This window comes from Mesoplasma chauliocola, from assembly GCF_002290085.1.
Lineage (GTDB): Bacteria > Bacillota_I > Bacilli_A > Mycoplasmatales > Mycoplasmataceae > Mesoplasma > Mesoplasma chauliocola.
Genome location: NZ_CP023173.1, coordinates 57,672 through 115,342, shown reverse-complemented (window position 1 = coordinate 115,342; position 57,671 = coordinate 57,672). Strand labels below are relative to the sequence as shown.

Sequence of the window (57,671 nt, the reverse complement as noted above, 5' to 3'; positions counted from 1 at the left end):
TTGATGTGTAAATGCACCAATTGCTGAATTTCCTAAAACCACTAATAGTGCCCCTGTTAATGTTGAAGCTTCAATAATTCTTTCAACACCTTTTTCTCTAATTGCATAAGTCATTCCATCAGCTAATACTAATCTTCCTTCTGCATCTGTATTGTTGATTTCAACAGTTAAACCATTCATTGATGTTAAAACTGATTCTGGTAAAGTAGCTGTTGTTCCAATCTTATTGTCTGTAAACATTCCAACTGCAACAATATTTGCTTTTGCTTTTGCTTTTGCTAATGCCATTGTTGCTGATAACATAATTGCAGCACCAGACATGTCAAATTTCATTCCTTGCATTGAAGCTGATGGTTTTAAGTTATACCCTCCAGAGTCAAAGCAAATCCCTTTTCCAACTAATCCTGTTTTTGGTTGTGTTGCATCTCCACAATATTCCATTACAACAATTTTTGGCTCATGAGCTGAACCTGCATTAACTCCTAAGAATAATCCCATTCCAAATTGTTCCGCTTCTTTTTTACCTAAAACAGTAACTTTTAATCCATCAATAGTTGCTGCATCTTTTGATATTTTTTCTGCATAATATTCACTTGTCCCAATATTTGGTGGAGTATCTTGTAAATCTCTTGCATAATTAATCATTTCAGTTTTAATCAATGCTGACTTTTCTAATTCATTGAAATCTTTTTTTGTAACAATGTTAAATTCTACTTTTGATGATTTTGAATCTTTTTTATAAGTTACTACATCATGAGATAAAAACGCAATTGTTTCATAAACAGTGTTAAATACTAATTCGCTGTGTTCTTCTCCCATTAAGTTAATAATTGAATCCAATTCAATGTTTAAGTTATATTTGTAATTTGCTAAAGCTGCTTTTAAGCCTGCCTTAATTTGTTTTACTCTGCATCCTTTTTGTTTAATAACTAAATAGATTGTTTTGTCTTCTGAAATTAAAGTCACAGCTCCTGCACTATCTTTAATAAATTCATTACCTTTGTTATCTGCAACAGCAATAAATTTAATTTCGTGATTTGTTTTATTTAATGTAATCATAAATATATACCATCTTTCTATTTACAAAAAATTATATCACTTAATAAGTAAAACAATAATAGGTTAAAACAAGAAAAAGTGGAATTACCCACTTTTATTTAAACATTTCAAATAAAGTTTTAACTAAAACACCCTGACCTTTATTTTCTTTATCAGCAGTTCCTGCAATATCTAAATGCAAGAAAGGTTTATTTTCAGCAAATTCATTTAAGAAAGCAGCTGCGTAAGAACAATCTTCATATCTTACACGACAAGCATTTGTTAAATCTGCTAATGGTGCTGCATCTTTTTTAACTTGTTTTAAATGTTCTTTAAAGATTGGTAATCTTCAAAATCTTTCGCCTGAACTTTCAGAAGCAATATTTAATTTATTAATTAATTCTTCTGAATGTGAAAATGCCCCAGTAGCATTGTGCCCTAATGCAAATAACACAGTTCCTGTTAAAGTAGAGGCATCAATAACTTGATCTACATTTTTCTCTTTAACAACATAACTAATACCATCTGCTAACACTAGTCTTCCTTCTGCATCCGTATCAAAAATTAAAACTTTTTTTCCACTCATTGAAGTTACTACGGAATCAGGGAGTGTTGCATTCTTACCTATTTTATTATCTGTGAACATTCCCACAGCTACAATGTTTGCTTTTGATTTGGCTTTTGCCAAAGCCATTGTTGCTGATAAAACTACAGCTGCTCCAGACATATCAAATTTCATTCCTTCCATATAATTTGAAGGTTTTAAGTTATATCCTCCAGAGTCAAAACAAATCCCTTTCCCAACTAGTCCTGTTTTGGGTTGTGTTGAATCTCCACAATATTCCATTACAACAACTTTCGCTTCATGAGCTGAACCAGCGTTAACTGCTAAAAATAATCCCATTCCTAATTTTTCGGCTTCTTTTTTACCTAAAACAGTAACTTTTAATCCATCAATGTTTGATGCATCTTTTGATATTTTTTCTGCATAATACTCACTTGTTCCAATATTTGGTGGAGTATCTTGCAAATCTCTTGCATAATTTGTGTATTCAGTTGTTAGTTCAAGTTCTTTAAATAATTTATCGTAATCTTCATTAACCAAAAGATTATATGAAAAATTTTCTTCTTTTGATGTTGATAAACCAACATGCTTTTCAAAAGATATTGTTTCATATACTATTCTAATTATTTTTTCCTTACTTAATTTATTAGCTAGTTTAAAAAAAGATGACATTTCAATATCTAAATTAAAGTCAAATGAAGAAATGATACTTTTAATAGCTGATGAAATTTGCTCTTCAAATGTATCTTCTCCTTCTTTTAAAACAACATATATTATTTTGTCTTCTGAAATCAATGTTGCTGTTCCAGCTTTATTTTTAATAATTTTATTTTGTGAATTATCAGCTACTGCTTTAACACTTATTTCTTGTTTTTCTTTATTTATGTAAATCATTTTTTTCTCCTATGTTATTATTTCTTTTGCTTTTTGTCTGCGTGTGTAAATTTTTATTGAACCTCATACTAAAAATACAAATCCAATAAATAGAATAATTGCGTATAAAATATATGAATAGCTTAGAACATATACTAATGAAATTCCTGCGCTTTCATTTATTAGTGGGGACAATTTTTCAATTAGAAACTTATTAATGACTATAGCTCCCATAATAGCCATAAAAGCCGATATAAAATATCCTGTAACTAAATATTTATTAATTTCTCTGGGTCTATAACCAAGAGATTTAAATAAAATAATCGTATTTTTATTTTCCATTAAAATAAGTGATATCAACACCAATGATATTGCTATTACCATTCCTACCAATGCTTGATCTATTGCTCTCATTACCTTTTGGAATGGCTCAGCTTTTTTAAGAATAGCATCTCTTATTAATCTATAGTTTCATATATCATTTGATATTGAATTTAGGTATATACCATTTTTTGAAGATCAAAAACTATCAATATCACCATCAATATAGCTTAGAAGATCCGTTCTCTCTAAATCAACATTTTCTGACGACTCGCTTTTAGCAGTGGTGTTTGTTAATCTAGGTATAGTTAAAAACCTTAAATTTACAGGTAAATCATCTGTTGAAAATTGAGCATTATTTAAAACTAAAGTATCCTCATGATTAATTGATCCTGATTTTTTAATAGTATCATCTATAAACTCTAGGTAACTATTTCATTCTGCAGATATAATTTGATTATCATCTAATATAGTTGAATATGCTGATTGATTATCAAAGGCAACAGCTCTATTTAATAATGTATATTTAAGAACTTCAAAATAATCTGTTTTTTCAAAATAGACATTTGGGGTTAAAAGATCATTTTTTTGAATACCAGATATTCTTATTGGTATTCTTATATCTTCAAAATAATCTGTTTTAAGAGAATCTACACTCATTAGCATTGTGTCTCCTACACTAAAACCCATTCTATCAAATAGCGGTCTAGATATTTCAACATTCAATGCTTTTGCATTTGTTTTATTGTTCATTGTAATTTCAGTTATTGTGCTCTGTTTATAAAGCTCACTTGTTTTTCCAAAAGATTTTTGATTTTGATTTCTACTTGCTGAAACAGCTGTTGCTTGCCCTCTAAAAGAACCATCAGCAATACTTGAAAAAGACACACCTGAACTTCAATAACTTTTCTTATCAGGCTGAATAAAAGTTTTACCAAATAATAAATTAATTGGTAACTGTGAAGTTTCATTTAAACCAAGATTTGTCATGTTAACCTTCATAGTGAATATATAATCTTGAAAAATTTTGTAGTACTTTCAAATTTTTTCTCTATTTGAATTAATTCAATTTACAGCTTCATTCTTATTTTTTTCTGAAATTATTTTGTCATCATGTAATTTATTTACTTTTAAAATTACAACATCCAAAATCAAATTAAATGACTCTTCTGAATTTGCAGAATTTGCCAAATCTCATATATAGTCACCAGTTAAAATATAGTTACCTAAGTCATTGGTTGAAGTACCTGTTAGAGAATGCGGAACATCAATATTTAGAGTTGTAAACACTAACATGTTAATAAAATCATCACTTGTTCTAATCTTAATAAAATCTTCCATTTTGTCATAACCCAATATTTGATCATTAGATGAACTATACGTTATGGTTTGAGTTTTTTCGTCTTTATTTTCTTGTAAATCTCATCATTTGCTTTGATATTTTATTGATACATCAGGATATGCAAACTCAACCATTGAATTTGCAGAATTTTTAACGGATACATTAAATTGAAAAGTAAATAGAATTACTGAAAAGGCTAGCATAAGTATAATAAAACAATAAATATTCTTAGCTATATTAAGTAATGCAAATGACAATCCAATTCTAGTTCTGCTTGGTAAAGGCAACATAAATTTCTTAATGTATATTATAGGAGCAGAAGGTTTTTTACTTTCTTTAAATTTATTTATTTTTGATTTTCTACCACTTAGTACAATAAAATTATTAAATAAGAATATGCTGAATATCATAAATAGAATTAAAAATGAAAACATTACAAACTTTCACGTAATCATTATTGTTGGTCAATAAAATGAAAATGCTGTTTTAACAGCGGTTGAAAGCATGTTTGACATTGGAATAACAATAAAAAATGAAAGAATGAACGAAATAATTATTGGTAATATTGCTGATATTGAGGAAATTAGAGTTAACGAAAAATTATTACATCCCATCGCTTTTAAATTATAAAAAGTTTGTCTCTGAAGTCTTAAAAAGTTTTCAGACATAAAATAAAATACAATGAAAACAACCAGTATTAATCCAATTATTACAATAGTGAGAATTTTATTTAATAAAAACAAAGTTATTGTAAAAACGTTATCTTGAAATGAATTATCTCAAATTAAATAGATTTGCTCGTATTTTGTTTGAGGTTCAATGCCATATCCCTTCATAACAAAGTTTTCATTTAAGCTTTTTGATAATTTTTCATATGTATATGAAACGCTATTATTTTGCTCAAGTACTAATAGTTTTTGATTATTAAGTCTTTTACTATCAAATGCTTTCTGATACCCTCTATAATCAAAAAGAACATTTCCTTGATTATCATTCATGGTTGTACTATGTGGAGTTATCATAGTTCCTTTTATTATCATTTCAAAATATGAATCATTATAAATATAATTAACTTTATCTCCAATAGATAAATTATTTACTTCTAGGTACTTTGGTGTAACATAAACAAATTCACCTTTGTAAATTTTTTCTTGATCTTTACTTGAAAAGCTTTTAGTGTCCCTATCTTCGTAAACAACAAAGTCATTTGCAGAGGATCTATGAAATTCAGGATGTTCTTCATATTCTTCTAAAGTTTTAAAGTTATTTTCATAGCTTGGACTTAAAGTTACAATTATTGAATTTTTAAATTCATCAGTCAACCCTCATCTATTTGGATATGCTCAAAAGTCAAAATCAGTTAAAGTATCATAATAGTAAAGCAACATTAACTCACCAGATATATACGATAAATTTTTATCTAAATCATCATTTATCTTTTTAAATATTCTTATATCTTCAATTTTATATCCATGATATTCATTTATTTTTTCTTCATCAATTCAATTGCTAAAATTTTCAATATTTCCTTTTGCATACTTTCCTAAAAAATCAATATAAGAATTGATTGTATATTCTAGCTTGTCAAAAGTTATTTCATTTTTTGTTTCTTCATAAATATTTGAAAGTATATATTCTCTTAATTTTCCATTTTTATCAATTATTGAACCAAATTCCAACTCAGGATCTAACTCAGAAGGATCACTTTTGTATTTTTCTTGACTTGCTAAATTATTTGAGACATATATCTGGCCTGCATAGCGAGTTTGGTAAGCTTGATTTAAATTAAATTCAGCATATGTTAAAAAAGAAATTATTCCCAAAATAACACCTAAAACAATTGTCAAAAATAAAATAAAAACTAGGTACAAAATACCTTTGTTTTTATAATCTTTTCAAGATTGTTTTATTATTAATCGAAGTCTCATTTCTACTCCTTTTTATTTTTTAATTATAAAAAGATATTTGTCAATATACATGCTGTTAAAGCAACAGTGAAGAAAATTATACCTAATGTCATCATTCAATTTGAAAGAGTTTTATCTAAACCACGTTCCTTTGAATTTGAAAATAATTCATCATTTCCACCATTTAATGCACTCAAACCACTTTGTGAATTTTTATTTTGAAAAATACCAATTAAAATCATAATGATAGAAACAATCATTGCAACTATTTCAATAACTAAAATTATAATTTGTGCTGTTGATGAACTCATATTATATTCTCCTTTTTGTTTTTTATTTATTTAATATTACTACATTTTCTATTTTAATACTATAAAACCCACTATTTAGAGTGGGTTTTTAGAAGTTCTTCTGGTTGAACATTTAATCCTTCAACAATTTTTTGAAAAACCTTTAATGTTATATTTCTTCTTCCTCTTTCAAAGTCTGAAATATAATTTTTAGAAATTCCGCATCTAAAACCAAGCTCTTCTTGGCTTATTTTTTTGGCTTGTCTAATTTTTTTTAAGTTTTTTGCCACTATCAAAAGCAACGCGTTTTCGTTTTCGTATTTATTCATTTTTCTTTCCGCCTTTTTTCCTAATATAATTAAACAACAAAAAAGTAATTTTGTCTAATTTTTAAATTCAGCGCTAAGTTTTTCAATAATTTTGAATAAATTACTAATTCCAGATTTTGTTATTTCAAACCCGTTCTCGTTCATTAATTCAGTCAGTTCAGAATAAGATGCATTTGGGTTTTGAATTCTTAAATCACAAAGATGAACTGCTTTTTCTGATAATTTTTTCATTCCAAAATTTGATTGTATTTTGCTAATTTGCTCAATCTGCTTTAAACCCGTAGTTAATGCTTTTTTTTCATTTGAAATATCAATGTTATTAACTCTATTTACATTGTTTGAAACGTCTCTCATAATTCTTTCATTTTCAAAACTCATAACTGCTTGATAAGCATCAACAAATTTCAAAAAATCTGAAACCATAATTGCTTTTTTAATATAACAAATAAATAACTTTTCATTTCTTTTTAAAACTTTGAAATCAAAACCATAATTATTCATAAGTTCTACAATATATTTTGCTGATAATTCTTCTTTGAATTGTAATTCAAGATGATAATTTGTTGTTTCAGGTGAATTAACTGAACCAACAGCAACAAAAACTCCAGCCATATAAGCTCTTTTTAAATTAGTAAGTTCTTCTTTTTTTACCTTAATTTTTAAAGGTTTAAAATCTATTATTTTCGAGTTACTTTCATCTCAAATATTTAAAGATTTAAGAAAATCAGAAATTTTACCAATCAATGTTATTTGAAATGTCTTATTTTGTTTTAAAGTTTGAGTTTGAGAAACTGATATTTCAATGTGCCCATTAAACATCTTTTTACAAAGACTAAATATATTTCTAGCTATTTTATTACTAATCGAAGATAACTTTAATTTTTCGTTTCCAGAACTTCAAATTAATTCAGCATTATATTTTATAAAACCTGACAAAAAAGCTTTTGCAAGATCATCTTCAAAAGTGTGTGAAATTACTTCTTCTTTAACTTTTAATGCAAATGACATAATTTCTCACTCCTTTTTATTAATTTAATGCAAAATATTCCTTTTCATATAAATATCCATTTTTTCTAATTAAGTTTGGCAGCACGTATTGAGCTACAAACATTCCAATTAAACCAATTAATGCAGAAACCATTATTAATGCTAATGATAACGGTTTATTATACATAACAAACAAGTGATCATCAGGTCTATCTAATTCTAAAAAAAATCTTACAAAATTTCATGCAAAGAAATATGCAAAACATTCGACCCCTGCTTTTGTTGATATATAACTATTTAAATTATTTGCTCTATTAATTTCTTTAGGCTTTGAATATTTTTTATAATCTTGTTCTAAACTTCTTATGTATTGTTGCTTAGAATCTTCATCAATATTTTTAAAATAAGCTAAATCTCAAATATCTCTACTTGATTGAATTTTGTCATCTGATTTAATTCAAGGCATAAATCATTGTTTAACTGAAAATTTAAAGCTGTAATTATATTTACCAGTTTCTACTTTTCAAGGTTTTTTGCTTACTAATTTAGTTATGTTTGGAATTGCAAAAGTTATAATAAATCAAACAACTAATAGACTTAAAGATTCGTATAAAAAAATAGGAGATAATTGAACAAGGTCACCAGATTGAATTCCAAATTTAGGCATATCAACTTTAGCTTCAACCATTAAATTTCTAGTAATTCATTTTGGTAAATTCAAAACGTCTTCAACCTTTTCTCAGTTTACATTGCTTATTGTTCCTCATCCTGCTTCTTTGTGGGCAACTACACCAACTGGAGAACCCATTACTTCATGATTAAAGAAGTTTCCTCATCTACCAATTGCTTGACCAAGTAAAATATTTGGAACTATCGCATCAGCATAAACTAACATTGAAGTTTTTGTCTTTCTACCTACAAAGTAGAAAAGAATCATTCCTGCAATAAGACCACCATAAACTCCTCCATGAATTGCCATGCCTGCCTTTCAAAAAGCAAATAATCCTCAAAACCCCACTTGCCCGGCATTTATACCTGGTGCTTCTGCATTTAATTTTCCAAAGAAACTTGCACCAAATAAAGATGCAGGAATACAAATTATAATAGCAAGTGATAAATCAGTAATGCTTAAGCCTTTTTTTCAAAACTTATATAAAGTAAAAATAATTGCGACAAACATGCCAAGAGTCATTGCCATAGGATAAATTGAAATTCCACCATATGAAGCTTCTATGCCACCATAATGAACTGGTTCTGAGAATGAAGTCCCTTGCTTTCATTCAACATTACTTGTTTTTCAAAAAACAGACATTAACACAATAACGATCACAAAAAATGAAACTCATAAGGTCATCGAAATTATTTTTGTTTTATCTGAACTAAGTTTGAAATTATTAAAACTCAAATTTTTAATTTTCATATTATCTCCTTAATTTTACTTAATTATAACTCTTGAACATAATTTACTGCCATTTGACCAGCTAAAGCGCCATCTCCTGCAGCAATTGCAATTTGTCTTAAAGGTACGTCTCTTACATCTCCTGCAATAAATAAGCCCTTTATATTTGATTTTAGTTTTGAATCCCCTGTTAAATATCCTTCACTTTTATTTAAGTTCAAATTATCTAAAAATTGAGTTACAGGTGTTGCGCCAATATATGGAAATAATCCAGTAACACTTAATGTTTTTATTTCATTTGTTAAAATATTTTGAATTTCAACTGACTCAACCTTGTCTTTACCATTAACTTGTTTAACAATTGAGTTCATTAAAAATTCAACATTATCCAATTGCTCTAACTTTGATAAAGTAACTGGATCAACTCTAAAGTGATCTTTTCTAACAATGACATATAATTTACTTACAAACTTGCTTAAGTATATACCCTCTTCTACTGCAGAATATCCACCACCAACAATTGCAACTGGATTTCCCTTATGAAATGCTCCGTCACAAACAGCACAGTAACTAACGCCTTTCCCATATAATTCTTCTTCTCCAGGAATACCCAATTTATTTTCCAAAGTACCTGTTGCAATAATCACGCTCAAAGCTTCAATAGTTTGACCACTTCTTGTTGACACAACAAAAAAGTCATCTTGTTTTTCAATTTTAACTACTTCATCATAAACAAATTCTGCTCCCAAATTTATCACTTGCATATACATTTTTAGTGCTAAATCAGGTCCCTTTATAGAATCAAATCCTGGATAGTTTTCAATAGTATCTGTTTTTACCATTTTACCCCCAGGAGCTTCTTTTTCTAGAATAATTGTTTTCATTCCAGATCTAGCTGCGTAAACTCCAGCAGTAAGGCCTGCTGGTCCACCACCAATAATCAAAATATCTTTTAAATTGTCATTAGTATGTTTTTTCATATAATCATCCTGCTTCCCTTCATTTATATGGCACTATGAATTGTGTAATAACTACAATTGCAAGTCCTATTAAAATTATTAAACCTAGTACCAAAAAGTTTGTTATAACATGATTTGGAATCATGTATTCAGTTGGTTTTCTCTGTGTTTCTAAGATTGTTCTAAGTATACCATAACCAAGAATATAGAATCCTGATGCAACACCTGCTCTTGTTGCAATAAAACTATTTGGGTTATTAATAACTGCCAACTGTTTTGCAAATCGATTAACCCCTAAATACCTTTCACCAAAATTAAACCTTAAATTGATCTCTTGTTTTTGTTTTTTTAATTTATTTTTTTCAATTGCTACTAATTGCTTATACTCATTTTTCAGAATTTCATGTTTATCTTGACTACTAAATTTAATTTTTTTATTGGTATCCATTTTTAATTTTTCTAATTTAATTTTTAATTGCTTTTTATCATTTTCAAGTTTAAAATTTGTATTCAATAAATCTTGCTTTCAATCTTCAATTTCTTTTACTATTTTTGCATTAGATTCATAATCAGGTTCAACTCAATAATAAGCCTTATTCCATACGCTTCTTAAGCTCATTGTTAATTCGATAGTTTCTTTACCGTTTTTAATAATTTTTTTACGTTTATATTTAATTGGCGCTAAAGTATATCAGTCCTTTAATTCTTTTTCTGAAATAGTCTTATATTTAGGATTCCAGAAACATGGATAAGCTTCTGGTGTAATGTTTCAAGGATTATTTTTTTTGTTAGCGAATCTATTAATATTTTTGACACCAAAAGTAATTAATAACCAAAGAATGATATTACCTACACCTTCTATTAAAAATAACGGTTGTCTAAACTGAATAGGATTCTCCAATACATCAGCTAGTGTAGCACCACCAGAAGCTATAACTCATTGACCATTAACAACTTCACAAAGAACATAAGCGTTAGGGTCAAGTGAGCCATTCGTAATTTGAATTCATCATGTTGGGTCATCATAAACTCCTTTAGATAAATCAGTAGCAAGTCTATAGTTTAATAAATCTGGAAAATAAAACAATCTATGTTTAATAAAATTTGGCATTCACGAAATGCTATCATAACTAATACCATTACCTAAAATTTCTTGATTATATAAATTCCCTCATCTTCCCAAAGCATGACCTAATAAAACATTAACAATTATTAAATCCAAATAAACTCACATTGAAATTTGAGTAACCTTACTTCTTTTATAAAATCATCCAAAACCTGCAACACTTCCTAAACCAATTGCTCCAAAAAATGACATACCTGGTTGCCAAAAGAAAAATACTTTATAGAAATTAGAAAAACTTTGATAATTTGGTAAAAATACTTTTCCAAAAAAAGTTCCCCCAATAATTCCAATTGGAACAATAATAACTATTCCTATTTCTAACTCTCTTAAAGGTATTTTTCTCTTATTCATTTGAATAACAGTTATTAGTATAACTAAACATATTCCCAAAAACATGAAAACCGGATAAGCAGGCACTAAACCAAAAAGAAGACGCATGTCTTCAGGTGATTTACTATTTTGATTTAGTCATAGATAAAAATCATAATAAGTCATGCCTTCTTTTCACATAAGTCCTCTATTCTGTTAATTCACTGTTTCTTTTTGCTAATAATTCAATGATATCTTGCGCATCTACACTTTCGTTTACTTTAAGTTGACCAACGGCCGCTTCAATAATATTTGCTAAGTTTCTACCAGCACTAACTGGCACTCTTAAATATGGGATTTTTAAACCTAAAAAATCTTTTTGAGTTCATTCATTTCCTAGTCTATCTGTATTGTCTATTCCACCTTCTTGGAATTTGAATAATTCAATACCCATGTGAATTCTAGTTTCTGGCATTATAAGTTGGTGACCTTGAACTTTTGAGATATCAATAATACCAATTCCTCTTACTTCAATTAAGTTCTGCAATAAAGGATGTGATTTTCCAAACAATTCACTGTTTCTATTTGAAATGATTATTCTGTCATCCCCTACAAATAAGTGGTTTTTCTTCATTAATTCAAGAGATACCTCTGATTTACCTATTCCAGATTGCCCAAAGATTAAAACACCTTTGCCAAAAATATTCATCAAGGTTGAATGAACTTCAATTGTTGGAGCAAAATACAAGTCATAAATATCTAAAATTTTTTGAGTTAATTCACTAGTTGATGGATAGTTTATTCTTAATAAAGGAAAATCTAATTTAGTAGCTACTTTATTTAATCTTTCATCTGTAAACTTTTGTGTAATTATAATTACAGGTGAACCCATTTTCAATAAATTAGTATACTTTTCAAAAGCTTCTTTATCAGAAAATTGCCTCATATAATTATTTTCTTTTGAAGACATTAAAATAGCACGTTTATGCTTTTTGTCTTCTTGTTCATTAAAATATCCTGTTAATTCTAAACCAGCACGGTTTAGACCATAAACTGTAATTTCATTATTTATATGTTCTGCACCTGAAATAAATTCAAAATCAAATTTATTTGCTAGTTCCTTAATAGTTAATTTGCTCATTAGATACAGCTCCTTTTTTATTATTATAATTTTACTATATTTGTTCTATAAATGATTATTAGTAATTGCAATTAAAATAAACTTTACTTTAAGTATCTACTTATAAAGTAAATAAAAGCCATTTCATAATTGAAATGGCTAATTTTAACAAAAAAACATATAAGACCATTTATAGAATTTTACATTTTAAAATAATTTGACTAGCATCTTTTCTTATTGACCTACTAAGTATTAAGAATGCAATTTTCATTGACAAGTAAAACACTAAGAATGGTATTATAAATATAACACTTAACATCAAATCAATCGATAATTGAAAACCTGCTCCAAGATCTGCTCCAATAGAAGCAATAGGAAAAACATATGTAAAAAATTCAATAAACTTTCCTTGTTCATTTTTTATCTCTTTCTTTTTTCAGCTATAAATAGAGATATTATTTTCTAATTTTTTGATTACAATAATTTTAATATTATTTATTCTATAAATAACTGCTAGTAACTATAATAATATGAAAAATGCTTTTAAATTTTTGTTTTTTTTAATACAAAATTAAGTTCTCCGCTTTTTAAAAACCAAGGCCTTGAAGGTTGACTAATTTCGCTTTTTAGCAAAATGCTAGTTATTTTCATACATGCGTAAATGCTTGGAATAAATATCATTAATTCAATAGGGAGAATAATTATTTTTTTTACAAAATTTATCGCTGCTAAACTAGTATAACCACTTGCAACTAAACAAATTGGTGTAATTAGAAAACTTGTTATTGCTAAGCTTAAGATTAAAAAGAATATCATTTTCACAAATCATCAATTATTCCTTTTAAATAAAAATACTAATGACCCACAAAATCCAATAAAAATTTTAGCGAACATAAACCCAAAGTGAAATGCTCCACTTATATTTATCATTGATCCAACCAAGTCTGAACAAAATCCAGCAACAATTCCTCCAAGTGGCCCAAATATCATTCCGGCAAAAAATATCATAAAGTTACCTATCATAATTCTAAAACCAAATACCATAGAATAACCTACAACATTTGTAAGAATAATACTTAATGCAACAATTAAACCTAATAATGCAATATTTTTTACTGTGAATTTTTTAGCATGAATTTTATCTATTCCAATTCCAATGAAAAATATTAAGAGGATAAGTAAGCCTGCTATTAAATTTGTTATTCAAAATAGCATGAAACCACCTCTTTTCTTATTTATTAGTTAAGTAATCATAAACCTGTGGAATAAAATACAAGCTTCCACAAATTAATAAATTATTTTCTGATTCTTCAATAAACTTTTTTCAATCTTTAATTTTATTTATATGATCAATATTGTTTATTTCTCATGATTTGTGGAAATCAAAATTTGTGATATTAACGCTATCAAAGTTAGCATCTAAAGAATAAAGTATTTTTCTATGTTCTTTTCCTTCAATTGCTCCATATAAAACAGTTCACTCATTTTTATTTTCAATACTATTGATCAAAGAATTAATACCATCTAAATTATGAGCTCCATCAATTATAATTTTTCTATTACGATAGTTTATTTGAGTAAATCTTCCAACCATTGGTTTTAAATCTAAACATTTAAAATTATTGATGCCTAAAAATTCTAAAGCTTTTTTTGCTAAACCTTTATTAGCCTTTTGATATTTTATTGTTTCCTCTTCCAATTTGTTTGAGTATAAAACACTAATTTCTTTATTCAACTTACTTTCTATAATTTCTTTATACTTATAATTGTCATCACTAATTATTAATGTTGTTTTAGGTTTTGCAATATTAATTTTTTGATAAATTATTTCTTCAATTGTTTCTCCTAATATTTCTGTGTGATCATAAGAAACTGAAGTTAATAGAGTTACTAACTGATTTGAAAATAAATTAGTTGAATCTTTTATTCCACCTATTCCAGCTTCAATTACAGCTATATCAACTTTGTTATCATAAAAATAGAGTATTGCTATTAATGTTCATATTTCAAAAAAAGTTAAATTAAATGATGAGATATATTCATCAATTTTTTTAATGTATAGATTTAAATCTTCATCACTTATAGGTTTATTGTTAATTTGAATTCTTTCATTGTGATATAAAAATGCTGGTGATATAAATAATCCTACTTTTTTATATTTTTCTTTTAATCCATTTGAAACATAAAAAGAAGTACTGCCTTTTCCATTTGTTCCAACTACATTAATTGTTGGTATTTGTTTTTCAGGATTGTTTAATAAGTCTAAAACCTTTGAAAGATTATATTCATTTTGAAATCTTTTTTGAACAGGTATTAAAAAACTATTTACTGAAATCATTATATAAATATCCTTTTAGATATTGACCCGTATATGAACCTTTAGCATCAGCAACTTGTTCTGGTGTTCCTGTGGCAACTATTAATCCACCACCAACTCCACCTTCTGGACCTAAGTCAATAACATAATCTGAAACTTTAATAAAATCTAAGTTATGCTCAATTGCAACTACTGTATTTCCTAAATCAACAAGTCTATTTAAAACGTGCACCAATCTCTTTACATCATCAATATGTAAACCAGTAGTTGGTTCATCTAATAAAAACATAGTTTTACCAGTTTGTTTTTTTAATAAATATGTAGACAATTTGATTCTTTGAGCTTCTCCTCCAGATAAAGTTGTAGCTGACTGACCAAGTTTAATATATCCTAAACCAACTTCTAAAATTGTATCTAATTTGTCTTTAATGCTAGGTATGTTCTCAAAAAATTTAGCTGCTGTTTCCACAGTCATTTCTAATACATCAGCAATTGTTTTGTCCTTAAATTTTACTTGTAAAGTTTCATCATTATATCTTTTACCTTCGCAAATTTCACAAATAACTTCAACACTAGGCATAAATTGCATTGAAATAGTGATTACACCATCTCCGTAACAGTTTTCACATCTTCCACCAGAAACATTAAATGAAAATCTACCTTTTTTGTATCCGCGAATTTTTGCTTCTGGTAAGTTAGTAAATAAATCTCTAATATCATCAAAAACACCAGTATAAGTTGCTGGATTTGATCTTGGTGTTTTACCAATGGGTTCTTGAGAAATAAAAATTACTTTATCAATGTTTTCTAGACCATTCATTTTACTAAATTTTCCTGTAACAATAGTTTCTCTAGATAAATTTTTTCTTATTCCTTTGTAAATAATGTCTTCTAGTAAAGTTGATTTACCAGAACCACTAACCCCTGTAATGGAAATAAATTTATTCAATGGAATAGATACATTAACATTTTTTAAATTGTTTTCTCTAGCACCAACAATATCAATTTTTAATCCATTACCTGTTCTTCTTTTTGTAGGAACAGGTATAGTTTCTTTTCCTGATAAATATCTTCCTGTTATAGTATCTGATTTAAGAATTTCATCATATGTGCCACTAAAAGTTATTTCTCCACCATGTTCCCCAGCATGAGGACCCACATCAACAATTCAATCCGCTGTTTTCATTGTATCTTCATCGTGTTCTACCACTATAAGTGTATTTCCTAAATCACGCAAGTGTTGCAAAGTTTTTATTAATTTATCATTGTCTCTTTGGTGTAAACCAATTGAAGGTTCATCAAGAACATATAAAATACCTGTTAATTGACTACCTATTTGTTTTGCAAGCCTAATTCTTTGAGCTTCTCCTCCAGATAAAGTTGTTGCTGTTCTTGCTAAATCTAAATATCCTAAACCAACTTCATTTAAAAAACTTATTCTATTAGTAATTTCTGTTAAAACTAAGTTCGCAATTTTAGCTTGTGTTTCTGATAATGAAACACTTAAAATGAATTCCAATTCGTCTTGAATACTCATTCTAGTAAAATCAAAAATATTCTTATCATTAATTTTAATTGATAATGCTGTTGTGTTTAATCTAGCTCCATCACATGATTGACATACACTTGATGACATGAACTTTGTATATCATTTTCTAATTTCTTCTGATTTTGTTTCAAAATATCTTCTTTGAATTAAGTCAGCAACACCTTCAACAAAGTCATATGAATCATATCTTCTTCCACTACTACTTAATAATTTAATTTCAATTTGCTCGTCACTACCACGCAAGATTGCTTTTACTTGTTTATTAGTTAATTCTTCAATTGGTAAATTCATATCAATGTAATAGTAATCACATAATATTTTAAATTTTTGTCATTCTAAATTATCAGTATTTAAGAAGTTTTTAAAGTAAACTACTCCACCTTGATTAATTGATAAAGATTTATCAGGAATAATAAGCTCTGGATCAGCAACTAGTCTAACCCCTAAACCGTCACAATCTTCACATGCACCCAAAGGAGCATTAAATGAAAATAGTCTTGGTTCTAATTCAGGAATATTAAATCCACAAATATTACATGAATATGAATTAGAAAATAACTTATCTTCTTTATCTTCAGTTTGTGGATATTTAATTTTTACTAAACTTTCTGAATATTGTAAAGCTATTTCAATTGCAGAAAATAATCTTGAATGAACTTCATCATCATTATGATAAATTAAACGGTCAACAACAATATCAATATTATGTCTTTGATTTTTTTCTAATGTTATTTCTTCTTCTAACATTTTAATTTCACCATTAACCAAAACCCTAATAAATCCCTCAGCTAATAATTTTGCAAATAAGTCTTTATGTGTTCCTTTTTTATCTCTAACTACAGGAGATAAAACATAAACCTGTTCTTCATCAAAAGTGCTATTTTTAATATTATTAATAATTTCTTTAATTGTTGCAGCATGAATTTTACCATGACCATTTATACAATATGGTGTTCCTACTCTAGCATATAATAACCTTAAATAATCATATATTTCTGTTACAGTTCCAACTGTTGATCTTGGGTTATGTGATGTAGTTTTTTGGTCAATTGAAATTGCTGGACTCAATCCTTCAATTGAGTCTACATCTGGTTTTTCATTACCACCTAAAAATTGTCTTGCATATGCTGAAAGTGATTCAATATATCTTCTTCTTCCTTCTGCATAAATTGTTGAAAAAGCTAGTGATGATTTACCACTACCGCTTAATCCTGTGAAAACAACTAACTTATTTTTCGGTATTTCAAGATTAACATCTTTTAAATTATTTTCTCTTGCACCTTTTATTATTATTTTATTTTCCATTATTTAACCTCACTTTTTTTAGCTTCTAATTCAATAATCGTATCTCTTAAAACTGCTGCTCTTTCAAAATCTAAATCCTTAGCTGCCTGAATCATTTCAGTTCTAATATCATCAATTGTTTTTTGATATGCCTGTTTTTTACCTTTAGCTGTTTTTTGTTTTCTAATGTTATCAAGTTCTTTTCTAGTTGCTTCACTTAAAGTTGACTGATTAATTTTTTTGACAATTGTAACTGGTATAATATTATTATTTTTGTTGTATTCTTCTTGAATTGAACGTCTACGGTTTGTTTCATCCATTGCTTCTTGCATAGCTGTTGAAATTGTGTCAGCATAAAAAATAACCTTACCATTTGCATTTCTAGCTGCTCTACCTGCTGTTTGAATTAATGATTTTGTATTTCTTAAGAATCCTTGTTTATCTGCATCCAATACACAAACTAAACTTACTTCTGGCAAATCTAATCCTTCACGTAATAAGTTAACTCCAACAACTGCATCATATACACCACGTCTTAAATCGTTTAAAATTTCACTTCTTTCAAGTGTTTTCAATTCAGAGTGTAAATATGCTACTTTAATATTTCTTTCTTGTAAATAATTTGTTAAATCTTCACTCATTCTTATTGTCAAAGTAGTAATAAATACTTTTTCATTGTTCTTTCTTCTTTGATGAATTTGCTCAATAATATCTTCAATTTGACCTTCAGTTGATTTGACCTCAATTATGGGATCTAACAGACCAGTAGGTCTAATGATTTGCTCTACTACTTCATTATTCACAAGTTCTAGCTCATAATCTCCGGGAGTCGCTGATGTATAAATAACTTGATTTAATTTACTTGTAAATTCTTCAAAATTTAAAGGTCTATTATCTAAAGCTGATGGTAATCTGAACCCATATTCAACTAGTGTTTGCTTTCTACTTCTATCAGTATTAAACATCCCTCTAGTTTGCGGAATCATAATATGTGATTCATCTATTATTGTTAAGAAATCTCCTTTAAAATAATCTAAAAGTGAATAAGGTGTCTCTCCAGGAGCTCTAAAATCTAAATGTGCTGAATAATTTTCAATTCCACTACAAAATCCAAACTCTTCTAAACTTTCTAAATCATATCTAGTTCTTTGATCCAGTCTTTCAGCTTCTAACAATTTGCCCTCTTCTTTTAATTCTTCGACTCTTAAAGTTAATTCCTCTCTAATGTTTAAACAAGCCTGTTTAAGTTTATCTTCAGGAGTTACATATGCTTGAGCAGGATAAATAGTTACTGTTGATATTCTTTCAATTAATGCACCTGTAACAATATTAAGCATATCAATCATTTCAATGTGATCATCAAATAAAGAAATTCTATACATTGCTGATAGAGATCAACCTGGAACAATTTTTATAACATCGCCTTTTACACTAAATGTTCCAGGAGCATTTTCAATATCATTTCTTGTATATCCTGTTTTAACTAAATACGAAAGCAGCATTTTTTTTGAAAATTTTTGACCTAACTTAACTTCAAAAAAACTTGATGCATATTCAATTGGATTTTGAGATGGATAAATTGCTGCAACAGAAGCAACAACTATTGTGTCATTACAAATTGATAGAGCGTTCATTGCACTCATTCTTAACATATCTAATTCCATATTTATTCTTGCATCTTTATTAATGTATAAGTCAGTTGCAGGTTTATATGCTTCTGGTTGAAAGAAATCGAAATTAGAAACAAAATATTCAACTCTATTATTTGGGAAAAACTCCATTAATTCATAATATAACTGCATAGCTAAAGTTTTATTATGAGCCAATACTAAAGTTGGTTTATTAATTTCTTTTATTACATTAGCCATTGTAAAAGTCTTACCAGTACCAGTAGCCCCTAATAGCACTTGATGTTTTTTATTTTGTTTTAACCCTTCAACCAAATTTTTAATTGCATTAGGTTGATCTCCACCAGGTTTAAAATTACTTTTTAAATCAAATTTATTATTATCTATATATTTCATATACTACCTCCTAGTATTAAAAATAATGAGCAAAACACTAGAGTTTGCTCTAGTGTTTAGTTCTATCCGATTCTTACTTTAGCAACTTCCCCACCATCATTATCATCATCGATAACAGATTTCAAAGAACTTGCGTCTTTTTTAATTAGTTCTATTTGTTCTTGTAAAGCAACTACAATATTTTTTGCAATTGTAATTTTTTGTTTTTCTTCTTCATTTTCAGAAGCTTTTATCTTCTCTTCAAATTTTTGAAGAACTTCCTCTTTTGTTGCTGTACCAATATCTTCAATTCCTAATAAAGCAAGCATGTTATCAATTTCTTCTTTTCCAATATTAACTGTTTTATTTCCAGAATTTTCTCTTCTCTTTTGAATTTCAATAACTAAACCAAGCATGATATCTCTTTGCATTGATAATTTTTTAATATCGTTTTGGTTTGTTGCCTTGCTAATTAATTCATCAAATTTATCATTAATATCTTTATTATTTATATTTGCTTTTGTTAATCCTGTTGTTTCTAATATATCATCAATAATTGCATCTGTAATCTCAATTTTTTGTGGTTCATTTTTTTGCTCAGGATCTCTTAAAATTATTTTAGATAAAATATCCACAACTTCTGAAGCAATATAAACTTTTGTTTTATTAAACAATTCAGTTGCTTGTTCAACATAAACAGCTAATGGGTTATTTTGAGCATATTGTTGTAAGTAAATACCAGCCTTAAGTTTTGAAGCAATATCAATATGTCTAGTTCAATATTTATCAAAAGAAGTCAAAATATTTTTTCTTTCCATTTGTAAAACTACATCTTCAGGAATATCAATAACTCTTGCTTTATAAAAATCAAGCATAGCTTCTGCGATTTGAATTGCCAAAGTCATTTTTTCTTTATTATAAAAGTCCTTTGCTACAAATCTTTTGTGTGCTACAAGTTTTCCATCAATCGCTGCTAATAGTTTTTCAGCATTTAATGTTTTTTCATTATGAATTAATTCTGAGTTCTCTTCAATTAATTCATAAGCTACAGTAATTTCAAATTTTTTAATAACTACTTTTAAGTCTTCAGCTTCTAAAATAGAATCACGTTGAGCATACATGGCTTCACGTTGTTGAGCTAAAATGTTATCATAGTCTAAAACATTTTTACGTTGATCAAAGTTTAATCCTTCTAATTTTTTTTGAGCATTTGTGACGGCTCTTGTAAAGAACTTAGATTTAATATGTTCATCCCCTAAACTTAAAAAGCTTTTTCTAGCTCTTGGAGAAGCAAAACGAACCATTAAATCATCTTCCATTGAAATATAAAACCTTGACATACCAGGATCTCCCTGACGGCCACTTCTTCCTCTTAATTGGTTATCAATACGTCTTGCTTCGTTTCTTTCAACTCCAAAAACAATAAGACCACCAAGTTCTTTTACTTCTTTGCTTAATTTAATATCTGTTCCACGACCGGCCATATTAGTTGCAAGTGTAATTGCTTTTTTTTGTCCAGCTTGAGCAACAATATCTGCTTCTCTATCATGGTTTTTGGCATTAATCATTTCAAAGTGTAAACCCGCTTTTTCTAAGTATCTAGCAATTTGTTCTGATGATTCAACACTTGTTGTACCAATAAGAATAGGATTTCCAATTTCATTATAATGTTTAACATCTAACATTAATTTTTTAAGAGCTGCATTCTTTGTTCCAAATGTAAAATCTGGTTCATCTTTTCTAATAATTGGTCTATTAGTTGGACAAACAACAACTCTTGTATTATAAATCTTAATAAATTCTTCTTCTTCAGTTTTTGCTGTACCTGTCATACCAGATAATTTTGAGTATAAACGATAAAAGTTTTGATAAGTAATTGTTGCTAATGTTGTTGTTTCTTCTTCAATTTCAACTTTTTCTTTAGCTTGTATTGCTTGTTGAAGTCCGTCAGAATATGCACGACCTTTTAAAATTCTCCCTGTAAATTGATCAATCAATTCAACTTCACCAGTAGCAACAGTATATTCAACGCCTTCTTTAAAAGTAAAGTGAGCTTTCAATGCATTTAATATTAAGTGAAAAATTTCAGTATTTTCTAAAGCAAATAAGTTATCCAATGAAAAGAAATCTTTAGCTCTTTTCATACCTGCTTCTGTTAAATAAACTTGTTTTGTTTCTAAGTCAATATCAATGTCTTGTTTTTCATCAACTTTTTGTGCAAATTCATCTGCAGCTTTGTATAAATTAATTCTTGAAGATGATCCACCAGAAATTATTAAAGGTGTTCTAGCCTCATCAATAAGAACAGAGTCGGCCTCATCAATAATTGCATAATTCAGTTCTCTTTGAACTTTATGCTCTTTATTTATAACCATATTGTCTCTTAGATAATCAAATCCTAGTTCTGCATTTGTTGTATAAGTAATATCTGCATGATAAGCTGCTCTTTTTAGATGTTTTGGCATTCTTGTTCCATTAAGACCAACAGTAATTCCCAATAAATCAAAAACTTGACCATTTATTTCAGAGTCACGTCTTGATAAATATTCGTTTACTGTAACAATATGAACCCCTTTTCCTGTTAAAGCGTTTAAATAAGCAGGGAAAAGACCTGTTAAAGTTTTACCTTCACCAGTTCTCATTTCTGCAATATCACCAAAATGTAAAATAATTGCTCCTGTTAATTGCACTTTATAAGCATTTAATCCTAAGACACGATTTGCAGCTTCTCTTGCTAATGCATATGACTCAATGATTAAATCATCAATATTTTCACCATTTGCAATTCTGTCTTTAAATTCTTGTGTTTTGACTGCAAAATCTTCATTTGCTAGTTTTTTCATTTCTGGTTCTAATGAAATAATTTGATCTGCATATTTACCATACATACGAAGTAAACTTTTGTCTGATGCCATTTTGCCTCCTAATAATTAATTTTTTAACTTTAATAATTATAATGATTATAATCTATTTAGTAAAGGAGAAATGACTTTTGAATACAATAAAAAATGAATCAGTTTATTCACAAACTATTGAAATTAAAAAATCAAAATTTATTTGTCATGTAAAACAAGTAAATTCTAAACAAGAATTAGATAATTTTTTAAAAGACTTTTCTTCTGCTGACGCAAAACATAATTGTTATGCATACAAAATAGGCGTTGTAAATATTTTTGGTGGTTATAGTGATGATGGAGAACCAAAAGGAACTGCTGGAAAACCTATTTTTAATGTAATTGAAAAGAATAATTTAACGAATGTTTGTATTATTGTAACTAGATACTTTGGTGGTATTAAGCTTGGCGCTGGCCCTTTAACAAGAGCGTATACTTCAAGCGCAGCAAATATCTTAAAGATTGCTGTAATTGATACTGTTAAAGAATGAAATATTTTGCGAATTAAATTTAATATTAAAAATAAAAAAGAAATTGAACAATTTTTAAATAAAAATAACGTAGAAATTTTAGAAAAAAACTTTTCCAATTTAAATTGCTTATTTGAAATTAATGCTAAAGATAGTCAAATTATTGAAATAAAGCACATGCTTATTTAGCAATTTTTTATTTACCTTTTAGTTTGTTTACCTTAGTGATATAATGTTACTTGTAAGGAATTTGAAAAAATGAATACATTAAATGAAAAACGCACGATATTAATTATCGACGGATATCATTTGCTACATAAGGGTTATTATGGAACTCTTAAGAGAAAAAAATTAGCAACAAACAGAGAAGGTGTGCCTATAAACGCAATTTACACTTTTGTTGCAAAAATTAATCAATTAGTAAAGAAAAACAACTACTATACCATTATCGTTACATTAGATATGGATGAAGGTTGTTGACGTCGAGAACTATATCCAGAATATAAAGCAAAAAGAAAAGAAACTCCCGAAGATTTAGTTCCACAAAAACAAATCATTAGAGAATTTTTAAGTGCGGCCAATATACCTTGATATGAAATGCCAAGATATGAGGCTGATGACATTATGGGAACAATAAACAGAATTGCGACTAATCTTGATTATAACGTTCACATTTTGTCTAATGACAAAGACATATTTCAATTGGTTAGTGATAAAACAACTGTTATTACAAACAATAGTAAAGATGATGCACATATTTTAATTGATAAAGACAAAGTTTTTGAAAAGTTTGGTTGTTACCCAAATCAAGTTGCTGATATAAAAGCATTAATGGGAGATCCTAGTGATAATATCAAAGGTGTTAGATATCTTCACTATGCTCAGGCAATTGAATTACTTAACAAATACGAAAACATAGATTTAATTTTTGAACATATTGATGAAATTAACAAAAATATTGCAAAAAGATTAAATGAAAGTAAAGAATTAATTTTAGTAAATAAAAAAATAACTAAAATTCAAGATCGTCTTCCAATAGGTCGTGTGAATTTAAAACCTTTAAAAGTAAATTGATATGGCTTAGGTAAATTTTTGAAAAAACATAAAATGTGAGCATACGTTGCTGATGTTGAAAAAATGGCTGAATTAGCAAAACAAAACAATATGACTGGAAAGGCAGCAAAGAACAAAAATGTTTCAAACAAAAAATAAAAACTATTTAATTTTAAAAATACTATTATTAAGTTTCTTTATATTAACCATTTCTTTATTTATAATTGGAAGTTTTTTTGACATGCAAATAAATACATGATTTGCTCAAGGGATGGATAACTATTCTTTAAAAATAATTGTTTGAATTTATGAAGAATTAGGAATGACACAATCTTTTGTTTTTATTTTTTGTTTTGTTGCAGTAATACTTGAAGTAACTTATTTTTCATCAAATAAAAGTAATAAGTGGAAAATAATCTTATACATTTATTATGTTGCTTTTCTTGTTTATTGAATAACTTTTAATTTAATTGCAATAATTTCTGCTCCTAATAGAAACGATGGATATGGATCAGGAGTAAACGCGATATTTTTTGAAAGCCAAAAAATTCGACAGTATATTTTAATTTTTTTATTTGTTATTGAAAGTCTTTCTTTTATTTGCTTATTTTACTATTTACGATTTAAATTTTCTAAAAGACAGGATTTATTGGTTAATGGTTATAGAGTTGATGCGATAAAAGCTTTTGTTATTTTTTTATTAACAAGTCTTGTTGTTTGAATAATGAAACCTACTTTTGGTCGCCCTTATTTTTATAGTGTTGACTTTGAAAATATCTTTTACTCTGAGCAAATGAAAGCAGAATGAGCTCAATATTGAATTCAAACCGGGCATACAATTAAAAGTTGGGGTTATCTGAATGGTACAAATGTTGAATCTGTTCCTTATAAAGAATGATGACAAGTTAATGATTTTTTTGGAAATATAACTAGTATTTTTAAACCCTTAGGCTCTGGAGAACCAGGTTGATGAAATATGGATTTCCCATCTGGACATATGAATTCTTCTTTTACAATTTTGTTTGCTGGATATTTCTTTTTGGGAGAAAAAAAGAAAAGAAAAATTAATTGGTATAAATGAGTCATTATAGTCATTTGGTTTATTCATATAAATATAATGCAATACACTCAAATAATTTCAAGAACACATTGAATAACAGATACATCTTTTACAATATCAATTTCACTATTTGCTTTAATTATAAATGGAGCAATTATAGATAAAATAATAAGTAAGTATAACTTAAAGCATAATAAAAACTTTAGATAGGGAGTTACTCCCTTTTTTATTTTTATTATTTTGATAAAATTAAAAAGATTTATTTTTAAGGAGAAAATATGAGTTTAATAGTATTAGATAATATAACACACCAAAATGGTGGAAAGAAATTATATGAAGAATCAAGCATGCGAATCAATAAAGGTGAGCATGTGGCTCTTTTAGGTCCAAATGGTGCTGGTAAAACTACTCTTTTAAACATTATTGCACAAAAAATAGTTCCTGATCATGGTGAAGTTGAATGACATCCAAAAGCAAAAATCGGATATCTTGATCAACATCAAGAAGTTGATATGACAGTTAGTGGGGAAGAATATTTAAGAGACGCATTTAATTATCTTTATGACATAGAAGCACAAATAAATAAAATTTATGAGGACATGGCCATAGAATATAAAGAAGAAGAACTCGTTAAAGCATTGGCTTTGCAAGAAGAATTAAATATAAAAGGTTTTGATAGTATAGATAAACAAATAGGAAATTTAGTAACTGGTTTAGGGATTGAACCTGATAATATTAAAAGACCATTAGGGTCTCTTTCAGGAGGGCAAAGAGGGAAGATTTTATTAGCAAAGTTGTTATTAAAAAATGACGATTTTATTTTGCTTGATGAACCTACTAACTTTCTGGACGTTGAACAAGTTGAATGACTTGTTAACTTTTTACAGAATTATGAAAATGCTTTTTTACTAGTATCTCATGATAGAGACTTTATAAACAGAACAGTAAATATAATTTACGCAATTGAAAATTTAGAAATTGTAAGATACGTAGGAAACTACGATAAATACTTAGAACTTTCTTCTCTAAGAGCTGAGCAATACGATAAAGCTAGAGAATCACAACAAGCACAAATTTCAAAATTGAAGGATTATATAGCAAAAAACGGTGCTAGAGCTTCTACAGCCCGTAGTGCTCAATCTAGACAAAAACAATTAGAAAAAATTGATGTAATGGATGCTAGAAAAGAAAATGCAAAACCTAATATGCACTTTAAATATCGTAGACCTAGTTCTACAGTCATTGTTAAGGCTGAGCAATTGGAAATAGGTTATGACTTTGCCTTAACAAAACCACTAACTTTTGAATTGCGTGAAGGAGAAAAATGTATTGTTAAGGGTTATAATGGAATAGGTAAAACAACGTTCTTAAAAACGATTGCAAACGAAACACCAAAAATTAATGGTGATGTTCAGATTGGACAAGGAGTTTATACTAATTTTTTCCATCAAATTGATGACTTTGAAGAGCATGAAACACCAGTTAGTTATTTATTAACAAGATACCCTCAAATGACTCCAGGAGAGGTTAGAGCTAAAATTGGTATGTTTGGTGTTAAGAGCGATTTAATGATGAATAAAATGAAAGATCTATCTGGAGGAGAACAAACCAAAGTAAGACTTGCTGCTTTAAGTTTAGAACCTAGTAGCTTGTTAATCTTAGATGAGCCCACTAACCACATCGATGTATTAGCTAAAGAATCTTTACTTGATGCAATTAAACAATTTGAAGGTACTGTTCTAATAACTACACACGATATTAACTTTGAAACACAATGGGCTGATAAAGTTTTAAACTTTGAAGACATACTTGGATAATAAAAAGTACCAAAGAAATTTCTGAATTATTTTCAGATTTGTTTGGTACTTTTCTTTGCTTAAAATAATTTAGCAGCTTTAATAACTTCTTCTTTCACTTTTTCCAAGTTCAAAACTGGTGTTTGTTCATTATATGGTGGAATATCCATCATTTCATTTATAATTGGTTCAGCAACTTTCGCTCCTAAAAACTCTAGCATGCCTTTTACATATTCAGTAAACGCAGCATTTGATGTTCCTGCGCCACCTTTAGTTGTTAATAGTTGAACATTTTTAAGATTTGTTAATAACCCTATGGCATTTCCGTCAGTAGAACCTTTATACGTAAAAGTCACGTTTGCAAGTGTTATATGGTCAATATAATTTTTCAATAAAGCTGGAATACTCAAATTGATCATTGAAAAATTTAAAATAACTTTATCTACTGATTTTAGCTGCTCAATAAAATCGAAAGAATCATTTTGATTAAAATAATTTCCTATATTATTTCTTGTTAATGTTTTTTCTGCCATTGCTGTTTTATTTAAATCTAAGTAAAAAAAAATCATCATTTGAATTTATTTTTTTGTACTCTTCTATAAAAAGATTTGACATAGCAAGCGAATCAGAATTTTCTAATTGAGAAACACTTGAATTTATAACTAATATTTTACTCATATTATTTTCCCTTCATTTGTATTTTTTTATATACATATATATAATAAATCTAAATAAACAAATATGTAAGTACAAACTTTAATGTTATATACTTACAAAAAAGAAAGTAGAAATTATGGAAGAATTTTGCCCTTTAGAATATACATTAAGTTTTATTAAATCAAAATGAATTATTTTAATAATACGTGAGCTTTCATTTGGAAAATTAAGATTTAATGAATTGGAAAAGAAAATAAATGGAATTAGTCAAAAAGTTTTAACTGCAAATTTACGTTTCTTAGAAGAAAATGATCTTGTTTATAGAAAAGTATATCCTGTGGTTCCTCCAAAAGTTGAATATTCATTAACCGAGTTAGGCAAATCTCTTGAACCTGTCTTAAAACAAATGACTGAATGAGGAATAGCAAATAATAAAAATAAGTCTTCTTAAATCAAGACTTATTTAATTAAACATTCCTGACAAATTATACAAGTTTTATTATTTGCTTTGCAAATGTACATTTGTTGTTTAGTTAATGAATAATCATTTTCACAACAACTACAAATATTCTTATCTAATGTTTTTGCTTCTAAAATTAGTTCATCTGACAATTGTTTTTTTAAATATTCTTTATATATTTTTGATCTATTCGGTTTTTGATTAAATTTTTTTTCATACATTTCTTCTAAAATTAGTGTTTCATCATTTAAATAGATATTTACTTGCTTTCCACCTAATTTATTAATAATCTTTACTTTTATATTGTTCATTGTATTACCTCTTTTAAGTTTAATTATACTACTTCAAATATTTTATATACATATTTTATATACATATTTAAAAATAAATGATACTATTAATTTAAGGAATATTTTCCTTGGAGGTTCATATGTCAAATAACAAATGTACTTGTCAAAATTGCAGCTGTGCTGATTGTAATTGCAATAATTCTAAAGAATGCAATAATTGCACATGTTCAACAACTGAATGTCATTGCGACTAATAAAAAATTTAGCCTAAAAAAGCTAAATTTTTTTATCTTTTTGGAAAAAATTTTCTTATTGCGTTTTCTCTTGTTATTTCTGCAACATCAGATCTATTCATTTTTTTTATGTTAGCGATTGCATCTACAACTAATGGTAAATATTTTGGTGCATTAGTTTTTTTGTTATAAGGTTTAGGTGTATCATATGGTGCGTCAGATTCAACAACAATACTATTCATTGGTAATTCTTTAACAACCTTTTTCAAATTTTTATCTCTTGTTACTTGGCCATTAATAGAAATTAAAATTCCCTTTTCAATAAACTTCTCAGCAATTTCTAAACTTTCATTAAATGCATGTAAAACTGCATTAAAATACTTTTCTTTTTTCAATATAGATAATACATCTTCATAAGCATCTGTTGATCCTTCGATATCTTTAACATGCAACATTAAAGGTAAACTCATTTTTTTGGCTAACTTTACTTGTTTAGTAAAACTAGAAATTTGTTGTGCCTTAAATTCCAAACCTCTTGAATAATCTAAACCAGTTTCACCAATTCCAACTACTTTATCAGCATTAGCTAATATTTCTAATGTATTATAAGCTTCATCAGTAAAGAACTGTGCGTGAGTTGGATGAATACCAACTAAAGCTCATACATGTTTATTTTTTTGTGCTTGCACAAGTGCAACTTTTGATGATTTAATATCATAACCTACATTATTAATAATATCTACACCTGATTTCTTTGCTTCAGATGCCATTTCACTACTTGTTATTTCGTTCTCAATATAAATATTGTCATTTAAGTGACAATGTGTATCGTATACTCCTGCCATTATGTAATCCTCTTTTTTCTCTTACTCTATAATTATAAAACTTTTTTAAATATTAAAAATTAGTTTGGCGTTGTTAGTTGTAACTTGTATCACTTCTTCTTTTGATTTATTTTTTAATTCAGCAATTTTTTTAACGGTAAGATTTATATGTTTCGGCTCATTAAGTTTTCCTCTGTATGGGTGAGGTGTTAAATATGGCGCATCAGTTTCTACTAGCATTTTTTCAAGTGGTATTATTTTAACTGCTTCTTGCAATGTCTTGGCATTTTTAAATGTTACAGCTCCTCCAATATTAATATAACAACCTAAATTTAAAAATTTATTTGCATACTCCTGATTTGCGGAAAAACAATGAATAATAACTTTTTTAACATTAGATTCTTTTAAGATCTCTAAAACATCATCATATGCTTCATAAACATCTACTTGATCCCTAATGTGAATTTGTAAAACTTTATTATATTTATTAGCCAATTTTATATGTTCTTTAAAAAATTTTTTTTGAAGTTCAATATCATCTTTTGTATAAAAATAATCTAATCCAGTTTCCCCAACAGCTACAACCTCTTCATTTAAAATTAAGTTTTCTAATTGTTTCATAACTTCCAAGTTATTTTTTGAAACATCATTTGGATGTATAGCTATTGCTGAAAAAATAATTGACTTATATTTTTTAGCCAACTCAACAGACTTAATACTTGATTCTAAATCAAAGCTTGCACATAAAAAACCTTCTACATCATTATCAAAAGCTTCTTTTATCATATCTTCAATCATTTCTTCATGGTATTTATAATTATCGTTAAAATGAATATGAGCATCAAATATTTTAGTATTTTTCATTTATTAATTCCCTTTGCTTGTTGTTTTCATAATATTGATTATAAACTTTTAGTGATATAATTAAAATAATAAAAAGGAGATTATTTTTATGAGCAAATTATTAGTATTAAATGGATCAGTTATTCCAAGTGAAAAATCAAATTCTCATGAAATGGCTAGAATATTTTTAGAAGAGTACAAACAAGCAAATCCAAATGATGAAATAATTACTTTGGATTTAAATAAATTAATTGTTGGTACAAAAACTTTGACAACTGAAACTTTTTCTACATACTGAAGTGATGAAGAAGGAATGAAATATATTAATCAACTTAAAGAAATTGATAAACTTCTGATTATTGCACCAATGTATAATTTTCATGTTTCAGGAATGTTAAAAAATTATATTGACCATGTTGCATTGGCAAATCAAACTTTTTCTTATAAATATTCAACTAAAGGTGCAAGCATAGGTTTACTAGACAAATTAAAAGTGCAAATTCTTGCTACTCAGGGAGCACCAAAAGGATGATATCCATGAGGTGATCATGTTGCTTACTTAAAAGGAACATGAGAATTTTTAGGAGCTAAGGTCAGTGATCCAATTTTATTGGCTGGAGTTAAGGTTGAACCATTAGGCTCACAAACTCCAAATCAAATTGTTTCAACAATCTCAGAAGAAATTAAAAAAGCAGCTAAAGCGTTTTAAAAAGACAAACTTTGTAAGTTTGTCTTTTTAATTTGTTGCCTTTTTGTTTGCAGCATCTAAACATTTTTTTAAGATTTCTTCAAACTTATTTTCATCTAGAACTTTTTGACCTTCAATTGTTGAACCATTAGGCACACAAATTTGATCAATCATTTTTCTTAAATCTATTTTTGAATTTGTTGCATTTTTTATGCTTCCTATTATTGCTGTTTCAACTATTCTATAAGCTTGCTCTTTCTCAAATCCATTTTGAACAGCATAGTCGACAATTCCTTTAAGAAAAGTAAATGAATAAGCTGGTAAGCAACCTGAAATTGCTGTTAACGTTCCAAATTTTTCTTCATCAACTAACTCAACTATTCCACATAATGAAAATAAATCACTGACAAGTTTTAAATGTTCTTTAGTTGCATTCTGAGTTGCTAATGCAGTTACTGACATCTGAATTGAAGCATTCATATTAGGCATCATCCTAATAAGAGAAATATCTTTATTGTTTTTAAACTTATTTCTAAGCCTATCAATAGTTACTGCATTTGCCATACAAACAATAACCTTATTTTTTAAATCTAATTCATCTAAATTTTCACAAAGCGGATCTACATCTATAGGTCTAGTACCTATGACGATAACGTCAATATTTCTAATTTCAATTTCTTTTAAATCTTTTAAAGATTTTAATTCAGGTATATCACTTATAACTTTTTCTTGCACCTCTTTAATAGCATCAAAACCATAAACATCTATTAAGTGATTTTTATCAGATAAAACACCTTTTACTAATGATGAACCCATATGTCCAAGACCTATAAACAAAACTTTTTTCATGGTACCTCTATTCTTATGTTTAATTTTATCAATAAAAAAATAACCTTAAAGGTTATTTAAAAAATTTTATTTAATTAGATTTAATGTATCTTTACATATCATTAATTCTTCATTAGTTCTAACTGCTAAAACTTTTATTTTTGATTCAGCAGTTGAGATATATTTATATTCTCCATAGCTTTCTTCATTTTTAGTTTGATCTAATTTTAAGTCTAGTAAAGGTAATTTCTCAATAATTAATTGTCTTGTATAAATTGAATTTTCACCAACACCAGCTGTAAAAACTAATCCATCAATATCATGGCCTAGTAAATTAGCAAATCTGACTATATAATCTGCTGCAACTTGAGTATATTTATTTAAAGCTCTTTGATAATCTTTATCTCCTGAGAAATATCCCCCTGTCACATCACGCATATCACTAGATTTTCCACTTAGTCCTAGCAAGCCAGACTCTTTATTTAATATATTTGTTATTTTTGAAACATCTGCATTTAATTGTTTACACATATATTCAATGATTGAAGGGTCAATATCACCACTTCTTGTTCCCATCATTACACCAGCGAGAGGAGTTAGTCCCATTGTTGTATCAAATGATTTACCATTTTTGATGCAAGTTATACTTGCACCATTTCCTAGGTGACAAACAATTAAATTCAATTTATCCTTTGGTTTATTTAATACTTCAGCCATTTTTTCAGCTATGTATTGATAGCTAATTCCATGGAACCCATATTTTCTTACTCCATGTTCTGTATATCATGAATATGGAGTTGCATATAAATATTGTTCTTCAGCCAAGGTTTGATGGTATGCAGTATCAAAACAAGCAACCATTTTAGCTTTTGGCATAACTTTCTTAACAGCTTCAATTGCTGTTATAGCTCCTGGATTATGTAAAGGAGCTAATTTAACTGCATCCTTAATTGTTGCAAAAACTTTTTCATCAATAATTGAAGATTTACTAATTGTTCCACCATGAACAACTCTAAATCCTACAGCATTAATGTCATCAACATTACTAATTATATTTAGTTCTATTAATTTTTCTAAAATAAATTTTATTGCAACTTCATGATTAGGTAAATCAACACTATATTCATATTTGTTACCTTCATATTTAAATGAAACAGCTCCGTCAACTGTTATTCTTTCAGCTAAGCCATCAAGAATATCAATTGGATTTTTAATATCAGAGTCGTTAAATAGTCTAAATTTAATTGAACTACTTCCTGCATTAACTACTAAAATCATACTACGCCTCCAATGCTTGATAAATTGTAATAATTGCTGTATTCATAATATCAGTTAAAGTTGCACCACGGCTTAAGTCATTAACTGGTTTATTAAATCCTAAGATAAATGGACCAATTGCTTCGTATCCACCCATTCTTTGAGCAATTTTATAACCTATGTTTCCTGCGTTAATGTCAGGGAACACAAACACATCAGGTGTTTGTTTAGTTAGTTTACAATCTTTAAATTTTTTATCTCTAATTTCTTTATCCCATGCTGCATCGAATTGAATTTCTCCAGCATAGTTAAAGTCAACTGATTCCCTATTTAATAGTTCGACAGCCTCTTTAACACGAACAACATCTTCTCCGGCTCCTGATCCTGCAGTTGAATAACTTAACATTGCAACTTCTGGATTTTGAACACCAAACGATTGTGCAAACTTAGCTGTCATTTTAGCAATGTCAGCTAATTGCTGACTTGTTGGTTTTAAGTTTAATGCACAGTCTGTAAAGAAATAATTCTCATCGCCTTTATTCATAATGAATACACTTGCTGCTAAAGCAACATCTGGTGATGTTTTAATAATTTGCAATGCAGGTCTAATAGTATCAGCTGTAGTATAAGTTATTCCGCATAACATACAATCTGCTTTTTCCATTTTAACTAACATAGCACCAATATAGTTTGCATGCTCCATTAATTTTGTTGCTTGCTCCAAATTAGTTTTTTCTTTTCTTAGTTCCATAAATTTTTTAACTAATGGCTCTTTGTCAAGTTTATCAATTGCAATAACTTCAATTTTTTCATTTAAAGTATTTGGTATTGATTCATGTTTTTGAAATAGCATAATCACTTTTGAAATATTTTCTTTTACTAAAGTATTTGCTACTTCTTGAATTTTTGGTTCCTCACCTTCGGGTAAAACAATAGTTTTTTTATGATCTGAATTTACAAGAATTTTTTTAATTTGTTCTACTGAATACATATTATAGATTTAAAGATTTTCCTGATTCTAATGCTTCAGCAGCTTCCCCAATTGCTTCACTCATTGTTGGGTGAGGGTGGATAGCTCTTGCTAATTCTGTAATAGTTCCTTCACATTCAATTAATGTTGTGAATTCTGAGATCATATCTGTTGCTCTATTTCCAATAATATGTGCTCCTAATAATGTCTTATATTTAGGTTCACAAATAATTTTTACAAATCCTGTTGTGTCATCATCAGCTAATGCTTTTCCAATAGCTGCAAATGGGAATTTAAATGCTTTGTACTCAATTCCTTCAGCTTTTAATTGTTGTTCTGTTTTACCAATCATTGCAATTTCTGGGTGTGAGTAAATACAACTTGGAATTTTTGAATAATCCATTTTCATATCTTCTGCCCCTGGTTTATTAGCTTTTTTAGCTATTCTATTAGCAGTTACAATACCAGCGTGTGAAGCTACATGCGCTAACATAATTTTACTTGTAACATCACCAATTGCATAAACACCATCCAAGTTTGTTTCACCATACTCATTCGCAATAATTGATTTACGCTCTGATAATTCTAAACCAATGTTTTCAAAGCCTTTAGTTACTGTTTTTCTACCAATTGATTCTAAACAGTAATCAGATTTAACTTCTTGATTTTTACCATCAATTTCAAATACAACTGATTTTCCTTTTACTTCTTTTACTTTTGCGTTAGTAAAAATTTCAATTTTGTATTTATCTTTTAATATTTTTGTCATTAATGAAGTAACTTCATTATCTAACATAGGAAGGATTTGAGGTGCTCCTTCAAGAACAGTAACCTTTGTTCCTAAAGCTGCAAATAAACATCCAAATTCAATTCCAATAACCCCTCCACCAATAACAGTTAAAGTTTTTGGTATTTTAGGTAATGAAAGAATTTTTGTTGAATCAATTAAAAAACCTTTTTCTCTTCCTTCTGGAAAACCAGGTAAAGGTAATTCATTTGGAACAGATCCGCTAGCAATAATTAAATTATCACAATGATATTTTTTTCCTTCAACAACAACTGTATTTTTATCTAAAGCTGATGCTTCACCAATAATTTGTTTTACACCATTTTTAGTTAATAAAGCCTTAACTCCACTAGTTAATTTATTAACAACACCATCTTTACGCTCAAGTGCTTTATCTCAATTAATATTTGGTTCTTCTTTTGTTTTCATATCAATTCCTAAGTTTGCAGCTTTATGAACTATATCTTCAAAAACTTTTGCTGTTCTTAATAATGATTTTGTTGGTATACATCCAACATTCAAACAAACACCACCATAATATTGTTTTTCAATAATTAAAGTTTTTAATCCTAGTTGTGCTGTTTTAATAGCTGAAACATAGCCTCCAATTCCAGCTCCAACAACAATTACATCAAAACTTTCTTCAATGTCTGTGTGTTTTGTAGCAACAGGTTGTTGATTTACAATTGATTGAGCTGCTTGTTGAGTTGGTGCTGGTCCTCTACTAGGAATAAGATCATTTGATACGGGTGTTGAGCCAACAACACTTGCATTTTCTTCTTCAGCTGCTGGTGCTGCTGAAGTTTTTTCAACTGAATCTTTACCATCATCAATTTCAACAACTACATCACCAACTTTAATTTCTTGTCCTTCTGAAATTAAAAGTTTTGCAATTTTTCCTCCAACTGGTGCTGGAATCTCTGAGTTCACTTTATCTGTTTCAACAAAAAATAAAGCATCTCCTTCTTTAATTTCTTGCCCTAATTTTACAAGAACTTCTGCTACTTTTCCTTCAGTAAGTCCTTCTCCAATATCAGCAAATTTAACTTTAAACATCTTGCTTCTCCTCTTTTACATTAATAGTAATGCTGGATTACTTAAATAATTTTCTACTTTCATTAAGAATCTTCCGGCATCTCCACCATCAATTATTCTATGATCACATGTCATTGAGAATGGCATGATTCATCCTGCTTTGATTTCATCTTTCACAAAAACAGGAGTTTTTGTCATTGTTCCTACTCCTAAAATAGCTGATTCTGGTGAATTAATGATAGGAGTTGCATAGTCTAACCCAACTGATCCAAAGTTTGAAACTGTAAAAGTTGCATCTTTCATTTCAGTCATAGCTAATTTACCATCTCTTGCCTTTTTAGCTAATTCTCCAATTTTATTTGCTATTTCAAAAATAGTTAAATGATTAGCACCTTTAATAACAGGTACCATTAAACCTTTTTCTGTATCTACTGCAATACCAATATTAATATTGTGAACTTGTAAAATTGCATTATTTTCTGTATCAATACGTACATTAATATTTGGCATCTCTTCTAATACTTTAGCTGCTGCTTTAACAATAAATGCTAAGTAAGTAAGTTTGATCCCTTTTGATTCACACCCATCTTTTAGCATTGCACGCATTTCATAAGTTGGAGTTATGTTAATATTTTTCATTCCTGTGAATGCTGCATTTTCAGAATGAGATTTAACCATTGCTTTAACAGTTGCTTTTCTAATTCCATTCATTGGGATTGAGTCTCATGATAGAGGTGCATCAATTTCAACAGTTTTAGATGCTGCTGGTTTTGTTGCAGAATTTGAACTTACTACAGGTGTTGAATCTAAGTCAGAAACTAAAATTCTTCCATGAGGTCCTGTTCCTTTAATTGTTGATAAATCTATTTTTTTATCAGCAGCAACTTTTCTTGCTAGAGGCGTTGCTTTTACACCACTATTTGAAATTTCATTTTTTGTTGATGCTGTAGCTCTTGAAGCAATCACGTCATTTGATACAGGTGTTGAACCAACAACGCTTGCATTTTCTTCAACTGGTTCATTTTTTGTTTTAATTTCAGCAACTGGAGTTACTTCAGCAACACCTTTACCATCATCAATTTCAATAACTACGTCTCCAACTTTAATTTCTTGACCTTGAGAAATCAAAATGTTTGCAATTTTTCCTCCAACTGGTGCTGGAATTTCTGAGTTCACTTTATCTGTTTCAACAAAAAATAAAGCATCTCCTTCTTTAATTTCTTGCCCTAATTTTACAAGAACTTCTGCTACTTTTCCTTCAGTAAGTCCTTCTCCAATATCAGCAAATTTAACTTTAAACATAATATTCTAATTCCCCTCTAACTAAAATTTGTAATCAAGCACTTTTTTGATTGATTCAACAACTTTCTGTGGATTCACTTGGTGGTATCCTTCACCTCTGTCATAAGGAATAACAACATCATAACCAGTACATCTTGATAATGGTGCTTTTAATGAATCAAAACAATGTTCATTAACAGTAGCAATAATTTCAGCTGGAACACCAAATGATCTAACAGCTTCACTAACCACTAATAATCTTCCTGTTTTTTTAACTGATTCAATAACCATCTTTTTATCTCATGGTTGAATTGAGCGTAAGTCAATTAATTCAATTGATGCTGAAGGGTGAGTTGATTTAATCATTTCAACTGCTTTCATACAGTCAACTGTTTGAGCTCCATAAGTAACAATTGTTAAATCATTTCCTTCTTGAATTTTGTATCCTTCACCAATTGGAACTGTGTAGTAACCATCTGGTACTTCTTGTTTAAATGCACGATATAGTTTTGTAGGTTCTAAAACAATAATTGGATCTGGTGATTCGATAGCAGCCAATAATAAACCCTTTGTATCATATGGTGTTGATGGCATAACTGTTTTAATACCTGGAATATGAGCAAATATTGCTTCCAATGCTTCTGAGTGGTGTTCTAAAGCTCTAATTCCACCACCCATTGGCATTCTAATAACCATAGGTGCTGTTCATTTTCCACGACTTCTATTTCTCATACGTGAAATGTTTGCAATAATGTTTTGCAATGCTGGCAATCCTAATCCTTGGAACTGTAATTCAACAACTGGTTTCATACCATTCATTGCCATCCCCATTCCTACACCAGCAAACATAGCTTCTGAAATTGGAGCATTAAAACTTCTTTCAATTCCAAATTTTTGTTGTAATCCTTGAGTAGCTCTGAAAACTCCACCTTCTGTTCCAACGTCCTCACCAAAAACAATAACGTTTTTATCACGTTCCATTGCAACTTCAAGAGCTTCAGTAACCGCTTTAATATTATTAATAACTGCCATTAGTGGTGTCCTCCGTCTTTTGATTCTGGGTATTTAGCAAAGAATTCTTTTGCTTCTGCTAATTGTTCTTTTAAATCTTCTGTCATTTCAGCATATTGATAATTGAAAATATCTTCAATTGGGTAGTTTTTATTTGCTTCAACTCAAGCAAATTCTGCTGCAATGTGTTTATCTTGTTCTTCGTTTAATGCAGTTTGTTTTTCTTCACTTCAAATTCCTTTAGCGATCATGTAAGCTTTTAATCTTATCAAAGGTTCATAAGGAACTTTATCTTCAAATTCACCTTTTGGACGGTAAACGTCTGGAGAATCTGATGAAGAGTGAGCTCCAAGTCTATAAGTATCAAACTCTATTAAAACTGGACCATTCCCGCTTCTTGCAAAATCAACCGCTTCTTTTGCAACAGCATAACTGGCTAAGAAATCATTACCATCAACTTTAATTGACGGCATTCCTGTAGCAATTGCTTTAACAGCAATATTTAATGATTTTGTTTGTTGTTGTGTTGGAGTTGAAATAGCTCATTTATTATTTTCACAAATAAATACAACAGGAACTTCATGTAACTTAGCAAAGTTCATTGCTTCATAAGTTTCACCTTCACTCATTCCACCGTCCCCAGTTGTTGTAACAGCAACACCATTTCTTCCTTGGTATTTTTCAGCAAAAGCTAATCCTGTAGCTTGTGAATATTGTGAACCAATAATAATGTTTGGTGGTAATGAATTAACACCATCTGGTGCTTTTGCTCCAGCTTCGTTTCCAACTCAATATAACATAATGTTTCTAATTGATTGACCCATTGTTAATCAAGCTGCATTGTTTCTATAACCTGAAACAAAGAAATCAGTTTTTGGATCAATTACCATTGTATATGCAACCTCACAAGCTTCTTGTCCTGTTGAAGTTAAGAAAGATAATAATCTTCCTTGTCTTTGCATTTTGTTTTGGTAATCGTCTTGTCTTCTTGAAAGATTCATGATTGAATATGCTTTAATTAATTCTTCATCTGAAATAGATGGAGCTAATTTAGGATTAATGATTTTTCCATCTTTATCCATTACACGAACAATTTCATCTTTTTGAGGATCAAATTTTCCTATATATTTCATATATTTCCCTTTCTTAGTTGAATATTAAATTCAAAATATCTTCTGATTCAAAATTATCACCAAATATCTCTTTTAATGAAAATTTTTCTAAGATATTTTTTACTGTATGATAATCATAATCAGCGTTTATTAATGCAAACTCAAGCGCTTCAGTACCTATGTAACCTAAAAAGTCACCAAATATTTTAATGTTTTGAATTTTACCTTTGTCTACATTAATTTTTATTTCAGTCAAACCTTTTGATTCTAAATATTTTTTGTTTGTTATTTCAAAATTTTCATTTTTAGCAAAAGTTCATTCACGTAATGCATATTTTTCATCATAACTTTTCTTAATAGCAAGGTTCTGTGAATCATTAAATTCTATTCATTTAATTTCTTCATTTTTAGTGTAGCTATTTATTATATTTTTAATAAAATCTTCAAGTTCAATATCCTTATCTAAACTATTTAAAATAGCTTTAATATTCGCAACTCTTGCGGGTTTAGATTTAACCTTTTGATGTTTGATTTTTTCTGGGTCAACATTTAAATATTTTAAAATTCTTGGTAATTCAACATCAAACAATAATGTCCCATGTTGTAAAATTTTTGTATTTGTTTTTAGCTGAGCATTCCCTGAAATTTTGTAACCATCTATTTCAATATCATTTCGTCCTGAAAAGTTTGCATTTAAACCTTCACTTCTTAAATATTCAATTATTGGTTTTAAGGCCACTTCAAAGTTTGATTGCGAATCAATATCATTGTTAACAATAAGTGAATAACATACATTTCCCATATCTTGGAAAACTGTTCCTCCACCTGTGTTTCTTCTTATAATTTTTACTTCATCTTTCATCGCCTCTGCAATGTTTATTTCAGCATATGTATTTTGGTTTCTTCCAACAACAATAGTGTCCTTGTTTTGTCAAATATACAAAATAGGATCATTTGTTGAATAATGATACGTTAAAAATTCTTCAACAGCTAAGTTATAAGCTGGATCATTTGATTTTGAAATTATTAAATTAATCATTAATTATTTTTTAAAGTAGTTTAACCCTAATACTTCTAAACCAGCTAAAGTAACAAAATTGTATGGTTTATTGAAGTGAGGTAAGAAGAAAATATCAACTAATGGTAATTCATCAATAGTTAATTCTTTTTGAATTCCTAGTGAAAGCATATACATAATTTCTGTATGGTTGTTTTCACTGGCTACTTGAGCTCCAATAATTTTTCTTGATTTTTTGTCTCATACTAATTTTATTCAAGCTTCTTTGTATGTTGACATAAATTCAGGACGATCTGAATCTGATAATAAAATCGCTTCATAATCTAATCCCATTTTTTTAGCACTTGTTTCACTTACACCTGCTGATGCCATTTTGAATCCAAACACTTCAATACCATTCGCTCCAGTAAATCCAGGTGAAGGTAATTTATTTCCGTTAACAATATTAGCTGCTGCTAAAATACCTGTTCTAACTGCTGTAGTAGCTAATTGAATTGGCATTTCCATATTTAATGCTTTATTAAATACTGTTGAGCAATCTCCAATTGCATATATATCTGGGTTTGATGATTGACAGTAATCATTTGTTATAACAGCTTTTCTGTCACTTAATTCAACAACACCTTCTAAAGGTTTAGTTTGAGCAACAACTCCAACTGAGAAAATTACATAATCAGTTGCAATTTCTTCTTTATCTGTAACAACATGAGTAACTTTACCATTTGTTCCTTTAAATTCTTTAACTCCTTGGCTTAAAGCTAATTTAACTCCAGCTTTTTCCATTCTGTCTTCAACATGTTTTGTAAATTCAGCATCATAATAAACAGGCATAATTCTGTCAGCAAAGTCAACTAAAGTAACTTCTTTACCATGAGCAACAAATGCATCAACTAATTCAACTCCAATGTATCCTGCTCCAACAACTGTAACTTTTTTAATTGAATCATCTAAGTTAGCTTTTTGAATTACTTTTGCATGATCATAATTTTTACAAATTTGAACACCATTTAAATCCAATCCTGGGATTGGTGGTAATAATGGTCATGTACCTGTAGCAACAATAACTTTATCGTAACTATCTTCAAATGTTTCACCCGTTTCTAAATTTTTAATTAAAACGGTTTTTTTGTCAGCATCAATTGAAACTCATTCGTGTTTCATTTTAACAACAATGCCTTCTGATTCTAAAATTTCTGGTGTTGCATAAAATAGACCGTTTGGATCTTTAACCTCACCTTTAACTCATAAGGCTATTCCACAACCTAAAAAAGAAATAACATCGTTTCTGTCGTATGTTACAACTTCAATTTCTGGGTTCAGTCTTTTTAATGTTCTAACAGCAGTAGTTCCTGCGTGGTTAGTACCTAAAACTATAACTTTCATATAATAACTCCTTTTTAAAATATTTTTATAGAAAAAATATCTTTACTATTTATTCTTTTTTGGAAAATTTTTCAAAAATAACAAAAAAATATAAAAAATATTCCTAAATATTATTATACTCTTATTGTTTAAATAATAAATACCAAAACCACATAAGATAATAAGAAATAAAGTCTTTTTAAAAATAAAAATGACTTATTAAGTCATTAGTTTACTCTTTTAAAAATTATTTTTTTGTCATTTAATTTATTAAAATTAATTTCATTTCATTCTTTTAATTTTTCAAATGAAAGATTTACATTTTCCAAACCTATCTGCTCAATCATATTTTCATAATTTTCAACAAGTATAGGTTTCATTAAATAAACAATTATGCTTAAACTTCTTTGCAATGTTGCCATAACATTTTTTAATTCATTAAAGTTTTCTTCCTTAGCTAAATTTCAAGGCATTTTTTCTTCAATATATTTATTACATACATTACCAAGATCTAAAATATTTCTTATAGCATCACTAATTTTATATTGATCCATATTAATAATATATTGATCAATTGTTTCTTTTCCTTTTATTATTAATTCACTATCATATTTAACATTTGTTATATCTAAATAACCTTCAAAGTATTTGCTTATCATTTGGTTTGTTCTTGAAATTAAGTTACCTATATTATTTGCTAAATGAGCATTAAAAGATTCAATAAATAATTCTGTTGTAAAATTACCGTCTTTTTCTGTTGGAAGTTCATAACCCACATAAAATCTTAATGCGTCTGCTCCATACTCATTAATTAACTCAACAGGATCAATAACATTACCTAAAGATTTACTCATTTTTGTATCTTTGCTTAATATTCATCCATGTCCTAATAGATGTGTTGGTTGACGTAAATCTAATGCTTTTAAAATTATTGGTCAGTAAATTGAATGAAATCTAATAATCTCTTTTCCTGCCAATTGAAGAATTTCAGTATTTTCATCATTTCAAAATTTATCAAAGTTAGTATGATCTTCTTGCATATATCCAAGAGCAGTTATATAGTTTGTTAAAGCATCTAATCAAACATATACAACATGATCAGGATTTTCTTTAATTGGTATCCCCCATGAAAATGAAGTTCTTGTAACTGATAAATCTTTTAATTCAGGTTTAACAAATGAATTTAGCATTTCGTTTCTTCTATAAGCTGGTATTAAAAAGTCGCTTGCTAAAACTTCATTTTCCATAAAGTCTTGAAATAAAGATGTTTTTAAAAAATATGTTTCTTCTTTAACTAACTCCAATTTTGTATTTGATATTTTACACATATTGTTTTCATCAATTTGATCAGCGTTAAGAAATTCTTCGCAGCTTACACAGTAAAGCCCTTCATAGTTTCCCTTGTAGATAAAACCATTTTCTAAAAGCAAACTAAAAATTTTTTGAACAGTTTTTTCATGATACTCATCAGTAGTTCTAATAAACTTTGTGTAATCTATTTTCAATGCATTTCAAAGAGTTTTGAAGCTCTCAACTTTATCTTCTAAATATTCCATTGGAGTTTGACCAGCTTCGTTAGCTTTTTGTTCAATCTTTTGACCATGTTCATCGCTTCCAGTTAAGAAATATGTTTCATAACCTTGCATGTCTTTATATCTTTTCAAAATATCAGCAAGTGTTGTTGTATAAGCATGTCCAATATGTAAATTTCCACTTGGATAATAAATTGGTGTTGTTACGTAAAATTTTTTAGGCATATATGATACCTCTTTCTATAAATCTAATTATTTATAATTTTATCAAAAACAATTAAAAATAAGTTTAACTTATATTTTTTTGTCATGCATGTTAATATTAACTTGTAAGAAGGCAGAGGTAGCGAAAGCTTGAGAAATACTCTTAGAACCTGATCTAGTTAATACTAGCGTAGGAAGTCCTAAAATATTTTGTTATTCTGTCTTTTTATGTAGGAGGTTCTTTTACATGAAAAGATATTTTTATTTGAAAATCAAAAAAATTGGAACTAAGGACATAGCCGTTATGGGATTGATGCTCTCATTGTACTTAGTTTTAAATTTAATTGCTGGTTACACAATACCACCATTTTTTATTACATTAAATTTACAATTTATTCCGTTATTTGTTTTAGCATGTTATACAGACTGGCTTAGAACTTTAATTGTTGTAATACTTGCAGGAATAATAGCATTTTTTATGCCTGCTAATTATGATTCTGCAATCCCTTTAGCTTATATTTTTGATTATTTTATTCCATTATTGTTAGTCTCATTGTGTAGTATATTTATTCCTAGAGAATTTGTTATAAATCCAAAATATGAATTAGAAAATAACTCATTTTGAAATAAAACAAAAAAGAACATGAAAGTAGTTTTGTTTTGAATAGTCCATCAATGAGTTTTTATCTTAATAATAACTATTTATGTATTTCTAGGATTTTGATCTAAAACTTTTGGTGGAGTTTTATTTTATGGACAATATGCTCCAGAAGGGCAAGGAGTGTGAATCTATTCAATAAGTGTTAATGCTGTTAATTCTATATTCGATTGAATTCTGTATCTGATCACAATTCCGATTACTTGTTATACTTTAAAACCTTTAAAAGAAAAGATGTATTAAAAAAGTGCTAAACAAAGCACTTTTTTAATTTTTTATAATTCCTTAGTTTTCATAAATTCTTGGAATCATGTAAAAGATTTTTTCTTAAATCTATCCCCTGTTCCTTTATGATAATCATCATAATCAACAAAGATTAAACCATATCTTTTTGACATTTCATTTGTTGATAAACTTACAACGTCAATTGGAGTTCACATTGTATAGCCAAATACATCAACCCCGTCTTTAATTGCTTCGTTTATTTGTTCAAAATGTTTAGCTAGATATTCTATTCTATAATCATCTTCAACAGTTTTATTTTTATCTAACTGTTCAACAACACCTATTCCGTTTTCAGAAATAAATAATGGTACTTGATATCTATCTCATAATTGATTTAAAGTAATTCTTAAACCTATTGGGTCAATTTGTCATCCTCATTCAGTAGCTTTTAAGAAAGGATTTTTGCCACCCAACATTAAATTGCCCCCAGCAGCATCTTTTAATTCTTTTGAAACTGTTGAAGTCATGTAGTAACTAAAAGTTATATATTCAACATTATTTTCTTTAATTACTTTTAATTCCTCTGGAGTTGCTTCAAATTTAATTCCCTTTTCTTCAAAGTATCTTTTTGAATATGTTGGATATTCTCCTTTTAACATAACATCATAATAGAAGTATCTTTGCATTTGTTGGCTAGATAAATTTTCTCAAATGTTAACGGGATTACAATCTGATGAATAAGTTGTCATATTTGCAACCATGCACCCCATTTTAATGTTGCTAGAAATTGTTTTTGCAATCTCAATAACCTTAGCTTGAGCATAAAATTGATTATGTAAACCTTGATATGCTGCATTCATATATTCTTTTTCAGAGCTAAAGTTTTCTCTGAAAATTCCTAAACCTGTTGTAGGAGCTAATGGTGCTACATTGATTTCATTAAAAGGTAATCAGTATTTAACTAAATCCTTATATTCTTTCATAATGACAGTCGCAAATTTAACAAATAAATTAATTACTTGCTTATTTGATCAACCACCATATTTTTTTGCTATTGGATATGGAACATCATAATGTTGAATAGTTAGCATAACTTCCATTCCATTTTTTTTACATTCTTCAAAAACTTCTTTATAAAATTTTAAACCTTGTTTGTTTGGTTCTTTTTCATCACCATTAGGAAAAATTCTTGATCAAGCAATTGACATTCTATAAATGTTCATTCCTGCTTCTTTAAATAAAGCAATGTCTTCTTTGTATCTGTGGTAAAAATCTATACCTATTCTTTTTGGATAGTGTAGTCTCTCTTTGTTTTCAATTGATTTTTCATAATCTTTACGAGTATAGTTGTTTAATTCATGAACACTTTTTCTATCTAAGTTTGGGTTAAAAGGTCTCATTTCAGCAATGGTTAACGATTTTCCGTCAACATCATATGCTCCCTCTACTTGTGAAGCTGAAGTAGCTCCTCCTCACAGGAAATCTTTTTTAATAAATTTCATTTTATACCTCTTTTACTTGTCTTTTGTTTTTAAAAATATATTTGTTTTCTTGCTTTGCAGGTTCTTTGATTTTGTAAGCTATAAATAGCGAACTTAAAGCTTCTTCATAATTATTCATCATTAAAGTTAAGTCCTTTTTATCAAATAACTTAACTTCGCCTAAAGTTTTTTGTATTTTTTCTTTTTTAGCATCTATAATTTTATTAATTTTATCTATTTCAATTGCTTTGTCTGCGATTGAAACTTCTTTAGATAACATTTCAATTTTTTTTATTCTTGGTGAGTTTTCAATGATATTATAAATTTCAAGGGCTTTTTCTTCATTTGATTTTTTGATTGCCTTTTTACCTTTAAGAATTAATTTTGTATTGACTTTACTATCTTTTTCTTCTAGCGCAGATATTTCAGATTTTATTTTTATTAGATCTAATATTTGTTTTTCAACATCTTTTATTTGTTTCTCATCTTCTTTTGAAATAACATTTAAATCTTTTTCTAATTTTTTTATTATTTTTTTTCTTTCTTCAATATCTAAATTTTCATTTTTATTAATTAAATTAAATATTTTTTTATTAATTGATTTAACTGCATATTTTTCACTTGGTCTCTCCTTGTATGAAAGAGCTGCAAATAATATACCTGTACCTAATGCAATTGCACAAGCCGCTAAATATAATAAACCATTACCCAATGCTGATAACTGACCAGTTGATTGTGCTATTGACCCTGTTGGATCATATATTGTATATTGAAAAAATCCTATTGCCTCAAATATGCCAAGTCCTGTACCAACTCTACCTGTTACTCCAACGGCACCTGCAAATGTACCTGCAATAAAGGCACCTAGAATACCTGATAGGAACAATTGTTTTTTTTGAAGATTAATACCATAAATTATTGGTTCTGTTATCCCTAAGAAACCAACCGGAACCATTGAAATTGCTGTTCTTTTTAATTGCTTGTTTTTTGTTACTATTATTAATCCAATTAAGGCTCCTAATTGTGCATATACTGATATTGATTGCCCTGGACTAAATATAGCATATCCTCCTTGCCCTGAAGCAATACTTGTTAATGATTGAATCATTGCAACAATTGCAAATGCAATATGAATACCAAAAACAACAGCTATTTGTCATATTGCTGTATAAATTCCTAAACCTAATCCAAAAGGAAGTTTTCCAATAAAGTACATAACAACTCCCAAGAATCCTTCAATGAAGTTTCAAATTGGAATAAATATCCCAAATCCCAATGCTCCAGCAATTAAGAATACTAAGAATGATCTAATTGTTAGCTCAAATAATGGGTTAATTCAAGAATTAACCCAATCGTCTAATTTCTTAGCTACTCATATTAAAAAAATCATAACAAATATTTTTAAATTAGCTGGAGTGATTACAATTGTAAGTCATTTATCAAAAAGAACTTGTAACTCAGGGTTCGAAACTGTTACTTTCCCTAAAGTAAATAGAGTTCATGATCCACCCATTCCAGATGACCCGCCGCCTAAATATAATAAAGGCGAACACATAATAATTCCTAGGGAGACTCCAATAACCATTCTTAATTTAAAGAACTTTGCAGCTGAAGCGGCTATTAACACCCCCAAAAATGTAGTTGTTGTTTTTCCCATGGCAAATAATATTAGTCATGCAATATCTCAACCCTTAACATTCATTATTTGTTCTAATCCGTTTTGTGTAACATCAAATACGGGCATTATATTGAATAATGTAAAAACACCTATTAGTGCTTGAATTATACCTGCCCCAATAAATACAGGAATTAATGGTACCATAATACCTGCAAAAGTTGATAATGCTCTCTTAAACATTGGCTGTTTTGTTTTTGTTGTTTTTTCAGTTAAAAGTAATTTTGAAACTTCATCTTTAACTTTATAAACATCTTGACCAATTATAATTTGCAATTCATCACCATTTCAAATTAAACCTTTAACCATTTTATGTTCTTTAATTTGATTTTCTTGAACCTTTGTTTTATCAAGTATTTTGAATCTTAAACGAGTCATACAATTATAAACATCTGAATAGTTCCCATTTGAACCAACCATTTTGTTTAAATCATAGGCTGCTTGAGCATATTTATTTGCAGCTCCGAAATAAGTTTCTAAATTTATTACACTTTGATTTTCCTCATTGACTTTTTTACTTTCACTAATCTCAAAAGTACAAATTAATTCACCCTGACTATAATTTCCTTCTTTAAAGTTTTTTATTCTTAAATCTTTATTTGTACTAGTAAAAATAATAGGTGTTTCAGTTGATAAGCCTTTTTTTATTATTTTTTTTAAATCTACAGAAAATATTTCTTCGCCCTTTTTAATATTCATTCCTGGTTTTAATTTTGTGTTAAATGGCTCACCATTCAAATTAACAGTATCAATTCCTGAATGAACAAGAAATTCGCAATTTTTAACTTTAAAACCATAAGCATGTTTTGTATCGAATACTAAACTACATGTTGCATTCTCAAATGGAGAAATAAACTTATTACTTTTAGGTTCAATAACTATACCATCCCCTAGCATTTTATTTGCAAATGTAGGGTCTGAACATTTAGACATTTCTTTTGCAAAACAATCGACTGGAGCATAAATTTTTATTTCCATATTTTTAATTCCTTTCTAGAATATTTTCCAATATATAGTCTTGTTTTTCTCATTAAAAAAAAAAAAAAACAAGACTTACTTTTTGTAAAGTAGTTTACTTGTCTTGTATTTTATTTCTTATGTTATAAAAGAGCATCATTATTTGCATACTTCTATCAAACTGCGAATGATCATTTGTAAAAGTTATTGTATTGCTTTTTATATCTATTTTGTTTTTTTGTCTTTCGCTTATAATTAAAAAATTGTTATGTTTTAAGTCTTCCTTATTCAAACTTATTTCATATTTTTTTACAAACATTTCTAAGGTGTCGTTGTCTCTTCCTGAAAAAAATATTAAATTTATATTTCTTTTATTATAATTTTTTTTTGATCCATTAAATAAATTATTATGATTCAAAACTCTAGATTCTATTTTCAAATTTAAAAGTGCCATATTTATTAATTCAGCAACTTCAGTAAGCTGATATGACCTGAATATGTTTACAACAATTTCTTTTTTAACTAATTCTTTGGAAAGTTTTTCAATAAAATTTTCTTTAGTTTCAACCCAACGCTCAAGATCTTGAAAACTTTTATTTTTTGCATTTTTCTTTAAAGCAAAAAAAGCATCATGATCATTTTTTAAATGAAATAAAAGTTCTCTATATCCTGAAAAACCTAAAAACTTTGAAAATTTTGTAATAGTTGATTCACTTACAAAACATTCTTCTGCTAATTCCTTTGATTTTAAGAATTTTCCAGAGCCTATGGAATTAAGCAAACTAGAACTTAAATTTCTATATGCCGAATCAACATATCCTTTTGATAAGTATTCTAATTTTTCGTAAAAATTTTCCATATCAATCTCCTTTAAAAAATTTTAAATTTAGAAAGTAGTTTATTAAATTTCAGAAAAGAATTATTTTCAAATATTAAGCTTTATATTTATTATATACAACAAGGAGATATTATGAATATAATTAAAACTAAAAACTATGAAGCAATGACTGATGAAGCTATTAAATCATTCATTAATATACTTGAACAAAATAAAAATAAAAAAAGAATTAATGTTTCTGTAACCGGAGGAAAAAGCCCTAAATTATTCTATGAGAAAATAATCTCTATAATAAATGACTTAGACTACATTGAAAAATTACATTTTTATAATTTTGATGAAGTTCCTTTAAGAAACGACTTAACAACAGGAATCACTTTTAAAGACTTAACAGAATTGTTCTTTAAGCATATAAATATTAATAAAGAACAAATTCACCAGCTAAATGTTCTTAACTATAAAGAGCACATTGCTCAATTAGAAAAAGATGGCGGACTTGATTTAATTCTTTTAGGAATCGGAACTGATGGCCATTTTTGCGGAAATATGTCAGGTGTTACAAAATTTGGTGATAGAACAAGATTGATCAATAATATAGATCTTGAAAATAATATTAGTGTTCCTAAATTAGATTTAAATTTATTTGCTGACCAATTTGTAACAATGGGTCCAAGAGATATAATGGCAGTTAGAAATATTATAATGATTGCAAATGGTAAAGGAAAAGCTGAAGTAATTGACCAAATAATTAATGGTCCAGTTATAGAAGAAGTACCTTCAACAATTTTAACTTTACATCCCTTCTTTACATTAATATTAGACGAGGAAGCAAATAGTATAGCAAAAGCATAAAAAAGAATTTAAAAAAATGGGTATTGTGTAGGGATACCAAAAAAGTAAATATTAAATAAGATATTAAAAAAGATGCAAAATTGCATCTTTTTTTGTGTTTTATTAATTTAAATTGTGCAAATGATTTGAAACCTATTTCCATTGGTCCTTTGAAAAAGTTAAAAATATTAAAAATAATTAGAAAAAATAACTTTTCAAATAATTTGAATCAAGTGAAAATAAAATAAGTATTTATGCATGCTTACAAACATGTTATAAAAATTCAATCAATAATCAATTAGTTGTTGTATATAGTAATTATTATTCTGAATATATAATTGAAGATTAACCAATAATATAGGAATAACAAAATACTAACTATTAGTTAAATTAGTGTTCTTTTCTGTGATTTTTTATCAAAGCCATTTTTAATTATTAGTGATCATACAAAACCTAGTTGAATAAAGTTAAATTGCAAGTTGATACTTTAATAATTGTTGTTCTGCCACCTTCTTGGTTAAAAGCAATTTAGTTAATACTTTAAATACTAAATAATATTCTGCTAAATTATACGGTGTCATTGCAAAGAAGAATTTTAGAATTGGACTAGTTGGAAAAAATGTAAAGCTTATTCAAAAGTTTATTTTGTTTCTCTTTTGTAATACTATAATTTTATTTAATAGAGTTAGATATATTATTGTATACCAAAATATTAAATCAAATAAATAAAATGTCTCGTGAAATTCTGAACTACAAATCAACTCAGAAATTTTATGAGACATTAGGTTAGAAGTGTTGCACTCCCAATTTTAATTTTATGTACTTGATTATTATTTTATAATTCTTTAGTTTTCATAAAGTTTTGGAATCAGTGATAAGATTTTTTCTTAAATCTTTTTCCAGTTCCATTGTGATAATCATCATAATCTACAAAAATTAATCCATATCTTTTTGACATTTCACAAGTTGAAGCTGAAACTACATCAATTGGAGTTCACATTGTATAGCCAAATACGTCAACTCCGTCTTTCAAGGCTTCATTAATTTGAATAATATGTTCTTTTAGATATTTTATTCTGTAATCATCTTCAACAGTTTGAGAACTATTTAATGTTTCAACAACACCTATTCCGTTTTCAGAAATAAAAATAGGTAGTTGATATCTATCTCATATTTCATTTAATGTTATTCTTAAACCTATCGGATCAATTTGTCACCCTCATTCAGTAGACTCTAAAAACGGGTTTTCTCCTATGTCATGTAAATTAGCGTTTGCTTTTTTAATTTTGTCTTTTGAAACTGTCCCAGTCATATAGTAACTAAAAGTTATGTATTCAATAGTATTATTTTTTATAATTTCTAATTCTTCAGAAGTAATATCTAATAAAATGTTATTTTCTGAAAAGTGTCTTTTAATGTATTTTGGGTATTCCCCTCTAGCCATAACATCATAATAGAATCACCTTGAAAATTGTTGCATTTTTAGGTTTTCCATTACATTTTCTGGTTTACAATCTATTGCATAAGTTGTTGAATTTGCTAGCATACATCCAATTTTTATTTTATCTGATATTTTTTTAGCTAATTCAATTGTTTTGGCTTGAGCAACAAATTGATTATGTAAACCTTGATAACTTGCAGAAACCAAACTTTTTTGATCTTCTGAATAATCAGATTTAAAAATTCCAATTCCTAATTCAGGAGCTCATATGGCAATATCTATTTCATTAAAGGGTAATCAAAAATCAACATCCTCATAAAATTCTTTAAAAAGCACTTCTGCATACTTTAAATATAAATCAATTACTTTTTTATTAACTCATCCCCCGTATTTTGTCATTATTGGAATTGGAACATCAAAATGTTGCATTGTGACCATTATTTTTAATCCATTTTTTTTACACTCTTCAAAAACATTTTTGTAAAACTGAAGTCCCTCAACATTTGGTTGTTGTTCATTTCCATTTGGAAAAATTCTTGATCAAGCAATTGACATTCTATAAATGTTCATTCCTGCTTCTTTAAATAAAGCAATATCTTCTTTATACTTATCATAAAAATTGATACCCAATCTTTTTGGAAACTTATAATCTTCAATAACTTCAAGGTTTTTTAAATATTCATTTTTCGTTTTAGAAGAAATTTGCATTTCTTTTCTGTCTATTTCAGAATTAAAAGGTGATACATCAAGTAAAGTCGGTGACTTCATATTTTTATTTCAGGCACCTTCAATTTGTCCAGCACTTGTTGCTCCACCTCATAAAAAATCATCTTTAATAAATTTCATTTCTTTCTCCATTTTAATTAAAAGTTTTTGCTTTTAATCTATCTTGTTTGTTAAATAGTTGTTCTTGCTCGTCTATAACTCCAAAATTAATTTCAACTGAATTAATGGCATTATGCATATTAGTTTTGAATTTTGTAATCTCTTCAAATCTTGATAATTTAGCAAGATCATTTAATGCTTTTTCAGAACTAATAGTTAAATTTTTTATCATTTCATTATACTCAGAAATCATTTCACTATTTAAATTTTTTAACTCAATTAATTTTTTGTTAATTTCATTTTTTTCTTTATCTAGATTAAAATCATTAGATTTAATTATCGCTTTATTTAATTTTACTTTATCAACTTTTTCTTTACTTAACATTCTTTCAGCATTGTTATAAAGCTTTCTTTTTATTTTTTCTTCTTTTTGAATTAATAAATTTGTTTTAGATTCATACTTAGTTTTTAAAATAAAGTATTTGTAATATTTGTTAAACAATGATTTGTTTTTTTGAACTTCTTCTAAATAAACATTTTCAATTTTATTTAATTTCTCTTTTATTAAATTTAAATCTTCATTTTTATTTTTAAATATTGGTAATAATATTTTATTAATTTTTCTAAATTGTTTTTTAGAATATTTATATTCATCTCATTTTTCTGAATATAAAAGAATTGTAAATAAGGCCCCGGTTGCTATTGTAACAACTCAACATAAAATAAACAACGCTTGATCAGCAAAACCAGAAACGGCTGTTATTGAAAATACTCCAAGACCAGAAACAACTGATGCTTTTATATTTAATAAACCTAATAATCAACCACCTATACCTGCGCCAATACATCCACCAATGAATGGTCTAATCTTTGGTAAAGTTGCTCCATAAATTATAGGTTCACTTATACCTAAAAACCCAGCAGCAAGACAACCAGTTGTATAATTTTTTAATTGCGAGTTTCTTGTTACAAATATTAAACCAATTGCTGCGCCAACTTGCCCAAAAGAACCAATAGCAGTCGCTATATCTAATGAAGTGGGAACAACAGGTGATTGAAATAATGTTCCAATCATTATGCTCATAATTACGGCCACATGTACTCCACTTAAGACCATAACTTGTCAAAGCATTGCAAAAAGAGCAATCCCTAATCCAAGTGGTATTTTTTCAAATAGAATACAAATTTGACTTAATCCAAATTCAACCATTCCTAGTGCAGGACCAAATATAAATAGTGTTGCTACAGAAACTGCTGTATAAACTAAGAAAGGTCTAAATATGATATCTACAGTAGGGTTAATTCAAGACTTAATTCAGTTATCTAAATAAACCATTAAAATAGCTGCCGCTATAAATGGAAGAACACTTCCTTCATATCCTTTTACCAATATTGGAAAACTACCTATTTTAAATAAAAGTCAACCTGGTCCTGCAACATCTGATTGTGTTCAATCACCAAATTTAGCAGTTTCAATATCAATCACTTCACCTGAGAAAAGCATTCTAGATGTAATTGTCAAACCAATCAAGGCTGCCATGATAACATTGCCCTTAAAGTATTTAGCTGTTGATATACAAAACAGCACACCCATTAAGCTAAATCCTACTTTGCTTAATATATATATAGTTGCTGGAAATAGACCTGCATCCGCTGCATTTGGCATTTGAGATGCATCAGGTATTATATTTAATGAAACTAAAAGTGCCTGAGTTGCAGCTAACAGTGCAACAGCCATAAGAGTTGGAATTTGTGGAGTCATAATTCCTGTTACAGCAGCTAAGAATCTTTTTGACATTTTAGGTTTTATAAAAACTTCCTTTTTTTCTGAAGTTACTTCATAATTGGGATTATTTTTTAGATTAATAATTTCGTCTTTAACCTTATAACATTCTCCACCTATAATTACTTGTAATTCTGAACCGTTTCAAACTGTTCCTTTAACAAGTTCATTTTGTGAAATTTCCTTAATTGACACTTTTGATTTATCATTAATTTTAAATCTCAATCTAGTCATGCAATTATAAACATCGCTAAAATTTTCAAAACCTCCAACATTTTGAATAAACTGTTTTGCTGCAACTAAATATTTTGATTCAAAACTATTAAGTTTAGGAATTTCATTTTTTAATTCAGCTTTTTCTTTAACAAAAGTAACTGTACAAACTAAATCACCTTTTTTATAATTTCCTTCTTTAAAGTTGTTTATAGTTATTTTTTTGTCAAATACAATTGGAGTTTCTGATGAAATCTTTTTATCCTTTAACAATTTAAGATCTACATCAAATATCTTTTTCCCTTTAATAATTTTCTGATTTGGCTCTAATAAAGTTTTAAAAGGTTCACCATTTAAATTGACTGTTTCAAGTCCACAGTGGATTAGAATGCCAAGACCTTCTATGTCAAAACCATATGCATGTTTTGTATCAAAAACCATCACAACATTTGCTTCATCAAAGGGTAATGAGAAATTGCCCATTTTAGGTTTGACTAAAAAACCATCACCTAAAAGTTTTTGCGAAAAAGTAGAATCTGAACATTTATCAATACTTAGAATTTCACAATCAACTGGAGCATAAATTTTTATTTCCATATTTTTAATTCCTTTCTAGAATATTTTCTAATTTAAAAGAAAAAAATAAACCCTTATGGGCTTTTAGTATTAAAATTTCCATTTTTGGAAATTTAATTTATATTAATTATTAATTTCTTGAAATATCGATAAAAATAAAATATTTAATGCCATATTTCTATATATAGACTTACTGTTATCAAAATTGTAATCTATTACTAATGAATCTGAAAAATTCAAATCAATTTTTGATTGTTGTATTTTTGAAACTATTAGGAAATTGTTTTCACTCTTATTAAAATTTAAATATAATTCTCTAACTAAAGTTCTATTATCTTTTCCACAAACTATAAAAATATTTACTACTTCTGAATTTTCTCACTGATCTTGCGAATAATGATAATCATTATTCATTAAAATCGGATTTTTATTTAATGCTATCAATGTTTCATAAAAATAACGAATTGAATTGCCTATTTGATATGAATTATAAATTTTAACACATTTTGAGTTTTTAATAGCTTTTGACATTTGTTTTACAAAATGATTGTTTTCTTCTACTCAGTTTATCATTGAATATAGCATTTCTTTTGAGCTAATACCATTTTCTGTTTTTTCATTTCCATATTTATTTCATTCATGCTTTAAAGTAAAAAGTAATTCTTTATATCCTGAATAACCTAGAACTTGGGAAAATTTTGTTATTGTTGAATTTGCAACATAAGACAATTTAGCTAATTCTTTTTGACTTATAAAATCACCTTTGTCAAAAAGTTCGATTAAATTTACAGCTATTAATTTAAATGAACTATTTTTTTGATTATTATTTATAAAATCTTCTAATTTATCATAAACAGATTCCATACTTTCAACTCCTTTTTATTATTATAGTTCCATTCTTATTTATATTAAAGAATTTCTTTTTATTAATTCAAGATCGAGTACAGAAGCGTAATTTATAAAATGCTAAATGCCTCTCTTTTCAATTTATATTTTAATATCCAAGAACTTTACGTTATTAATACAAAAGTAAAGTAAAAAATGGGATACCCCATTTTTTTACTTTATTTCTCTTGTTTCACAAAGTTCTTTGTATCAATAATATGATTTTTTGGGAATTCTTTTTTTAGTTCCTTTTCCATAATCATCTTGGTCAACATAAATTAGTCCATATCTTTTACTCATTTCACTTGTTCCATGTGAAACAATATCAAATGGGCTTCACATTGTATATCCAATGCACTCAACACCGTCTTCAACTGCTTTTTGAACTTGTTCCAAATGAGATTTTAAATATGAAATTCTATAATCATCATTGATCATTACAAGATTTGGGTTCTCTTCTTTGAAACCAACTCCATTTTCAAGAATAAACAATGGTTGTTGATATCTATCATATAATCTATTCATTAAAATTCTCAAACCAACAGGATCAATTTGTCATCCTCATTCATTTTCTTCAAGATGTTTATTTTTACCAACTTTAACCAAATTTCCTTCAGTCAATGATTCGTTTGCTAAACTAATAACTCCAGACATATAATAGCTAAAACCTATAAAATCACATGTATTTTCTTTTAGCAAAATTTTGTCTTCGTTTGTTATATTTAAATCTATTCCAAAAGACTTATAAAGTTTTAACGCATAATTCGCATATGCTCCTCTATGTAAAACATCAAAATATGCATAAATTTTCATTTGTTGATCTTTATCTGCTTTCAATACTGTTAAAGGGTTTGAATCATCTGCATATGACAGCAAGGTTGCTACCATTGAACCAAATTTAAAATTCGAATTAATTTTTTTGCCTTCTTTAATAATTGAAGCATTAGCAATAAAAATATTATGTAAAGCATATATTGATAGTCCTAAAATATTTTCATGTTCATCATCTCTTAATCCTGCACCAGCTCAAACACTATAGTTAGCAGCATTTAATTCATTAAATGGGATTCAGTATTTAACTTTATCTTTATACCTTAATAACAAAGTTTTTGCATAACTAATATAAAAATCAATTAACTTACGATTTTTTCATCCCCCAAATTTATCAACTAAATAATACGGCATTTCATAGTGTGAAATAGTTATGATGGGTTCTATATTATTTTTTAATAATTCATCGATTAAATTATCATAAAATTTTAAACCCTCTTCATTTGGTATAATTTCATCTCCATTTGGAAAAATTCTTGTTCATGCAATAGATGTTCTAAAACAATCATTTTTCATATCAGCAATTAACTTAATATCTTCTTTGTAATTTTTGTAAAAATCTATGCCCTCTTTTTTGGGATAAAAATACTTTGAATTTTTATTAAGTGCCTCTTCAATTTTCTCTTTTGTCATTTTTCTTTCAGTATTAATATCTTTTTGGTCTAGCGCTGGATTAAATCTTCTCATCTCAGCTATAGAAAGACCTTTTCCATTAATATTTCAAGAACCTTCTGCTTGATTTGCTGAAATAGAAGTTCCCAACATTATACTTTTATCTATTTTTTTCATATTTTTCCTTTTCATATTAATATTTATTAATTTTTGGAACATAACCATATTCTTGAAAAAGAATTTGATTTGTTATTTTTTTAAAATATTTAAACTTACTTAATATTATTGTAATTAAACAAGATACTATAATTCCGGTTAAAACACTTAAAGGTCCTCATAGAATTGAGCCTCCTTGTCATTGATCAATATTAATTCCATCAGGGGTAAAAGAAAGAAAACCTACAAGTCCCATTATTCCAAAAGGCGAAGCTGATGTTCAGACTCCGGCTGAAGCATA

General features: G+C 27.8%; 46 protein-coding genes and 1 riboswitch (2 of these 47 cut by a window edge). Of the genes, 8 read left to right on the top strand and 38 right to left on the bottom strand.

Annotated elements, in window-relative coordinates; genetic code table 4:
- From CK556_RS00430 to secA, 15 genes are all read right to left on the bottom strand, one after another.
- Positions 1-1,059, bottom strand: partial view of a M17 family metallopeptidase gene (locus tag CK556_RS00430; protein ID WP_027875783.1) — the 5' portion only. It extends 285 nt beyond the left edge of the window; only the first 1,059 of its 1,344 coding nucleotides appear in the window; the start codon lies at positions 1,057-1,059; its stop codon lies off the left edge, out of view.
- Between the two features lie 94 nt (positions 1,060-1,153).
- Positions 1,154-2,497, bottom strand: a complete 1,344-nt coding sequence (locus tag CK556_RS00425) for a M17 family metallopeptidase (RefSeq protein WP_027875784.1) — start codon at positions 2,495-2,497, stop codon at positions 1,154-1,156.
- A 9-nt stretch (positions 2,498-2,506) separates the two neighbouring features.
- Positions 2,507-6,067, bottom strand: coding sequence for an ABC transporter permease (locus CK556_RS00420; RefSeq protein ID WP_036246791.1), 3,561 nt, complete (start codon positions 6,065-6,067; stop codon positions 2,507-2,509).
- Between the two features lie 23 nt (positions 6,068-6,090).
- Positions 6,091-6,357, bottom strand: a complete 267-nt coding sequence (gene secG / locus CK556_RS00415; RefSeq protein WP_027875785.1) for a preprotein translocase subunit SecG — start codon at positions 6,355-6,357, stop codon at positions 6,091-6,093.
- A 71-nt stretch (positions 6,358-6,428) separates the two neighbouring features.
- Positions 6,429-6,665, bottom strand: a complete 237-nt coding sequence (locus tag CK556_RS00410) for a helix-turn-helix domain-containing protein (RefSeq protein ID WP_036246793.1) — start codon at positions 6,663-6,665, stop codon at positions 6,429-6,431.
- Positions 6,666-6,719: 54 nt separating this feature from the next.
- Positions 6,720-7,673 (bottom strand): DNA-binding protein WhiA, encoded by a 954-nt coding sequence (gene whiA, locus CK556_RS00405; RefSeq protein WP_027875787.1) that lies wholly within the window; start codon positions 7,671-7,673, stop codon positions 6,720-6,722.
- A 19-nt stretch (positions 7,674-7,692) separates the two neighbouring features.
- Positions 7,693-9,072, bottom strand: a complete 1,380-nt coding sequence (locus CK556_RS00400) for a prolipoprotein diacylglyceryl transferase (RefSeq protein WP_027875788.1) — start codon at positions 9,070-9,072, stop codon at positions 7,693-7,695.
- A 23-nt stretch (positions 9,073-9,095) separates the two neighbouring features.
- On the bottom strand, positions 9,096-10,031 hold the full coding sequence (gene trxB / locus CK556_RS00395; protein WP_027875789.1) for a thioredoxin-disulfide reductase: 936 nt from the start codon (positions 10,029-10,031) through the stop codon (positions 9,096-9,098).
- The gene (locus tag CK556_RS00390; RefSeq protein WP_027875790.1) at positions 10,015-11,646 is read right to left on the bottom strand and encodes a prolipoprotein diacylglyceryl transferase family protein; all 1,632 of its coding nucleotides are present in this window, start codon (positions 11,644-11,646) and stop codon (positions 10,015-10,017) included. Before CK556_RS00390 ends, trxB begins: the two co-directional genes overlap by 17 nt.
- 7 nt (positions 11,647-11,653) lie before the next feature.
- Entirely contained in the window at positions 11,654-12,586 is a 933-nt protein-coding gene (gene hprK, locus CK556_RS00385) for an HPr(Ser) kinase/phosphatase (protein ID WP_027875791.1), read from the bottom strand.
- Positions 12,587-13,108: 522 nt separating this feature from the next.
- Complete coding sequence (locus tag CK556_RS00380) at positions 13,109-13,780, bottom strand: folate family ECF transporter S component (RefSeq protein WP_027875792.1); 672 nt, start codon at positions 13,778-13,780, stop codon at positions 13,109-13,111.
- Between the two features lie 16 nt (positions 13,781-13,796).
- On the bottom strand, positions 13,797-14,903 hold the full coding sequence (locus CK556_RS00375) for a bifunctional folylpolyglutamate synthase/dihydrofolate synthase (RefSeq protein ID WP_027875793.1): 1,107 nt from the start codon (positions 14,901-14,903) through the stop codon (positions 13,797-13,799).
- Entirely contained in the window at positions 14,887-17,739 is a 2,853-nt protein-coding gene (gene uvrA, locus CK556_RS00370; protein ID WP_027875794.1) for an excinuclease ABC subunit UvrA, read from the bottom strand. Before uvrA ends, CK556_RS00375 begins: the two co-directional genes overlap by 17 nt.
- Positions 17,736-19,739: an excinuclease ABC subunit UvrB gene (gene uvrB / locus CK556_RS00365; protein WP_027875795.1), complete on the bottom strand. Its 2,004-nt coding sequence runs from the start codon at positions 19,737-19,739 to the stop codon at positions 17,736-17,738. The genes uvrA and uvrB overlap by 4 nt, the downstream gene beginning before the upstream one ends.
- 62 nt (positions 19,740-19,801) lie before the next feature.
- Entirely contained in the window at positions 19,802-22,633 is a 2,832-nt protein-coding gene (gene secA / locus CK556_RS00360) for a preprotein translocase subunit SecA (protein ID WP_027875796.1), read from the bottom strand.
- Positions 22,634-22,710: 77 nt separating this feature from the next.
- On the opposite strand from secA, the gene CK556_RS00355 reads away from it, so the two are divergent.
- From CK556_RS00355 to CK556_RS00340, 4 genes are all read left to right on the top strand, one after another.
- The gene (locus CK556_RS00355) at positions 22,711-23,271 is read left to right on the top strand and encodes an IMPACT family protein (RefSeq protein ID WP_027875797.1); all 561 of its coding nucleotides are present in this window, start codon (positions 22,711-22,713) and stop codon (positions 23,269-23,271) included.
- Positions 23,272-23,340: 69 nt separating this feature from the next.
- Complete coding sequence (locus CK556_RS00350; RefSeq protein WP_027875798.1) at positions 23,341-24,294, top strand: 5'-3' exonuclease; 954 nt, start codon at positions 23,341-23,343, stop codon at positions 24,292-24,294.
- Entirely contained in the window at positions 24,275-25,405 is a 1,131-nt protein-coding gene (locus CK556_RS03925; protein ID WP_027875799.1) for a phosphatase PAP2 family protein, read from the top strand. The genes CK556_RS00350 and CK556_RS03925 overlap by 20 nt, the downstream gene beginning before the upstream one ends.
- A 68-nt stretch (positions 25,406-25,473) precedes the next feature.
- Entirely contained in the window at positions 25,474-27,012 is a 1,539-nt protein-coding gene (locus tag CK556_RS00340) for an ABC-F family ATP-binding cassette domain-containing protein (RefSeq protein ID WP_027875800.1), read from the top strand.
- A gap of 59 nt (positions 27,013-27,071) precedes the next feature.
- Here the strand turns inward: CK556_RS00340 and CK556_RS00335 are convergent, their stop codons facing one another.
- Both CK556_RS00335 and CK556_RS03920 read right to left on the bottom strand, forming a co-directional pair.
- Complete coding sequence (locus tag CK556_RS00335; RefSeq protein ID WP_051412777.1) at positions 27,072-27,560, bottom strand: FMN-dependent NADH-azoreductase; 489 nt, start codon at positions 27,558-27,560, stop codon at positions 27,072-27,074.
- Positions 27,532-27,669 (bottom strand): hypothetical protein, encoded by a 138-nt coding sequence (locus CK556_RS03920; RefSeq protein ID WP_169728218.1) that lies wholly within the window; start codon positions 27,667-27,669, stop codon positions 27,532-27,534. The genes CK556_RS00335 and CK556_RS03920 overlap by 29 nt, the downstream gene beginning before the upstream one ends.
- A gap of 115 nt (positions 27,670-27,784) precedes the next feature.
- On the opposite strand from CK556_RS03920, the gene CK556_RS00330 reads away from it, so the two are divergent.
- Entirely contained in the window at positions 27,785-28,099 is a 315-nt protein-coding gene (locus CK556_RS00330) for a winged helix-turn-helix transcriptional regulator (protein ID WP_027875801.1), read from the top strand.
- Between the two features lie 8 nt (positions 28,100-28,107).
- Here the strand turns inward: CK556_RS00330 and CK556_RS00325 are convergent, their stop codons facing one another.
- The 3 genes from CK556_RS00325 to CK556_RS00315 form a co-directional block, all read right to left on the bottom strand.
- On the bottom strand, positions 28,108-28,419 hold the full coding sequence (locus CK556_RS00325; RefSeq protein WP_027875802.1) for a hypothetical protein: 312 nt from the start codon (positions 28,417-28,419) through the stop codon (positions 28,108-28,110).
- 265 nt (positions 28,420-28,684) lie between these two features.
- A complete protein-coding gene (locus CK556_RS00320; RefSeq protein ID WP_027875803.1) occupies positions 28,685-29,476 on the bottom strand; it encodes a TatD family hydrolase in 792 nt (263 codons plus the stop codon).
- Positions 29,477-29,521: 45 nt separating this feature from the next.
- Positions 29,522-30,319, bottom strand: coding sequence for a TatD family hydrolase (locus tag CK556_RS00315; RefSeq protein ID WP_027875804.1), 798 nt, complete (start codon positions 30,317-30,319; stop codon positions 29,522-29,524).
- Between the two features lie 88 nt (positions 30,320-30,407).
- Here CK556_RS00315 and CK556_RS00310 point away from each other — a divergent pair, with 88 nt between their 5' ends.
- Entirely contained in the window at positions 30,408-31,007 is a 600-nt protein-coding gene (locus CK556_RS00310; RefSeq protein ID WP_027875805.1) for an FMN-dependent NADH-azoreductase, read from the top strand.
- A gap of 27 nt (positions 31,008-31,034) precedes the next feature.
- Here CK556_RS00310 and CK556_RS00305 read toward each other — a convergent pair whose 3' ends face one another.
- The 10 genes from CK556_RS00305 to metG form a co-directional block, all read right to left on the bottom strand.
- Positions 31,035-31,835 (bottom strand): pyrroline-5-carboxylate reductase family protein, encoded by an 801-nt coding sequence (locus CK556_RS00305; protein ID WP_027875806.1) that lies wholly within the window; start codon positions 31,833-31,835, stop codon positions 31,035-31,037.
- A gap of 66 nt (positions 31,836-31,901) precedes the next feature.
- Positions 31,902-33,092: an acetate kinase gene (locus CK556_RS00300; RefSeq protein WP_027875807.1), complete on the bottom strand. Its 1,191-nt coding sequence runs from the start codon at positions 33,090-33,092 to the stop codon at positions 31,902-31,904.
- A gap of 1 nt (position 33,093) precedes the next feature.
- The gene (pta, locus tag CK556_RS00295) at positions 33,094-34,062 is read right to left on the bottom strand and encodes a phosphate acetyltransferase (RefSeq protein WP_027875808.1); all 969 of its coding nucleotides are present in this window, start codon (positions 34,060-34,062) and stop codon (positions 33,094-33,096) included.
- A 1-nt stretch (position 34,063) separates the two neighbouring features.
- Positions 34,064-35,884 (bottom strand): dihydrolipoyl dehydrogenase, encoded by a 1,821-nt coding sequence (gene lpdA, locus CK556_RS00290; RefSeq protein WP_027875809.1) that lies wholly within the window; start codon positions 35,882-35,884, stop codon positions 34,064-34,066.
- A 15-nt stretch (positions 35,885-35,899) separates the two neighbouring features.
- Complete coding sequence (locus CK556_RS00285) at positions 35,900-37,165, bottom strand: dihydrolipoamide acetyltransferase family protein (RefSeq protein WP_027875810.1); 1,266 nt, start codon at positions 37,163-37,165, stop codon at positions 35,900-35,902.
- Positions 37,166-37,186: 21 nt separating this feature from the next.
- Positions 37,187-38,176, bottom strand: a complete 990-nt coding sequence (locus CK556_RS00280; RefSeq protein WP_027875811.1) for an alpha-ketoacid dehydrogenase subunit beta — start codon at positions 38,174-38,176, stop codon at positions 37,187-37,189.
- A complete protein-coding gene (gene pdhA, locus CK556_RS00275; protein ID WP_027875812.1) occupies positions 38,176-39,288 on the bottom strand; it encodes a pyruvate dehydrogenase (acetyl-transferring) E1 component subunit alpha in 1,113 nt (370 codons plus the stop codon). The genes CK556_RS00280 and pdhA overlap by 1 nt, the downstream gene beginning before the upstream one ends.
- A gap of 13 nt (positions 39,289-39,301) precedes the next feature.
- Positions 39,302-40,306, bottom strand: a complete 1,005-nt coding sequence (locus CK556_RS00270) for a lipoate--protein ligase (RefSeq protein WP_027875813.1) — start codon at positions 40,304-40,306, stop codon at positions 39,302-39,304.
- Positions 40,307-40,309: 3 nt separating this feature from the next.
- Positions 40,310-41,668, bottom strand: coding sequence for an FAD-dependent oxidoreductase (locus CK556_RS00265; protein ID WP_027875814.1), 1,359 nt, complete (start codon positions 41,666-41,668; stop codon positions 40,310-40,312).
- Positions 41,669-41,874: 206 nt separating this feature from the next.
- Positions 41,875-43,404, bottom strand: a complete 1,530-nt coding sequence (gene metG, locus CK556_RS00260) for a methionine--tRNA ligase (protein ID WP_027875815.1) — start codon at positions 43,402-43,404, stop codon at positions 41,875-41,877.
- Between the two features lie 104 nt (positions 43,405-43,508).
- Positions 43,509-43,597: riboswitch (TPP riboswitch) on the top strand.
- Positions 43,598-43,630: 33 nt separating this feature from the next.
- Here metG and CK556_RS00255 point away from each other — a divergent pair.
- Positions 43,631-44,284: an energy-coupled thiamine transporter ThiT gene (locus CK556_RS00255; protein WP_027875816.1), complete on the top strand. Its 654-nt coding sequence runs from the start codon at positions 43,631-43,633 to the stop codon at positions 44,282-44,284.
- 32 nt (positions 44,285-44,316) lie between these two features.
- Here the strand turns inward: CK556_RS00255 and CK556_RS00250 are convergent, their stop codons facing one another.
- From CK556_RS00250 to CK556_RS00240, 3 genes are all read right to left on the bottom strand, one after another.
- Positions 44,317-45,768: a glycoside hydrolase family 1 protein gene (locus tag CK556_RS00250; RefSeq protein WP_027875817.1), complete on the bottom strand. Its 1,452-nt coding sequence runs from the start codon at positions 45,766-45,768 to the stop codon at positions 44,317-44,319.
- A gap of 1 nt (position 45,769) precedes the next feature.
- Positions 45,770-48,400 (bottom strand): PTS glucose transporter subunit IIABC, encoded by a 2,631-nt coding sequence (locus CK556_RS00245; protein WP_027875818.1) that lies wholly within the window; start codon positions 48,398-48,400, stop codon positions 45,770-45,772.
- Positions 48,401-48,494: 94 nt separating this feature from the next.
- The gene (locus CK556_RS00240; RefSeq protein ID WP_027875819.1) at positions 48,495-49,238 is read right to left on the bottom strand and encodes a MurR/RpiR family transcriptional regulator; all 744 of its coding nucleotides are present in this window, start codon (positions 49,236-49,238) and stop codon (positions 48,495-48,497) included.
- A 111-nt stretch (positions 49,239-49,349) separates the two neighbouring features.
- Between CK556_RS00240 and CK556_RS00235 the strand changes: the two genes are divergently transcribed.
- Entirely contained in the window at positions 49,350-50,069 is a 720-nt protein-coding gene (locus tag CK556_RS00235; RefSeq protein ID WP_027875820.1) for a glucosamine-6-phosphate deaminase, read from the top strand.
- A gap of 814 nt (positions 50,070-50,883) precedes the next feature.
- Here the strand turns inward: CK556_RS00235 and CK556_RS00225 are convergent.
- From CK556_RS00225 to CK556_RS00205, 5 genes are all read right to left on the bottom strand, one after another.
- Positions 50,884-52,335, bottom strand: a complete 1,452-nt coding sequence (locus CK556_RS00225; protein WP_027875822.1) for a glycoside hydrolase family 1 protein — start codon at positions 52,333-52,335, stop codon at positions 50,884-50,886.
- Positions 52,336-52,348: 13 nt separating this feature from the next.
- Entirely contained in the window at positions 52,349-54,907 is a 2,559-nt protein-coding gene (locus CK556_RS00220) for a PTS sugar transporter subunit IIABC (protein WP_027875823.1), read from the bottom strand.
- A 102-nt stretch (positions 54,908-55,009) separates the two neighbouring features.
- Positions 55,010-55,750, bottom strand: coding sequence for a MurR/RpiR family transcriptional regulator (locus CK556_RS00215; RefSeq protein ID WP_027875824.1), 741 nt, complete (start codon positions 55,748-55,750; stop codon positions 55,010-55,012).
- Positions 55,751-55,945: 195 nt separating this feature from the next.
- On the bottom strand, positions 55,946-57,391 hold the full coding sequence (locus CK556_RS00210) for a glycoside hydrolase family 1 protein (RefSeq protein WP_027875825.1): 1,446 nt from the start codon (positions 57,389-57,391) through the stop codon (positions 55,946-55,948).
- A gap of 16 nt (positions 57,392-57,407) precedes the next feature.
- On the bottom strand, positions 57,408-57,671 hold the 3' end of the coding sequence (locus tag CK556_RS00205) for a PTS transporter subunit EIIB (RefSeq protein WP_027875826.1). 1,239 nt of this gene lie beyond the right edge of the window; only the last 264 of its 1,503 coding nucleotides appear in the window; its start codon lies off the right edge, out of view; it ends in the stop codon at positions 57,408-57,410.